At 73.4% G+C, this 56,330-nt stretch carries 50 protein-coding genes (2 of these 50 running past the window's edge); 24 read left to right on the forward strand and 26 right to left on the reverse strand.

Going from position 1 to position 56,330, the window contains the following annotated elements:
• Positions 1-430, forward strand: the 3' end of a protein-coding gene (locus tag CP968_RS06380) for an SLC13 family permease (RefSeq protein WP_167536917.1). Its footprint begins 833 nt before the window's first position; only the last 430 of its 1,263 coding nucleotides appear in the window; the start codon falls outside the window, past its left edge; it ends in the stop codon at positions 428-430.
• Positions 431-481: 51 nt separating this feature from the next.
• Positions 482-2,119 carry an ABC-F family ATP-binding cassette domain-containing protein gene (locus CP968_RS06385; RefSeq protein WP_150517063.1) on the forward strand — a complete coding sequence of 546 codons (1,638 nt, stop codon included), beginning with the start codon at positions 482-484 and terminating at the stop codon, positions 2,117-2,119.
• On the opposite strand, the gene CP968_RS06390 is transcribed toward CP968_RS06385, so the two are convergent.
• From CP968_RS06390 to CP968_RS06410, 5 genes are all read right to left on the reverse strand, one after another.
• The gene (locus tag CP968_RS06390) at positions 2,106-2,924 is read right to left on the reverse strand and encodes an SDR family NAD(P)-dependent oxidoreductase (RefSeq protein ID WP_150517064.1); all 819 of its coding nucleotides are present in this window, start codon (positions 2,922-2,924) and stop codon (positions 2,106-2,108) included. The two genes, CP968_RS06385 and CP968_RS06390, sit on opposite strands and share 14 nt — an antisense overlap.
• Before the next feature lie 78 nt (positions 2,925-3,002).
• A complete protein-coding gene (locus CP968_RS06395; RefSeq protein ID WP_150517065.1) occupies positions 3,003-4,184 on the reverse strand; it encodes an MAB_1171c family putative transporter in 1,182 nt (393 codons plus the stop codon).
• Complete coding sequence (locus tag CP968_RS06400; RefSeq protein WP_150517066.1) at positions 4,174-4,674, reverse strand: ImmA/IrrE family metallo-endopeptidase; 501 nt, start codon at positions 4,672-4,674, stop codon at positions 4,174-4,176. Before CP968_RS06400 ends, CP968_RS06395 begins: the two co-directional genes overlap by 11 nt.
• Before the next feature lie 280 nt (positions 4,675-4,954).
• Positions 4,955-7,399, reverse strand: coding sequence for a Tex family protein (locus CP968_RS06405; protein WP_150517067.1), 2,445 nt, complete (start codon positions 7,397-7,399; stop codon positions 4,955-4,957).
• A gap of 108 nt (positions 7,400-7,507) precedes the next feature.
• A complete protein-coding gene (locus tag CP968_RS06410) occupies positions 7,508-8,374 on the reverse strand; it encodes an SCO6745 family protein (protein WP_150517068.1) in 867 nt (288 codons plus the stop codon).
• 397 nt (positions 8,375-8,771) lie between these two features.
• Between CP968_RS06410 and CP968_RS06415 the strand changes: the two genes are divergently transcribed.
• The gene (locus CP968_RS06415; RefSeq protein ID WP_150521764.1) at positions 8,772-10,322 is read left to right on the forward strand and encodes a M1 family metallopeptidase; all 1,551 of its coding nucleotides are present in this window, start codon (positions 8,772-8,774) and stop codon (positions 10,320-10,322) included.
• 5 nt (positions 10,323-10,327) lie between these two features.
• On the opposite strand, the gene CP968_RS06420 is transcribed toward CP968_RS06415, so the two are convergent.
• On the reverse strand, positions 10,328-11,242 hold the full coding sequence (locus CP968_RS06420) for an oxygenase MpaB family protein (protein WP_150517069.1): 915 nt from the start codon (positions 11,240-11,242) through the stop codon (positions 10,328-10,330).
• 193 nt (positions 11,243-11,435) lie between these two features.
• Between CP968_RS06420 and sph the strand changes: the two genes are divergently transcribed.
• Positions 11,436-12,431: a sphingomyelin phosphodiesterase gene (gene sph / locus CP968_RS06425; RefSeq protein ID WP_150517070.1), complete on the forward strand. Its 996-nt coding sequence runs from the start codon at positions 11,436-11,438 to the stop codon at positions 12,429-12,431.
• A 15-nt stretch (positions 12,432-12,446) separates the two neighbouring features.
• On the opposite strand, the gene CP968_RS06430 is transcribed toward sph, so the two are convergent.
• The gene (locus tag CP968_RS06430; RefSeq protein WP_150517071.1) at positions 12,447-12,677 is read right to left on the reverse strand and encodes a hypothetical protein; all 231 of its coding nucleotides are present in this window, start codon (positions 12,675-12,677) and stop codon (positions 12,447-12,449) included.
• A 48-nt stretch (positions 12,678-12,725) separates the two neighbouring features.
• On the opposite strand from CP968_RS06430, the gene CP968_RS06435 reads away from it, so the two are divergent.
• From CP968_RS06435 to CP968_RS06470, 7 genes are all read left to right on the forward strand, one after another.
• A complete protein-coding gene (locus tag CP968_RS06435) occupies positions 12,726-13,058 on the forward strand; it encodes a hypothetical protein (RefSeq protein ID WP_150517072.1) in 333 nt (110 codons plus the stop codon).
• Positions 13,059-13,140: 82 nt separating this feature from the next.
• Positions 13,141-13,785: an HAD family hydrolase gene (locus tag CP968_RS06440; protein WP_150517073.1), complete on the forward strand. Its 645-nt coding sequence runs from the start codon at positions 13,141-13,143 to the stop codon at positions 13,783-13,785.
• A 38-nt stretch (positions 13,786-13,823) separates the two neighbouring features.
• On the forward strand, positions 13,824-14,993 hold the full coding sequence (locus tag CP968_RS06445; RefSeq protein ID WP_150517074.1) for a helix-turn-helix domain-containing protein: 1,170 nt from the start codon (positions 13,824-13,826) through the stop codon (positions 14,991-14,993).
• Between the two features lie 285 nt (positions 14,994-15,278).
• Positions 15,279-15,488 carry a hypothetical protein gene (locus CP968_RS06450; protein ID WP_150517075.1) on the forward strand — a complete coding sequence of 70 codons (210 nt, stop codon included), beginning with the start codon at positions 15,279-15,281 and terminating at the stop codon, positions 15,486-15,488.
• Positions 15,485-15,673: a hypothetical protein gene (locus CP968_RS06455; protein ID WP_150517076.1), complete on the forward strand. Its 189-nt coding sequence runs from the start codon at positions 15,485-15,487 to the stop codon at positions 15,671-15,673. The genes CP968_RS06450 and CP968_RS06455 overlap by 4 nt, the downstream gene beginning before the upstream one ends.
• Positions 15,674-15,824: 151 nt before the next feature.
• Positions 15,825-16,961, forward strand: a complete 1,137-nt coding sequence (locus CP968_RS06460) for a radical SAM/SPASM domain-containing protein (protein WP_229886089.1) — start codon at positions 15,825-15,827, stop codon at positions 16,959-16,961.
• 332 nt (positions 16,962-17,293) lie between these two features.
• Positions 17,294-17,536, forward strand: coding sequence for a hypothetical protein (locus tag CP968_RS06470; RefSeq protein ID WP_150517078.1), 243 nt, complete (start codon positions 17,294-17,296; stop codon positions 17,534-17,536).
• 49 nt (positions 17,537-17,585) lie between these two features.
• On the opposite strand, the gene CP968_RS06475 is transcribed toward CP968_RS06470, so the two are convergent.
• From CP968_RS06475 to CP968_RS06490, 4 genes are all read right to left on the reverse strand, one after another.
• Positions 17,586-19,241: a bifunctional aspartate transaminase/aspartate 4-decarboxylase gene (locus tag CP968_RS06475; protein WP_150517079.1), complete on the reverse strand. Its 1,656-nt coding sequence runs from the start codon at positions 19,239-19,241 to the stop codon at positions 17,586-17,588.
• 60 nt (positions 19,242-19,301) lie between these two features.
• A complete protein-coding gene (aspT, locus tag CP968_RS06480) occupies positions 19,302-21,005 on the reverse strand; it encodes an aspartate-alanine antiporter (RefSeq protein WP_150517080.1) in 1,704 nt (567 codons plus the stop codon).
• A gap of 30 nt (positions 21,006-21,035) precedes the next feature.
• Positions 21,036-22,715 carry an aspartate-alanine antiporter gene (gene aspT, locus CP968_RS06485; protein ID WP_150517081.1) on the reverse strand — a complete coding sequence of 560 codons (1,680 nt, stop codon included), beginning with the start codon at positions 22,713-22,715 and terminating at the stop codon, positions 21,036-21,038.
• A gap of 111 nt (positions 22,716-22,826) precedes the next feature.
• Positions 22,827-24,728, reverse strand: a complete 1,902-nt coding sequence (locus tag CP968_RS06490; RefSeq protein WP_150517082.1) for an AMP-dependent synthetase/ligase — start codon at positions 24,726-24,728, stop codon at positions 22,827-22,829.
• A gap of 85 nt (positions 24,729-24,813) precedes the next feature.
• On the opposite strand from CP968_RS06490, the gene CP968_RS06495 reads away from it, so the two are divergent.
• Complete coding sequence (locus CP968_RS06495) at positions 24,814-25,587, forward strand: MerR family transcriptional regulator (RefSeq protein ID WP_150517083.1); 774 nt, start codon at positions 24,814-24,816, stop codon at positions 25,585-25,587.
• An 85-nt stretch (positions 25,588-25,672) separates the two neighbouring features.
• Here CP968_RS06495 and CP968_RS06500 read toward each other — a convergent pair whose 3' ends face one another.
• From CP968_RS06500 to CP968_RS06515, 4 genes are all read right to left on the reverse strand, one after another.
• On the reverse strand, positions 25,673-27,844 hold the full coding sequence (locus CP968_RS06500) for a 3-hydroxyacyl-CoA dehydrogenase NAD-binding domain-containing protein (RefSeq protein ID WP_150517084.1): 2,172 nt from the start codon (positions 27,842-27,844) through the stop codon (positions 25,673-25,675).
• Positions 27,845-28,113: 269 nt separating this feature from the next.
• Entirely contained in the window at positions 28,114-29,328 is a 1,215-nt protein-coding gene (locus tag CP968_RS06505) for an acetyl-CoA C-acetyltransferase (protein WP_150517085.1), read from the reverse strand.
• A 117-nt stretch (positions 29,329-29,445) separates the two neighbouring features.
• Entirely contained in the window at positions 29,446-30,588 is a 1,143-nt protein-coding gene (locus CP968_RS06510) for an acyl-CoA dehydrogenase family protein (RefSeq protein ID WP_150517086.1), read from the reverse strand.
• A 102-nt stretch (positions 30,589-30,690) separates the two neighbouring features.
• Positions 30,691-31,818: a CaiB/BaiF CoA transferase family protein gene (locus CP968_RS06515; RefSeq protein ID WP_150517087.1), complete on the reverse strand. Its 1,128-nt coding sequence runs from the start codon at positions 31,816-31,818 to the stop codon at positions 30,691-30,693.
• Positions 31,819-32,100: 282 nt separating this feature from the next.
• Between CP968_RS06515 and CP968_RS06520 the strand changes: the two genes are divergently transcribed.
• Entirely contained in the window at positions 32,101-33,279 is a 1,179-nt protein-coding gene (locus CP968_RS06520; RefSeq protein WP_150517088.1) for a saccharopine dehydrogenase family protein, read from the forward strand.
• A gap of 91 nt (positions 33,280-33,370) precedes the next feature.
• On the opposite strand, the gene CP968_RS06525 is transcribed toward CP968_RS06520, so the two are convergent.
• Entirely contained in the window at positions 33,371-34,048 is a 678-nt protein-coding gene (locus CP968_RS06525) for an endonuclease V (protein WP_150517089.1), read from the reverse strand.
• Between the two features lie 26 nt (positions 34,049-34,074).
• On the opposite strand from CP968_RS06525, the gene CP968_RS06530 reads away from it, so the two are divergent.
• Entirely contained in the window at positions 34,075-34,374 is a 300-nt protein-coding gene (locus CP968_RS06530) for a YciI family protein (RefSeq protein ID WP_150517090.1), read from the forward strand.
• 123 nt (positions 34,375-34,497) lie between these two features.
• On the opposite strand, the gene CP968_RS06535 is transcribed toward CP968_RS06530, so the two are convergent.
• Positions 34,498-35,610: a WD40/YVTN/BNR-like repeat-containing protein gene (locus CP968_RS06535; RefSeq protein WP_229886087.1), complete on the reverse strand. Its 1,113-nt coding sequence runs from the start codon at positions 35,608-35,610 to the stop codon at positions 34,498-34,500.
• A gap of 334 nt (positions 35,611-35,944) precedes the next feature.
• On the opposite strand from CP968_RS06535, the gene ssgD reads away from it, so the two are divergent.
• From ssgD to CP968_RS06550, 3 genes are all read left to right on the forward strand, one after another.
• Complete coding sequence (ssgD, locus tag CP968_RS06540) at positions 35,945-36,361, forward strand: spore wall synthesis regulator SsgD (protein WP_150517091.1); 417 nt, start codon at positions 35,945-35,947, stop codon at positions 36,359-36,361.
• A gap of 197 nt (positions 36,362-36,558) precedes the next feature.
• On the forward strand, positions 36,559-38,199 hold the full coding sequence (locus tag CP968_RS06545; protein ID WP_150517092.1) for an ABC-F family ATP-binding cassette domain-containing protein: 1,641 nt from the start codon (positions 36,559-36,561) through the stop codon (positions 38,197-38,199).
• A gap of 276 nt (positions 38,200-38,475) precedes the next feature.
• A complete protein-coding gene (locus CP968_RS06550) occupies positions 38,476-39,447 on the forward strand; it encodes an acyl-ACP desaturase (RefSeq protein WP_150517093.1) in 972 nt (323 codons plus the stop codon).
• Positions 39,448-39,528: 81 nt separating this feature from the next.
• Here CP968_RS06550 and CP968_RS06555 read toward each other — a convergent pair whose 3' ends face one another.
• Both CP968_RS06555 and ligD read right to left on the reverse strand, forming a co-directional pair.
• Positions 39,529-39,777 (reverse strand): WhiB family transcriptional regulator, encoded by a 249-nt coding sequence (locus CP968_RS06555; protein ID WP_150517094.1) that lies wholly within the window; start codon positions 39,775-39,777, stop codon positions 39,529-39,531.
• A gap of 106 nt (positions 39,778-39,883) precedes the next feature.
• Positions 39,884-40,942: a non-homologous end-joining DNA ligase gene (gene ligD / locus CP968_RS06560; protein WP_150517095.1), complete on the reverse strand. Its 1,059-nt coding sequence runs from the start codon at positions 40,940-40,942 to the stop codon at positions 39,884-39,886.
• Between the two features lie 75 nt (positions 40,943-41,017).
• On the opposite strand from ligD, the gene CP968_RS06565 reads away from it, so the two are divergent.
• Complete coding sequence (locus tag CP968_RS06565; RefSeq protein ID WP_150517096.1) at positions 41,018-42,097, forward strand: ATP-dependent DNA ligase; 1,080 nt, start codon at positions 41,018-41,020, stop codon at positions 42,095-42,097.
• 62 nt (positions 42,098-42,159) lie between these two features.
• Here CP968_RS06565 and CP968_RS06570 read toward each other — a convergent pair whose 3' ends face one another.
• Positions 42,160-42,825: a hypothetical protein gene (locus tag CP968_RS06570; RefSeq protein WP_150517097.1), complete on the reverse strand. Its 666-nt coding sequence runs from the start codon at positions 42,823-42,825 to the stop codon at positions 42,160-42,162.
• 441 nt (positions 42,826-43,266) lie between these two features.
• On the opposite strand from CP968_RS06570, the gene CP968_RS06580 reads away from it, so the two are divergent.
• Positions 43,267-43,899, forward strand: a complete 633-nt coding sequence (locus CP968_RS06580) for a helix-turn-helix domain-containing protein (protein ID WP_150517098.1) — start codon at positions 43,267-43,269, stop codon at positions 43,897-43,899.
• Positions 43,896-44,417: a nucleotide triphosphate diphosphatase NUDT15 gene (locus tag CP968_RS06585; protein WP_150517099.1), complete on the forward strand. Its 522-nt coding sequence runs from the start codon at positions 43,896-43,898 to the stop codon at positions 44,415-44,417. The genes CP968_RS06580 and CP968_RS06585 overlap by 4 nt, the downstream gene beginning before the upstream one ends.
• A gap of 161 nt (positions 44,418-44,578) precedes the next feature.
• Here CP968_RS06585 and CP968_RS06590 read toward each other — a convergent pair whose 3' ends face one another.
• The 3 genes from CP968_RS06590 to CP968_RS06600 all read right to left on the reverse strand — a co-directional run bounded on the left by CP968_RS06590 (position 44,579) and on the right by CP968_RS06600 (position 49,331).
• The gene (locus CP968_RS06590; RefSeq protein ID WP_150517100.1) at positions 44,579-46,675 is read right to left on the reverse strand and encodes an MDR family MFS transporter; all 2,097 of its coding nucleotides are present in this window, start codon (positions 46,673-46,675) and stop codon (positions 44,579-44,581) included.
• A 201-nt stretch (positions 46,676-46,876) separates the two neighbouring features.
• Entirely contained in the window at positions 46,877-48,232 is a 1,356-nt protein-coding gene (locus CP968_RS06595) for a 6-phospho-beta-glucosidase (RefSeq protein WP_150517101.1), read from the reverse strand.
• 112 nt (positions 48,233-48,344) lie between these two features.
• A complete protein-coding gene (locus CP968_RS06600; RefSeq protein ID WP_229886085.1) occupies positions 48,345-49,331 on the reverse strand; it encodes a helix-turn-helix domain-containing protein in 987 nt (328 codons plus the stop codon).
• A gap of 216 nt (positions 49,332-49,547) precedes the next feature.
• Here CP968_RS06600 and CP968_RS06605 point away from each other — a divergent pair, with 216 nt between their 5' ends.
• The 3 genes from CP968_RS06605 (at position 49,548) to CP968_RS06615 (ending at position 52,022) form a co-directional block, all read left to right on the forward strand.
• Positions 49,548-50,216 (forward strand): helix-turn-helix domain-containing protein, encoded by a 669-nt coding sequence (locus CP968_RS06605; protein WP_150517102.1) that lies wholly within the window; start codon positions 49,548-49,550, stop codon positions 50,214-50,216.
• Positions 50,217-50,280: 64 nt separating this feature from the next.
• The gene (locus CP968_RS06610; RefSeq protein WP_150517103.1) at positions 50,281-50,838 is read left to right on the forward strand and encodes a toxin-antitoxin system, toxin component; all 558 of its coding nucleotides are present in this window, start codon (positions 50,281-50,283) and stop codon (positions 50,836-50,838) included.
• A complete protein-coding gene (locus CP968_RS06615; RefSeq protein WP_150517104.1) occupies positions 50,835-52,022 on the forward strand; it encodes an MAB_1171c family putative transporter in 1,188 nt (395 codons plus the stop codon). The genes CP968_RS06610 and CP968_RS06615 overlap by 4 nt, the downstream gene beginning before the upstream one ends.
• 51 nt (positions 52,023-52,073) lie before the next feature.
• Here the strand turns inward: CP968_RS06615 and CP968_RS06620 are convergent, their stop codons facing one another.
• The 3 genes from CP968_RS06620 to CP968_RS06630 all read right to left on the reverse strand — a co-directional run bounded on the left by CP968_RS06620 (position 52,074) and on the right by CP968_RS06630 (position 54,620).
• Positions 52,074-52,853 carry a bestrophin-like domain gene (locus CP968_RS06620; protein WP_150517105.1) on the reverse strand — a complete coding sequence of 260 codons (780 nt, stop codon included), beginning with the start codon at positions 52,851-52,853 and terminating at the stop codon, positions 52,074-52,076.
• An 84-nt stretch (positions 52,854-52,937) separates the two neighbouring features.
• Complete coding sequence (locus CP968_RS06625) at positions 52,938-53,510, reverse strand: hypothetical protein (RefSeq protein ID WP_150517106.1); 573 nt, start codon at positions 53,508-53,510, stop codon at positions 52,938-52,940.
• 156 nt (positions 53,511-53,666) lie between these two features.
• Positions 53,667-54,620 (reverse strand): helix-turn-helix transcriptional regulator, encoded by a 954-nt coding sequence (locus tag CP968_RS06630; protein ID WP_150517107.1) that lies wholly within the window; start codon positions 54,618-54,620, stop codon positions 53,667-53,669.
• Positions 54,621-54,977: 357 nt separating this feature from the next.
• On the opposite strand from CP968_RS06630, the gene CP968_RS06635 reads away from it, so the two are divergent.
• Positions 54,978-56,330, forward strand: partial view of a YfcC family protein gene (locus CP968_RS06635; RefSeq protein ID WP_373304020.1) — the 5' portion only. 213 nt of this gene lie beyond the right edge of the window; only the first 1,353 of its 1,566 coding nucleotides appear in the window; its start codon is at positions 54,978-54,980; its stop codon lies beyond the right edge, outside the window.

The raw sequence follows: 56,330 nt of genomic DNA on the forward strand, positions 1-56,330 counted from the left end.
GCCCGCGTTCTGCCTGTTCGTCCTCGCCCTGGGCGTGGTGGTGCGGGCGGTGGTGGACCACGGTCTGGGCGCCGGGCTGGCCCGGGTGCTGCCGGAGGGGGACGCGCTGCCCGCGCTGCTGGCCGTCGCCGCCGTGGCCGCCGTCCTCGCCAACCTGATCAACAACCTGCCCGCGGTGCTCGCCCTGCTCCCGCTGGCCGCCCCTGCCGGTGCGGGCCCGGTGCTGGCGGTGCTCATCGGCGTGAACATCGGCCCGAACCTGACCTACGCCGGCTCCTTGGCCACCCTGCTGTGGCGGCGCGTCCTGCAGGCCCACGGCCTGCGCCCGGGCCTGGGCGAGTTCACCCGCCTCGGCCTGGTGACCACGCCGGCGGCGCTGCTGGCGGCGGTGGTCGCGCTGTGGGCCGGACTGCGGGTGATCGGCACCTAGGCCGTCGGTGCCGTCCGGGCCGTCTCGGGGCACGGATAGGATCGGCAGATCATGACTGCAACCCTCGTCGCCAAGAAGCTCACCGCCGCGCACGGCGAGCGCACCCTCTTCGCCGATCTCGACCTCGTCGTCGCGCCCGGCGACGTCATCGGTCTCGTCGGCGTCAACGGCGCCGGGAAGTCCACCCTGCTGAGGCTGCTCGCCGGGCTGGACGCGCCCGAGACCGGTGAGCTGCGCCTCTCCCCGCCCACCGCCGCCGTCGGCCACCTCCCGCAGGAGCCGGAGCGCCGGCCCGGCGAGTCGGTACGGGAGTTCCTGGCGCGGCGCACCGGCGTGGCCGCCGCGCAGGCGGAGCTGGACGAGGCGACGCAGGGCCTGGTGGACGGGACCCCGGGCGCGGACGACGCGTACGCGACCGCGCTCGACCGGTGGCTCGACCTGGGCGGGGCCGACCTCGAAGAGCGCGCCCAGGAGGTGGCGGACGACCTGGGGCTGGCGGTCGGGCTGGACCTGCCGATGACGGCGCTCTCGGGCGGGCAGGCGGCCCGCGCGGGCCTCGCCTCGCTCCTGCTGTCGCGCTACGACGTGTTCCTGCTGGACGAGCCCACCAACGACCTCGACCTGGACGGTCTGGAGCGGCTGGAGCGGTTCGTCAAGGGGCTGCGCGCGGGCACGGTCGTCATCAGCCACGACCGCGAGTTCCTCACCCGCACCGTCACCAAGGTCCTCGAACTCGACCTGGCCCAGCAGCAGATCAACCTCTACGGCGGCGGCTACGACGCCTACCTGGAGGAGCGCGAGCGCGCCCGCGACCACGCCCGCGAGGAGTTCGACGAGTACGCGGGCAGGAAGTCGGCCCTGGAGGGCCGGGCCCAGATGCAGCGCAACTGGATGGACAAGGGCGTGCGCAACGCCCGCCGCAAGGCGAGCGACAACGACAAGATCGGCAAGAACCTGCGCGGCGAGTCCAGCGAGAAGCAGGCGGCCAAGGCCCGGCAGACGCAGCGCGCCATCGAGCGGCTGGAGGTCGTCGAGGAGCCGCGCAAGGAGTGGGAGCTGCGCATGGAGATCGCGGCGGCGCCGCGCTCCGGCTCGGTGGTGGCCACCCTGCGCGAGGCGGCCGTGCGGCGCGGGGACTTCGCCTTCGGCCCGGCCAGCCTGCAGATCGACTGGGCGGACCGGGTGGCGATCACCGGGGCCAACGGTGCGGGCAAGTCGACCCTGCTGGCCGTCCTGCTGGGCCGGCTGGCTCCGGACAGCGGCTCGGCCGTCCTCGGCTCCGGCGTGCTGGTCGGCGAGGTCGACCAGGCCCGCGGCCTGTTCCTCGGTGACGAACCGCTGCTGGAGGCCTTCTGCGCGGCCGTCCCGGACACCGAGCCGGCCGAGGTGCGCACGCTGCTGGCCAAGTTCGGCCTCAAGGCGGCCCACGTGCTGCGGCCGGCCGCGACCCTCTCGCCGGGCGAGCGCACCCGGGCGGCGCTGGCGCTGCTCCAGGGCCGCGGGGTGAACCTGCTGGTCCTGGACGAGCCCACCAACCACCTGGACCTTCCGGCGATCGAGCAGTTGGAGGCCGCGCTGGAGTCCTACGAGGGCACCCTGCTGCTGGTCACCCACGACCGCCGCATGCTGGACGCCGTCCAGGTCACCCGGCGCCTTCGGGTGGCGGACGGCACGGTCACCGAGCTGTAGCCGCGTCCCCGCCCGCCGGGTGCGGGCGGGCCGCCGGGTCCGCCGGGGGCCGCCGTGCGCGGGCCATCCTGCGGGCCACGAACCCGCGCGGGAGGTGGCGGACGGCGAGCGCGTACGCCTGGTAGCGGCGGCCGGTGACACTGACCGGGCGGCGCCGGGCCAGGTCCTTCAGGGCCTTGGCCACCACGGCCTCCGGCTCCAGCCAGACCGCGTCGCGCAGCCCGCTGACGTCCATCCCGGCCCGCTCCTGGAACTCGGTGCGGGTGAAGCCGGGCACGACCGCCAGGACCCGTACCCCGTACGGCTCCATGTCGACCCGCAGGGACTCGCTGAACGCGGTGATCCAGGCCTTGGCGGCCCCGTACGTCCCGGTCGGCAGCAGTCCGGCCACCGAGGAGACGTTGAGGACCGCGCCGCGGCGCCGCTCGCGCAGCCCGGGCAGGGCGGCGTGGGTGAGCCGGAGCGGGACCTTGACCAGCAGGTCGAGCATCCGCTCCTCGTCCTCGACCGGGTTGTACGGGAAGGGCGCGGGCAACCCGAAGCCGGCGTTGTTGACCAGGACGTCCACGGGCCGGGCGCGGTCGGCGAGCCGCCGGGCGACCGCGGCGAGTCCGGTCGCGTCGAGCAGGTCGGCGGGGAGCACCTCGGCGGCCGCGCCGAACTCCCGGCCCAGCCGCTCGGCCAGCCGCGTGAGGCGGTCCTCGTCGCGGGCCACGAGCACCAGGTCGCAGCCCTTGGCGGCGAAGGCCCGGGCGAAGGCGGCGCCCAGCCCGGCGCTGGCCCCGGTGATCAGTACGGTGGTCACGGTCGGTTCACTTCCTCGCGGTCGAGCAGGCGGCCGGGCGGGGGGCCGGAGGTGCGGCCGGTCGCCGGGCCGGGTGGTTCACGGGGTGGCGGGTGCGGGGGCGGGCGCGGCGTAGGCCTGGGCCACGTCCACCAGGAAGCGGGCCTCCTCCGCCAGGTCGCCGCCCTCCTGCGAGGTCTGGATGGCGGCGGGCAGTTCCAGCGCGGTGGCCTCGCCGGGCTGTCCGGGCAGCCCGGCGAGCTTCGCCTCCCGGGCCTCCCTGAGCACGAGGGCCAGCGCGGCCGCGGTGCTCCGCTGTTCGGGGACCCCGCTGCCGACGACGCGGTCGCGGGCGCTCTCCAGGGCGCCGGGTGCGGCGTACTCCCCCAGGATCAGGATCGCGTCGCGCGTCTCGATGACCTTGCGGTACACCAGCAGGTTGCGCGGGACCGGCGGCCACAGGAGCTCCAGGACCCGGCCGGCCCGCGGTTTGTTGAGCGCGACGTGCGGCACGGCTTGGACCAGGTCGCGCCACAGCGGCCACAGCCGCCAGGCGGTGGCGGTGTCGGCGGCCGTGCGGCGGAAGGTGAACAGGGTCGGCACCAGGATCGCGGCGGCGCGCAGCAGGCCGTGCAGGTTCATCAGGAGCGGCAGGGCGGGCATCGCCCAGACGCTGCCGAAGAGGGCCTTGAGCAGGTACGCCAGCCAGAACAGCCCGGCCAGCGCCGTCCCGAGGCCGAACAGCCGCAGCCCGGCGGCCAGTCCGCGGCTCTCGGTGCGGCGGCTGTAGCGCCAGCAGATCAGCACGCAGACGGTGTTGGCGATGACGTGGGCCGAGATCAGGACCAGCCAGTACGCGAGGGAGGGCACCGGGTCGCCGACGGGCGGCATGGTGTGCGTGCCGTGTCCGGGCGCGGCGGCGTCCAGCGCGACGAGCGTGCCGAGCCAGGCGACGGTGGCGACGGCGGAGGCGAGTTGGAGGCGGCGGCCGCGGGTGGCGGCGGCGACGAAGTAGAGGACGGCGCCGGCCGACAGCACCCCGATGAGGTTGCGGACGAGGCCGATGGTGTGCGCGTACCCGGGGTCGCGGCCCGTCGCGTAGGTGACGACCGCCGGGAGGTTGAGGGTCATGGCGGCGGCGGCGGTCGCGACCGCGAGCCACAGGCCGCGCTGGTGCGGGGAGCGCAGGGCGCCGGGGGCGCGCAGCAGGACGGCGATCCACAGGCACAGCACGCTCGGGACGGCGAGCGAGTCGCCGAAGGCGGTCAGGTCAGCTCCCATCGTTCCCCCGCTCGTAGCCCATGGCGGACTCCAACCGGGCCAGGGTGCCGCCGCGGCGGGCGGCCGACGGGGGGCCCGCGTTGGCCGTGCGGATGCGGATCATGCTGGCGAGCATCTCCGCCTCCTGTTCCTGACGGGTGGTGTAGTTGGTGCGTCCGAGCACGGTGGGGGCACCGCCGCCGGCCTCCTCGCCTTCCAGCGAGTGGTGGCCGAAGAGGATGTGGCCGAGCTCGTGGAGCACGATGTGCTCCCGGTGCAGCGGGGTGGTCTGGGCCTCGTAGAAGACGTAGTCGACGCTGGCCGTGCCCACCCAGAGCCCGCAGACGCCGGATTCGGCGGCCTCCTTCGGCAGGGGGTGGAGCCGGATGGGGCGGCCGCGCCGTTCGGCGATGCGGTGGCACAACGCGTCGAGGGAGAACGGATGGGTGAGATCCAGTTGGCCGAGAATGTTCTCGCAGCTCTTGCGCAGGCTGAGTTGCCGGTGGGGCATGTGATCCCTCTTCGGACCCTTTCTCGGGCAGCGTCGGTAGGCGTGCGTGGGCATGGGCATGGCGTCCTGTGCCTTCGTGGCGGCCTCGGGGAATACGGTCCTGAGGGAGAAACGCGGAAGCCCGCTCGCCGGGTGACGAACGGGCGTTCCACCATGCCTACAGATCGTGCGGGGGGCTTGGCAAGGAATGTTCCCAGGTGGGGTGGCTATTCGGCCAACCTTGCCGACCGTGGCAGAGGCCCGCGTGGCCGCATCGGGCCGGTGCCGGCCTCCGTCTCCTCTAGCGCCTGCCGCCCTTCTCGGGGGCGGTGAGGCCGGCGCGGCGCAGGGCGTCGGCCATCGCGCTGTTGGCCGGGGCGGGGGCGCCGCCGCCGGAGCGCTGTCCCTGGCCCTGGCCGCGCTGGCCGCCCTGCCCCGGCGCGCGCCGGCCCTGGCCGCCGTCCTGTCCTTGACCGCCGCCCTGGCCGCGCTGCTGCGGCGGCCGGCCGCCGCCGCGGCGCTCCTGGCGGTCCTCGCGCTGCCGGGGCGCGCCCGCGGAGCGGTCCGTGCCGGCCTCGTCGTCGATGCGCAGGGTGAGCGAGATCCGCTTGCGCGGGATGTCCACGTCCATGACCTTCACGCGGACGATGTCGCCGGGCTTGACCACGTCCCGGGGGTCCTTGACGAACGTCTTGGACAGGGCCGAGACGTGGGCCAGGCCGTCCTGGTGCACGCCGATGTCGATGAAGGCCCCGAAGGCCGCCACGTTGGTGACGACCCCTTCCAGGATCATCCCCGGCGCCAGGTCGCCGATCTTCTCCACGCCCTCCTTGAAGGTGGCCGTCTTGAAGGCGGGCCGCGGGTCGCGGCCGGGCTTCTCCAGCTCGCGCAGGATGTCGGTGACCGTGGGCAGCCCGAAGGCCTCGGTGACGAACTGCTCCGGCCGCAGCGAGCGCAGCACGGCGGTGTTGCCGACCAGGGAGGCCACCTCCCCGCCCGCGGTCCTGCCCATGGCGCGGACCACCGGGTAGGCCTCCGGGTGCACGGCCGAGGAGTCCAGCGGGTCGTCCCCGCCGCGGATGCGCAGGAAGCCGGCGCACTGCTCGTACGCCTTCGGGCCGAGCCGGGCCACGTCCTTGAGCCCCTTGCGGCTGCGGAAGGGGCCGTTCGCGTCGCGGTGCGCCACGATGTTCTCGGCGAGTCCGCCGCTGATGCCCGACACGCGCGCGAGCAGGGGCGCGGAGGCGGTGTTGACGTCCACGCCGACGCCGTTCACGCAGTCCTCGACGACCGCGTCGAGGGAGCGGGAGAGCTTCACCTCGGCCAGGTCGTGCTGGTACTGGCCGACGCCGATCGACTTGGGGTCGATCTTGACGAGTTCGGCGAGCGGGTCCTGGAGGCGGCGGGCGATGGAGACGGCGCCGCGCAACGACACGTCCATGTCGGGGAGTTCCTGCGAGGCGAAGGCCGAGGCCGAGTACACCGAGGCACCGGCCTCCGAGACCATCACCTTGGTGAGGCCGAGTTCGGGGTGGCGGCCGATGAGGTCCGCGGCCAGCTTGTCGGTCTCGCGCGAGGCCGTGCCGTTGCCGATGGCGACCAGCTCGACCGCGTGCTCCTTCGCGAGGCGGGCGAGCTTGGCGACGGACTCGTCCCAGCGGTTGGCCGGAACGTGCGGGTGGATCACCTCGGTGGCCACGACCTTGCCGGTGGCGTCCACCACGGCGACCTTGACGCCGGTACGGAAGCCCGGGTCGAGGCCGAGGGTGGCCCGGGTCCCGGCCGGGGCCGCCAGCAGCAGGTCGCGCAGGTTGGCGGCGAAGACCCGCACGGCCTCGTCCTCGGCGGCCTGGCGCAGGCGGGTGCGCAGGTCGATGCCGAGGTGCACCTGGATCTTGGTGCGCCAGGACCAGCGGACGGTGTCGGCCAGCCACTTGTCGCCCGGGCGGCCGCGGTCGGCGACCCCGAAGCGGCGGGCGATCATGCCCTCGTACGTGGAGGGTCCCGGCGTGTCGGAGGGCTCCTCCGGCTCCAGGTCGAGGGCGAGGACGTCCTCCTTCTCGCCGCGCAGCATGGCGAGCACCCGGTGCGAGGGCAGGGCGGTGAACGGCTCGGTGAAGTCGAAGTAGTCGGCGAACTTGGCGCCCGCCTCCTCCTTGCCCTCGCGGACCTTCGCGGCGAGCCGGCCGCGGCCCCACATGCGTTCGCGCAGTTCGCCGATCAGGTCGGCGTCCTCGGCGAACTTCTCGGTGAGGATGGCGCGGGCGCCCTCCAGGGCGGCGGCCGCGTCGGCGACGCCCCGGTCGGCGTCGACGAACGCGGCGGCCGCGGCTGCCGGTTCCGCCGACGGGTCGGCCAGCAGGCCGTCGGCGAGCGGCTCCAGGCCGGCCTCGCGGGCGATCTGCGCCTTGGTGCGCCGCTTGGGCTTGAACGGGAGGTAGATGTCCTCCAGCCGGGCCTTGGTGTCGGCCGCGTTGATGCGCGCCTCCAGATCGGCGTCGAGCCTGCCCTGCTCGCGCACCGAGTCCAGGATCGCGGAGCGCCGGTCCTCCAGCTCGCGGAGGTAGCGCAGCCGCTCCTCCAGGGTGCGCAGCTGGGCGTCGTCGAGCATCTCGGTCGCCTCCTTGCGGTAGCGAGCGATGAACGGCACGGTGGAGCCGCCGTCGAGCAGCTCGACGGCGGACTTGACCTGCCGTTCCCGTACGCCGAGCTCCTCGGCGATCCTGCCTTCGATGGACGTCGTCACGATCGGTCCCGCCTGCCTTCGATTGCACTGGAAGGCTGCCAATTGTGGCAGGTGGCCGCGGCGGGGCGCGGTAAGCCCGACCCGGGGACGGCGCCGGGACGGCCCGGGTCAGCCGCGCAGGTCCCCCGGGAAGGCGCCGGCGGTGACGGCCTGGACGACGAACCGGCCGCCGAGCTCGGCCAGGCGGGCCAGGCCGGTCGCGCCGAGGTGCTCGTACGGGGCCGCGTCCAGCCGGTCGGTCTCCGTCTCCAGCCGCTCCCGCAGTGCGGCGCCCTCGGCGGTCAGGGCGCCGTCGGCGTCGAGGGCGCCGCGCTCGCGGAGCCGGGCCGCGGCGGCGTCCAGGTCGGACTGCTCCCAGCCGCGGATGGCCTTGAGCCACTTCGGGGCCATGCCCTTGCCGGTGGCGGTGTGGCTGACCAGGGCCTCCAGCGGGTCCAGGCCCGCGATGAGGAGGGCGGCGAGGTGGCCGTCGCCCCGGTGCTCGCGCAGCAGGGTGGCGGCGTGCCAGAGGCGCAGGTGCGGCTCCTCGGGCACGGGGAGGTCGGCGTGGGCGGAGTAGAGGGTGCGGCCGTGCCGCGTACAGCCCTCGGTGGCGCGCATCGCGAGGTCGGCCGCCTCGGCGAGCTCGGGCGAGCCGACGGTGTCGTCGCCGAGGAGCCTGCGCAGGGTGGCGTCGGCGGCGCGCAGCCGGGCGGCGAGGGCCCGGGCGGGCGTGACCGTCTCCCAGAGGGCCGGCAGGTGCCGGGCGACGAGGTCGTGGCGGTAGTTGTAGAACGCGGCGGTGACCGCGCCCGCGCCGACGGCGCCCAGCGCGGCGGAGCGGTGGGCGAGGTTGACGGCGACCCGGTCGGTGACCCCGAGGGCGGCGAACTCCTTGGTGATGTCCGGGGAGAAGTACACGGTGGAGTGCAGCGGGTTGATCGCGCCGTGCCAGGCGTGCCGGGCGGCGAGCGGGGGGAGCGTCGAAAGGGTCATGGCCGCCAGATTACCGACCGCTCAGTATGCGCGGTAGCCCGAGGGGCGACGGGGCTGCGGGGCGGGACGGCCGGGGGTGCGGTGCGGGCGCCGACCGGGGGCGGTGCGGGGTCCGTACCCGCACCGGCAGCGGTTTCCGGACGTTCTCCCGGGCGGCCGGAGCCGCTCCCGCGGCGGCCGGGCGGGCGGCCCGGGCAGGCGCCCCGACCGCCCGGGGGCGCACGTCCGGGGCGCACCGGGCGGGCGGCGGGCGGTCGGCGGGAGCCGTCGGCGTGACGGCCGAATGGCGATCGTGTGACAGCAGGGGCCATGGACATGACGTGGGACGCCGGGCGTGAATACGGTCGAACGACGGGACCCCGAACACCACCTCCTCCCCTACCACTTGGAGCCCTACGTGCACCGCAAAGTCATCGCCCCGAGCGTGCTCGCCGCTTCCCTCCTGCTGGTGATCCCGGCGTCGGCGGCGAGTTCCGGTCCGGGCGCCCCGGGTATCGGCGACCCCTACTACCCGGCCAGCGGCAACGGCGGATACGACGTGTCGCACTACGACCTGCGCCTGCAGTACCAGCCGAAGACGGACCTCCTGGAGGGCACGGCCACCCTGCTCGCCACCACGAAGCAGGACCTCTCGCGCTTCAACCTGGACTTCGGCCTCAAGGTCAGCGAGATCCTGGTCAACGGCGCCAAGGCCAGGTTCGCCACCTCGGGCACCCAGGAGCTGGAGGTCACCCCGGCCAAGCCGCTCGCCCGCAACACTCCGGTCACCGTCGTCGTCAAGTACGCGGGCAAGCCCTCCGAGTTCAAGGTCGACGGCTGGTCCGCCTGGCAGCGCACCCCGGACGGCGGCGTGGCCGCGCAGGAGCCCGACTCGGCCGTCTGGTGGTTCCCCAGCAACGACCACCCCACCGACAAGGCCACCTTCGACGTCTCGGTCAACGTCCCGGACGGCACCCAGGCGATCAGCAACGGCGTGCTCCAGTCGCAGACCTCCCGGCTCGGCTGGACCCGCTACAACTGGCGCTCCAACAAGCCGCAGGCCACCTACCTCGCCACGCTCGCCGTCGGCAAGTTCGACATCACCACCGACAGGACCGCGAGCGGCCTGCCGATCGTCAACGCGTACAGCAAGGACCTCGGCGACAACGCGGGCGCGGCGCGCGCCAGCGTGGAGCGCACCGGCGAGGTGGCCGAGTGGCTGGAGGGGGTCTTCGGCCCGTACCCGTTCAACGCGCTGGGCGGCTACGTGCCCAACGTGACCGCGGGCTTCGCGCTGGAGACGCAGACGCGGCCGTTCTACGGGCCGCGCCAGTTCCAGAACGGTGCGAACGTCTCGGTCGTCGTGCACGAGCTGGCCCACCAGTGGTACGGCGACAGCGTGTCCGTCGAGGGCTGGAAGGACATCTGGATCAACGAGGGCTTCGCCCGCTACAGCCAGTGGCTGTGGTCGGAGAAGGAGGGCGAGGGCACCGCGCAGGAGCTCGCCGACTGGACCTACGCCACCCGCCCGGCCGAGGACCCGTTCTGGCAGGTCAAGCCGGGTGACCCGGGCCCGGAGAACCAGTTCCACGGGGCCGTCTACGACCGGGGCGCGCTCGCCGTGCAGGCGCTGCGCAACGAGGTCGGCGACGAGAGGTTCTTCCAGATCCTCAAGGGCTGGCCGACCGAGCGGGCGTACGGCAACGCGAAGGTCGGCGACTTCGTGCGCTACGCCGAGAAGGTCTCCAGGAAGCCCCTGGCGCAGCTCTTCGAGACCTGGCTCTACACCCCGGGCAAGCCGGACGCCTCGGCGCTGAACCCGGCGGCCGCGAAGGCGGCCGGGCAGGCGGGCCCGTCGGCTTCGGCGCAGTCCCCCTCGGCCCGCTCGGCCGCGCCGGCCAAGCCGGTGGAGCCGAAGTCCTGGAAGAAGATCGCGGAGACGAACACGGTCCACGACCACGGCCACTGACCGGCTCAGCGGGCGGCGGCGCGCCATCGGGCCCGCGCCGCCCGCGCGATCGGCAGGTAGCGCAGCCGCTCCGGCAGCAGCGGTACGAGCAGGCGCAGGGCCGTGCTCAGCAGCCGGAGCCCGCGCTCCTGCGCGGGGGTCCACTCCAGACCGACGGCGGCGCGCGCCTCGGGCGGCAGGTAGCCGGCCGAGACGAACGCCCGCAGGCGCAGGAAGGCCGTGCGCAGCAGCGGCCAGGTGAGCCGCAGCAGCAGCCGCGCGGCCCGGGAGCCCGCCTCGGGGCGGGGCAGCGCGACGTCGGTGGCGACGAGCTCGCGGGCGACGGCGGTCGGCTCGATCTCCTCGGCCAGCATCCTGCGGTAGTAGACCCAGTACTCCTCGACGGTCCGGGGCATGTCCCGGTCGTGGAGCCCGAGGACCCGGCCCACCTGGAGCCACTCCCGGTAGAGCTGCCGCTCCTGGGCCGGGGTGAAGCGGCGCAGCAGGTACCGCCCGGCGTACAGGTAGACCGGGAAGCCGGTGGCGTGCACCCAGGCGTAGCAGGCCGGGTCGAGCGCGTGGTAGCGCCGTCCCCGGGTGTCGGTGCCCCGGATCTCCCTGTGCAGGCGGCGCACCCGGCGGCCCTCCTCGGCGGCGCCCTCGCCCCCGTACACCCACAGCTGGACCGAGCGCAGCGAGCGCTCGCCGCGGCCCCAGGGGTCGGTGCGGAAGACGGAGTGCTCGTCGACGCCGGCCCCGACGGCGGGGTGGGCCACCTGGAGGGTGAAGGCGGCGGGCAGCATCAGCAGGGCCCGTACGTCGCCGGCGATGGTCCACAGCACCCCGCCGGGCGGTGGCGGCTGCGGGTCGCCGCGCCGGCCGGCCGCCCGCCGGCCCGCCGGGCCGTCCGCGGGATCCACCGGGTCCTGCGTCGTGCTCATGCGTGCGCCCCCAGGGGTGTGGACCTGCCCTTCCTCCCAGTATGCCGGGGGCGGCCGGGCCGGCCCGGCGCCGGCCGCGCCCCCGCGTTGTCGTGGCCCGGACAGAAAGTCTTGTCGCGGGTGTTACCCCGAAGTAACCGCGGCTGCTTGGATGACGGAGCCGATCTTCCCCCGCAGGAATGATGGAGACCCCATGCTGCTCACCTCCCACCGCCGCCGTGCCGCCGCCACGGCCGTCGCGGCGCTGGCCGCCGGCACGCTGGCCCTCACCTCGGCGCCCGCGGCCACGGCCGCGCAGAGCGCCGCCGCCCCGCGGCTCAGCGTCCTGTCGTACAACACGTTCCTGATGAGCAAGAACCTGTACCCGAACTGGGGCCAGGACCACCGCGCGGCCGAGATCCCCAAGGCATCCTTCTTCCAGGGCCACGACGTGGTCGTGCTCCAGGAGGCCTTCGACAACGGCGCCTCCGACGCGCTCAAGGCCAACGCGGCCGCGCGCTACCCGTACCAGACCCCGGTCGTCGGCCGCTCCAAGAGCGGCTGGGACGCCACCGGCGGCGCGTACGCGGCCACCACCCCCGAGGACGGCGGCGTCGCGGTCCTCAGCAAGTGGCCGATCGTCCGCAAGGAACAGGTCGTCTACAAGGACGCCTGCGGCGCCGACTGGTGGTCCAACAAGGGCTTCGCCTACGTCGTGCTGAACGTGAACGGCGCCCGGGTCCACGTCGTCGGCACCCACGCCCAGTCCACCGACCCCGGCTGCGGTGCGGGCGAGGCGGCCCAGATGCGGGCCCGCCAGTTCCGCTCCATCGACGCGTTCCTGGACGCGAAGGACATTCCGGCGAACGAACAGGTCCTGGTCGCGGGCGACATGAACGTCGACTCGCGCAGCCCGGAGTACGCCTCCATGCTCGCCGACGCCGACCTGGCCGGCGCCGACACCCGCACGGGCCACCCGTACTCCTTCGACACCGCGCAGAACTCGATCGCGCGCTACCGCTACCCGACCGACCCGCGCGAGGACCTCGACTACGTCCTCTACCGCAAGGGCAACGCCCGCCCGGCGGCCTGGGAGAACACCGTGGTCAAGCAGGAGTCCGCGCCCTGGACCGTCTCCAGCTGGGGCACCTCCTACACCTACACCGACCTGAGCGACCACTACGCTGTAAGGGGGTATGTGGCCCAGTAGTTCACGCAGGCCACGTCACCTGGCAGTGGGTTCCGCGCCGGGCACCTCGTCCGCCGGAGCCCACACCGGCACCACCCGCACGACCTTCTGCACGCAGATCTCCACCCGCCGGACCACCGAGGACAGGATCGTGCGCTTCGCCGCCACGCTGACCGCACACACCGGGGCCACCACGACCGTGCACGGCACCACGGACACGAGCGCGCTGGAGACGGCAGCCGGGGCGGCGGGAAGGTCACCACGCACGCCGGCGCCGCCGACCCCCACGGAGACCGGGCCTTCGCGACGACCGCGGTGGCGGCCCTGTCCGCGCTGACCCAGACGGTTCCGAAGCAGCTCCTCACCGGCGCCGTGGGGAAGTCGGTGGACCTGGTGACGCCGTTCACGGCCAGTCCAGGCGAGTACTTCATCGCCATGCTGCTCGGCAGGACCTGGACCACGAACCTGCTGACGTTCAAGGCGACAGGCGCCGGGATTACGGTCAACTGCGGCCTGTCGGCGCCGCGGCTGCGGTACTCGAACACGCTCACCGGCCAGACGTCGCTCCCGTCCATGCTCGACCTCACCCAGCAGACCACCAGCATCATCGACACCGGCTGGGCCTCGCAGTGGTACGGGGTCTCCTGAGCAGCACGACGCCCCCTTCCGGCCCTTCGGGGTCGGGAGGGGGCGCTTTCGTGCGTCCCGGCCCTGTGACTACCCTGCGGCCATGACCATTCGGACTGTCGTGCTGGACATCGGCGAGACCCTGACCCGTGACGATCGGTACTGGGCGGCCTGGGCGGACTGGCTGAACGTCCCCCGGCACACCCTGTCGGCGCTCGTCGGCGCGGTCGTCGTGGACGGTCGTGACAACGCCAACGCGCTCCGCCTGGTCCGACCGAGCATCGACGTCCCGGCCGAGTACGCCGCCCGCGAGGCTGCCGGCCGCGGCGAGCAGCTCGACGACAGCGACCTGTACGACGACGTTCGCCCGGCCCTCACCGCCGTGCGGGCAGCCGGGGCCCGCGTCATCATCGCGGGCAACCAGTCGCCGAAGGCAGGCGCGATGCTGCGCGCCCTGGCTCTGCCTGCCGATCTCGTTGCCGTGTCCGGCGAGTGGGGTGTCGCGAAGCCGTCGCCGGAGTTCTTCGCGCGCGTCCTGACCGAGGCCGGAACGATTCCCGACGAGACGCTGTACGTCGGCGACCACCCGGCGAACGACGTCTTCCCGGCACGTGCGGCAGGCCTTCGTACGGCGCATCTCCGCCGTGGTCCGTGGGGCCACTGGTGGGCGGACGACCCGGCTGTGCGTGCGGCGGCCGACTGGTCGATCGATTCGCTCCGCGACCTCGTGGACATCGTCAACACGTAGCGGCAGAAGACTCCTTGCCTGCACGGTACGGTGCGTGCATGGCCGACCACATCGGGCAGCGCGTTGCCGCGCGGCGCCAGTCCCGACGCATGACCCAGCTCGACCTCGCCCGCGCCGCCCACGTCTCCTTGGGCATGGTCCGCAGCATCGAGCAGGGCACCCGCCAGCCGAGCCCCTCCACTCTGGAGGCCCTCGCGGCCGCGCTCACCGTGGATGCGGCCCGCCTGGACCCGGCCTACGTGGGCACCTCGCACCGCGTGCACGCGGCCCTGCCCGGGGTGTCGGCGGCGATCGCCGGCTACGACGTTCCGCTAGATCCGCCCGCCCGCCCGCTGGCGCGACTGCGCCAAGAGGTCGATACGGCGGTGTCGTGGCGGCTGGCCGCGCAGTATGGGCTGATCGCGGCCTCTGCACCGCAGCTCTTGGGGGAGGCTCTGACGCACCTGCATCACGCGGCCGGAGCGGCACGGTCGGACGCGGCACGGCTCGTCGTCGCGGCAGCGCGCTGCGCTGACGCCGTGGCGTACAAGTACGGCGCCCACGACCTGTCCGCCCGCCTGATCGACGTGATGCGGTGGGCGGCCGGGCAGGCTGACGACCCCAACGTCGATGTGGTCGTCTCGTACGTTCGCGCGGAGACGTTCCTCGCCGCGCGCGCCTACCGGGCGGGGCAGGCCGCGCTGGAGACAGCGCTCGGCGCTGCCCCGGCGCCGGAAACCGACAGCGCAGCGGCAGCCCGGGGCGCCCTGCACATGCGGACCGCGGTGGTTGCCGCCCGCGCTGGCGCCGGGGCGGAAGCGCGGGAACACCTGCGGCACGCAGCGGGGTTCGCGGCCCAGCTGGAGGAGCGCGTCTACGCGGGGACGGCGTTCGGCCCGTCGAGCGTACGAATCCACGAGGTCGCCGTCGGCGTGTCGCTGGGAAAGGACCACATCGGTGCCGCCCTCGATGTAGCGCGCGACTGGAAGCCGGGCGCAGAGATCCCGGCCGAGCGGCGCAGCGGGTTCTACGTTGAGCTGGGGCGGGCCCAGTTGTGGTCAGGGCGCCCGGACGATGCATTCGAGTCGCTGAGGGTTGCCCGTCGGCTGGCGCCACAGCACGTTCGCGAGCATCCGTGGGCCCGGGAGGACATCGAGACGATCCGCCGCCTGAAGCGCGCGGATGCCGAGTCCCTCACCGCGTTCGCCGAGTGGATTGGCGCCGTGTAGTCAAGGACGTGGGGTACCACAAGGTGTAGTACTTGTGGCCCTTGCTCCGGCCCATCATGTGTCTGTCCGCACGAAACGGCAGATGGGATGGGCTGTGAGCACCCAAGAGGTATCCGCTGGCGACGTGATTATCGCCCGCCTGCACGGAGAGGCATGCTGGGACTGCGGGGCCGTCGGCAGTCCGCTCGTCCCGGCCGGGGACGTCACCGTCCGCGGCTCCGAGGCGACCTGGCCCATCAAACGGTGCGTCACCGGCCACTCAGATACGAGCGGCGCCCAGTTGTGATGGCCACCACGACCCACTGCCAGGACGTTCCGGTCCCGCCCACCGGCCGCCTGTCCACGGAACAGCTCCAGGGCCGGGCGTGCGTCGCGTGTGGGGAGTCGCTACCCGCGGCCCGCGTGCACCGCGGCGTCGCCCTGGTCCACGACGGCGGGTACCCCCTCGACTTCGACGTCTACTCCTGCCCGCCCACGACCGGGGATACGGCATGAGCGGGCCCTTCGACGACGAGGACGACGAGCCCGACCCGTCGCGGTGCCCCGTCTGCCGCGCCTCGCCGCTGCCGATCGGGGGCCCGGAGGGCGGAGCCGTGCTCCACGAGAGTGGCTGCCGGCGGCGTCGGCCCGGTGACCCCGCCAACGAGTCGGTGGCCGTCCGCTCGGGCCGTTGCTGGTGAGAGAGCTGACCAAGCACCTGCTGATCATCGTGGCCGTGCTGGCCGCGGTCGCCGCCGTCGTCATCGGCACCTGAACCCCCGCCCCGGCCGCGCATCTGCCAGGACCACGGCCGGAGCGGGTTCACCTCCCCAACCACCGAGGAGGCACCACATGAGTACCACCACCGAGAACACCGCCGCCACGCTGCGGTTCGCGTGGCTGGAGGTCACCGGCTTCTGCAACGAGCGCTGTGACCACTGCTACGCCGACTCCGGCCCCGACCAGGGCCACGGGACGATGACCGTGGCGGACTGGGTGTCCGTCATCGACCAGCTCGCCGAGATGGGCGGGGCCGACGTGCAGCTCATCGGCGGCGAACCCACCCTGTACCCGCACCTGCCCGAGCTGATCGGCCACGCCGCCGGCCGCGGGCTCGGCGTCGAGATCTTCTCGAACATGACGCACATCCGGCCCGAGGTCCGGGAAGCCATCACCGTGCACGGCGCGAAGCTGGCCACGAGCTACTACAGCGACGATGCCGCCGAGCACGACTCGATCACCCAGCTCCGGGGCGCCCACCGCAAGACCCGCGCGAACATCGAGCGCGCCGTCGACCTCGGGATCCCGATCCGCGGCGGCGTCGTCTCCCTCCGCGAGGGCCAACGCGCGCTGCAGGCGGTGACCGACCTCCAGGGGATCGGCGTCCGGCAGGTCGGCGGCGACCGCATCCGGGCATTCGGCCGGGCCAGCGCCGGAGCCCACCCGCAGATCAAGGACCTGTGCGGGCACTGCGCACACGAAAAGTGCGCGATCGGCCCGAACGGCGCGGTCTGGCCCTGCGTCCTCGGCCGGTTCATCGAGGTCGGCAACGTCAAGGCCGAGCCCCTCACGGACATCTGGACCGGCGAACGCCTGGCCCAGGCCCGCGCCGACATCGCCGCCGTCCACGGCCCCGGCGCCGCCGCCTGCACGCCGCCGCAGTTCCTCCCGATGTGCGGGCCCTGCGGCCCGTGCGTCCCCTCCGTGGGGCACTGCGACCCGCAGGAAGCCCCGCTCGCCACCGCTACGATCACCGCCAGCCAACCCCACCTGGAGGACACGACATGGACCCGCACGGCGAAGCCATCCTCAGCTGGCCGGCACCACCCGGCCTGGAACGCACCGAGGAGCAGTGGGCGGCCATCGCCGGGCAGGTCCGGCACGCCGTCAACAAGCTCGGTCGGCCGTTGCCGCTGTGTCTGCCGGGCGAGCCGCAGCAGTGCGGCCGGTCCGCGCAGCAGCACGCGCTGGCGTGGGCGGCCGAGCTGAAGGCGCGCTCGCACCACCTGATCGAGGTGTACGCGCCGTCTGAGGAGGCTGCGACGTACGCCGCTGGGGTCCTCTTCAAGGACCGGCTCGGAGCCCTGCGGGGATGAGACTGCCCCGGTCGGCAATCCCCCCGCCGGGGCGGGGCAAGGCGGTGTCACGACGCCGACGTGGGCAGCACGCGGGCAGACCGAGTGAGCCCGCGGGGACCCCCGGCCAGGCCGCCGTGCCGCCGTCGATCGGTGGTTCCGAGGGCTGACGGAGTGCACTCGTATGGGCCATCCAGGGCAACGCGCGCACCCGGCCGTGGGGGAACGGGCTACCCTGCGCCGGAGATGACCACCGAATTCGCCGACGAGGCCCGCTCCCGAGTAGCCCGTCTCCTCCGCATGGCGGCCACCCACGACGACCGGCTGCGCGCCCGGATCGTCGAGTACGCCGCCACCACGCCCGACCCGCCCCCGTACGGCCCGCACGGCATCCACACCAAGGGCTGCGGGCTCTGCCGGCAGACCATGTGGAGGCAGCGGGACCTGTGGATCTGCTCCCGCTGCGGGCACGTGGAGGAGGCCCGGTGACGGCCGCCGTCCGCCGGGCGCCGCTGGACGGGGGCACGGGCGGGGCCGTTCAGCCCGCGGACTTCGCGCGCTCCCATTCGGCCGCGTAGTCCTGGAAGATCGCCCGCAGGTGGTGTCCGATCTGCAGGTAGTCCAGGTCGTCGAGGTTGGCCAGGGAGACCCGCACCGACCACTCGGGGCCGTCGAACCCGCCGCCGTTGAGCAGCACCACCGAGGTCTGTTCGGCGAGCCGGAAGAGCGGGTCGACCGGCTCGTAGTTCTTCGCCAGGTACGTCGCGAACTCCTTGCCGTGCACCCGCTCGGCCTCGGCCAGCAGGTCGAGTTCGATGTAGTAGCCGGCCCGCTGGTCGTCATGCGAGATCTTCATCCGGGCGCCCTCCAGCAGGAGGTCGAGGCGCCGGTGGACGATCTGCCGGATGCGCTCCTTGTACGCCTGGCCCTCGTCGAGCAGGTCGAACAGCGAGAACAGGCTCATCATGACCTGCTGCGGCAGGGAGAGTCCGGCGGTGTGGTTGAGGGCCACCGAGCGGGAGTCGGCGACCATCCGGTCGATGAAGCGGATCTTCTCCGGCTCCAGGCTGAGCGTGCCGTACCGTTTGGCCAGCCGGTCCTTCTGCTCCTGCGGGAAGGCGGCGATCATCTCGTCGATGACGTTGTCCTCGTTCAGGCCGATGACGCCGAGGCGCCAGCCGGTGCACCCGTAGTGCTTGGAGTACGAGTACACGAGCAGGGTGTTGCGGGGCAGGTCGGCGGCGATCGAGCGGAAGCCGGGGACGAAGGTGCCGTACACGTCGTCCGTGACGATCAGCAGGTTGGGGTTGGCGGTGGCCACGATGTCCCTGATCTGGTCCGCGACCCGCCGGCTGAGCGCGAGCGACGGCGGGTTGCTGGGGTTGACCAGGCAGACCAGCTTCACGGAGGGGTCGGCGAGTTTGGCGACCTCCTCCTCCGGATAGCGCCACTGCCGTACGCCGGTCTCGGCGAAGAGGCTCGCCTGGACGTTGACCACCTCGAACTCGAAGGTGTCCAGCTCGGGGATCTCGATGTACGGGGTGAACACCGGCGTCATCAGGGCGATCTTGTCGCCCTTGTGCAGGAGGCCGTTCTTCATCAGGGAGTCGAAGATGTAGCACATGGCGGCGGTGCCGCCCTCGGTGGCGAACAGCGAGAGGGTGCCGGCCGGGGGCCGCTTGTCGAACATCTCGTCGGCGACGTAGCCGCGGACGACCTGTTCCGCGTGGACGAGCATCCGGTCGGGCACCGGGTAGTTGTCACCGGTGATCGCGTCGGTGAGCTCGTGGACGTAGGCGTCCTTGTCGAAGCCGAAGCGGTCGAGGGCGTGCGCCACGCAGCGTTCGAGCAGTTCGACGCCGGGCAGGTCGGGGTGGCGGCGGACCCACGAGTCGAACCGGCCCCCGATGCCCCGCTTCTCCGGCATCCCGCCGAGGTTGTCGGCGGTCCACACCCGGCGGGACTCGTCGAGCGCGAAGTAGCCGAGCGCGTAGAACGCCTCGCGCGGGCCGGTGGCGATCCAGTTGGGGTTGCCGCGGCCCGCGTTGAGCATGGCGCGGGCGGTGGTCTCCTTCTGTCCGGGCTTGTCGGCCTGGGCGGCGGTGGCCAGCTGGATGAACTTGTCCTTCAGCTCGAACGGGCTGAGCTGCGCGAAGGACTGGATCTCCTCGCGGCTGAAGCTGGTCTCGGGCACGGTGCTGGTCCTTTGTCGTCGCGGGGGCGGGAGCCGACCCCGGTGCGGTGGTGCGGCGGGTCAGTGGTTGAGGAGGACGATGACGGCGCCCCAGATCGTCAGCAGCACGTTGCTGATGGCGTACGGGATCGTGTAGCCGAGCACCGGGACCTGGGACTTGGACTGCTCGTTGACGGCGCCGATCGCGGCCGTGGTGGTCTGTCCGCCGGCCAGGACGCCCATCAGGATCGGGAAGCGGATCTTCTGCAGGTGGTGTCCGACGAGGAAGCCGACGATCAGCGGGATCAGGGTGGCGATCGCGCCGAAGAGCAGCAGCCCCCAGCCGGCCGAGGCGAGGCCGCTGGTGAAGCTGGGGCCGGCGTTGAGGCCGACGACCGCGACGAACAGGCAGAGCCCGAGGGTGTCCATGAACCACTGGGCGCCGGGCGGTACGTTGCCGTACGTCGGGTACCGGCCGCGGATCCAGCCGAAGACCAGGCCCATGATCAGCGCGCCGCCCGAGGTGGACAGCGAGATCGGGACCCCGCCGGCCGTGAGCGCGGGGATGCCGAGGCAGCCGCCGAGGAAGATGCCGAGGCCGACCCAGATCATGTCGGTGGCGAAGCTGGTGGGGACGGGCTTGCCGATGGCCGTCCCGGCGGGCCGCACCAGCCTGCGCGGCCCGGACAGCACCAGCGTGTCCCCGCGCTCGACCTGCGTGGACAGCCGGTAGGGGAACTCCGCGCCGGACCGGTACAGCTTGTCGACGTACACGCCGACCATGAACGGCTCCTGGCGGAGCTCGGCGACGGTCTTGCCGAGCTGGGCCTTCTCCGAGGCGACGACGTGCAGCGTCTCGGTCTGGTAGCCCAGCAGTTCGACGTCGTCGGTCTCCATGCCGATGTGGGTGCGGGCGTCGAACGCGACGAGCGAGCCGCGCAGGGCGCTGACGGCGACCACGTCGCCCTCGCGCAGCACGGTCTGCTGGGTGTGGTCGAGGATCGCGCCGTCGCGGCGGACCCGCGTGAGGTAGACGCGGCGGCCGAGCGACGTCTGCTGCTGCTCGAAGTCCTCGATGGTGCGGCCGACGAGGTCGGGGCGCTGGATGGTGTACGCGCGCAGCACCACCTCGTAGTAGCCCTCGTGGAGGTCGGGGTCGTCGCTGGGCGCGTCGAGCTCGCGGGCGAGCTGGGCGCTCTCGGCGGCGAGGTCGCGGCGGTAGAGCCGGGGCAGCACGTTGGCCAGGAGCATGGCGCACAGGATGGTGCCGAGGGGGTAGGTGACGGCGTACCCGACGGCGACGAGGTTCTCCTGCTCCTTGACCTGGTCGGCGGAGAGGCCCGGCAGGTTGCCGATGGCGTCCTGGGCGACGCCGATGACGGCGGACTGGGTGAGCGCGCCGCCGAGCAGTCCGGCGCCGAGGCCGGGGCCGTAGCCGAGGAAGACGGCGAAGCCCCAGCAGACCAGCAGGCCGGTGACGCAGACGATGACGGCGTTGAGGACCTGCGGCAGGCCGTCCTTCTTCAGGCCGCGGAAGAACTGCGGGCCGACCTTGTAGCCGAGCGCGAACAGGAACATCGTGAAGAAGAGGTTCTTCAGGGTGGCGTCGATGGTCACCTTGAACTGGGCGCCGAGCAGCAGCCCGGCCACCAGGCAGCCGGTGACGGCGCCCAGGGCGATCGCCTTCCAGCGGAGCTTCCCGAAGAGGAAGCCGATGGCGACGGTGATGAAGACGAGCAGTTCGGGGTGGGGTTGGAAGATGTTCCGGTTGAGGAAGTCGATCATGTGTGACCGTCCCTGGGTCCGGGGTCCGGGTCAGGCGCCGAGGATGCCGACGAGGATCGGACCGGTCAGCGGGAGCAGGAAGTTGGAGAGGGCGTACGTGATCGTGTAGCCGAGCATCGGTACGGAGCTCTGGGCGACCTGGGTGACGGAGGTGATGGCCGGGGTGGAGCACTGCTGGCCGGCGATGGCCCCGATGAGCAGGGGTTGTTCGATCTTCAGCAGTTTGCGGCCGACGAACAGCGAGAGCGTGGCCGGTACGAGGACCATGGCGATCCCCGCGAAGGGCAGCAGGGCCCCGTACTCCTTGAGCAGCGGCCACGCCTGCGGGCCCGAGGTCAGCCCGGTGCAGGCGATGAACACCGCGAGGCCCATGTCCTTGATGGTCGCGGCGGCCTGCGGGGGGAAGGCCCCGAAGGTCTGGCGGCGGGAGCGGAACCAGCCGAAGAGCAGTCCGGAGATCAGGCAGCCGCCGCCGGTGCCCAGGGAGAGCGGGACCCCGCCGAAGCGGACCACGATCTGGCCGAGGAGCGAGCCGAACGCGATGCCGAAGCCGAGGTAGATGAAGTCGGTGGCGTCGTTCTTGGCGACGGTGCCGATCTTCTCGACGATCCGGTTCAGGCCCGAGCGGGCGCCGACCAGGGTGAGGACGTCGCCGCGTTGGACCACGGTGTCGGGGGTGGCGGGAAGGTGCTGGTCGTTGCGCAGCACGTCGGTGACGTACACCCCGTCGCGGGCGAACTCGGGGTGCTCGCGCTGGATGCCGTCCAGGGACTTGCCGGACACGGAGCGGTCGGTGACGGCGATCTGGCTGGTGGCCAGGGCCGTGTCGAGGCCGGGAATGCCGGAGGTCTCGGGCCCGATCTGGCGGCCGGCCTCGATGGCGTTGGCCCGGCGGCCGACGATGAGCACCAGGTCGGAGAGGGTGAGCTCCAGCCGGGGCGCGGGGGTGAGGTTCTTCGATCCGCGCCGTACGGCCTCGACGGTGACCCGGCCGCCGAGGCTCGATTCCAGGTCGCCGACGGTGCGGCCGTCGGCGTGGGTGACCAGGTAGGTGCGCCCGACGAGCCCGGGCAGGGCCTCGCGCTCGTCGCTCTCCAGGCTGCCGCCGCCCCCGCGCATCTTCTCCCACAGCTCGCGGGAGGCGTCGCGCAGGTTGATGCGCATCAGCATCGGCATGATCTGGCTGGTGTAGATCACGATGGTGACGAGGCCGAAGAGGTAGCAGACCGTGTAGGCGGTGGCCACGTGGCCCTGGTAGGTGCTGATCTGCTCCGCGGTCAGGCCGGGCAGTTTGCCGATGGCCTCGGTGGCGGTGCCGACGACGGCGGATTCGGTGGCCGCGCCGGCGAGGATGCCCGAGGCGGTGCCCACGTCCAGGTCGAAGGCCTTGGCGAGCAGGTACGCGAGGGCCAGGACGGAGACCAGCTCGATGCCGCAGAGAGCGAAGAAGCGCAGGCTCTTGCGGTTGAGGTTGGCGAAGAACTGGGGTCCGGCCATGTAGCCGAGGGCGAAGATGAACAGCGCGAAGAAGATGGTCTTGACGTCCGCGTCGATCTGGATCGTCGCCCAGGCGCCGAGCAGCAGCGAGACGATCAGGGTGCCGCAGATGCCGCCGAGGGTGATCGGGCCCACGCGGATCTTGCCGACGAGGTAGCCGACGGCCAGACAGAGGAAGAGGGCGAACTCCGGATTGTCACGCAGCACGCCCATCGGCGATCACCTGGCCTCGCTCGGCCCGGCGGCAGGGATCGGTACGTGTCGACATCCCCCCACCCTGGTCCGGCGGGCGGCCCCCCGCCCACCGGACCGGGGCCGTACGGGTTACCCGCCCCGGTGCGGGTCCCCGTACGGCTCTGCGTGCGGCTGATCCACCCGCTCGTCGTACGGCTCCTCGTACGGCTCCTCGTACAGCCCCTCGATCAGCGCCCCGTACTTCGCGCGGACCACCCTGCGGCGCAGCTTGAGCGAGGGGGTCAGTTCGCCGCTCTCGGGGCCCCACTCCTCGGTCAGGACGCGGTACCGCTTGATCTGCTCGGTGCGGTTGAGCCGGGCGTTGGCCGACGCGACGGCGCGGGCTATCTCCTCCCGGACCGCGGGGTGTCCGGCCAGCTCGGCGGGGGCGGTGGTCCCGATGCCGCGGGCGGCGGCCCAGGCCGGGGCCAGTTCCGGGTCCAGGACGAGCAGGGCGACGAGGTAGGAGCGGCCGTCGCCGTGGACCAGGGCCTGTCCGATCAGCGGGTGTTCCTTGACCGTGTTCTCCACCAGCGCCGGCGAGACGTTCTTGCCGTTCGAGGTGATGATCAGCTCCTTCTTGCGGTCGGTCAGCCAGAGGAACCCGTCCTCGTCGATGCGGCCGACGTCCCCGGTCGGGAACCAGCCCTCCGCGTCGGAGGCGTCCTCCAGCGAGCCGTCGGGCCGCAGGTAGCCGCCGAAGACGGTCGCGCCCCGGGTGAGGACCTCGCCGTCCGGCGCGACCTTCAGCTCCAGCCCCTCGATCGGCCGGCCCACCGAGCCGAGCCGGAAGCCGTCCGGGCTGTTGACCGTGCACACGCCGGAGGTCTCGGTGAGTCCCCAGGCGTCCATGATGGTGATGCCCCAGCCGGCCCAGAAGCGCACCACGTCGATCGGCATCGGGGCCGTCGCGCTGGCCGTCCACACCAGCCGGTCCATGCCCGCCCGCGCGAGCAGCGGGTCCAGCACCCGTTCCTTCGCCGTCGCGTACGCGGCCGCGACCTCGGCCGGGACCTCCTCGCCGCGCTCCAGGTGGCCGGCGCGGGTGCGGGCCAGGTCGTTGGCGGCCTCGATGGCGGACCGCTGTTCCTCGGGCAGCAGGGCGAGGACGGCCCGGACGGAGGCGGCGAGCTTCTCCCAGACCCGCGGCACCCCGAAAAACTGCACCGGGCGCAGCTCGCGGACGACGCCGGCCACGGCGGTCGGGTCGGCGCACAGCCGTACGTGCGCGGCGCGCAGCAGGGGCAGGTAGATGCCCAGGACGCGTTCGGCGATGTGCGCGAACGGCAGGTAGCAGATGTGCTCGGCGTGTTCGGGCAGGTCCACCCGGCGGTCGGTCCGGACGGCCTGGAGCAGCAGGTTGCGGTGGGTGAGCGGGACGCCCTTGGGGTCGCCGGTGGTGCCGGAGGTGTACACGACGGTCAGCGGGTCCTCGGGGCGCACCTCCCGCCAGGCCTTCTCGAAGGCGTCGGCGGCGTGCACCCGGGCGCCGCCCGCGTAGAGGGAGGCGTAGCTGCCGTGCGGGCCGGCCTGGGCGGCGTCGGCCACGACCAGCCGCTCCAGCGGGACACCGGCGTCGGCGAGCAGCGGTTCCCAGCGGGCGACCTCGCGGGCACCCTCGACGACCGCGATCCGGGCCCCGCTGTGGCGGGCGATGTGGGCGATCTGCTCGGGCGCGGAGGTCCCGTACACGGTGACGGGCACGGCGCCGAGGTGGACGAGGGCCAGGTCGCTCAGCCAGTGCTCGGGGCGGTTGCCCATCATCAGCAGCACGCGCTCGCCCCGGCCGACGCCGAGGGCGGCGTACCCGGAGGCGAGGACGGCGACCTGGCGGCGGACCTCGGTCCAGCTCAGGGTGGTCCACTCGCCGGGGGCGCGGCCGGCGCGCCACGAGAGGGCCGGCAGTTCTCCGTGCTCGGCGGCGTTGCGGGCGAGCAGGGCGGGCAGGGTGGTCTCTTCGGGTCGTCCGGGCAGTCGCAGGTTCGTGGGCATGGGCAGCTCCTGGCCGTTTCACATCGTTGGTGCGACAGCAATACTGTTGAACCCAAGCTGTGGAGCAGAGAGCGAGGCGCAGACGATGGCCGACCAGGCACCCGAGCCGATGCTCACCGTGGACGAGCTGGCGGCCCGGGCGGGCGTCACCGTCCGCACCGTACGGTTCTACAGCACGCGCGGCCTTTTGCCCCCTCCCGTGATCGGCCCTCGTCGCGTGGGCCACTACGGGCCCGAGCACCTCTCCCGGCTGGCCCTGATCGAGGAGTTGCAGCACCAGGGCATGACGCTGTCCGCCATCGAGCGGTACCTGGACGCGCTGCCCGACGACCTGAGCGCACACGACCTGGCCATCCACCGTGCCATGGTGGCCAGTTGGGCACCGGACGCGGCGCGGGAGGCCTCGCGGGCGGAGCTGGAGAAGCGGGCCGGGCGGAGCCTGTCGGACACCGATCTGCGGCGGCTGACGGCGATGAACGTGCTCGCCGCCTCCGGGGACGGGTTCCGGGTGGACGTGGGGCTGCTGCGGCTGGGGGTGGCGCTGCTGGACGTGCCGATCGCGCACGAGACGATCCTGGCGGCGCGGCGGGTGCTGGTGGATCACACGCGGTCGGCGGCGCACGAGCTGACGGCGCTGTTCCGGGACGAGGTGTGGGGGCCGTTCACCCGGGACGAGAGCGACCCGGAGCGGGTGGAGTCGATGAAGGCGCTGTCGGCGCACATGCAGCCGATGGTGGTGCAGGCCCTGGTGACGGCCTTCCAGCGGTCGCTGCGCGAGGAGTTGCGGGCGGCCTTCGTCTCCGGCGACGAGGACGGGCGCGGAGACGGGGACGGGCGCGGGGACGGCGTTCACGGGTGAACCGGCCGGGCGGTGCGGCGGGGGCACCCGGCGGCGGCCGGGCCGGTGCGGGTGGCGCTCCCCGCACCGGGCCGGCCGATGCCCGTCAGTCCCGGTAGGTCTCGCCCCGTTCGGCCTTCTCCACGAGCGAGGCGGGCGGGGCGAAGCGCTCGCCGTACGTCTCGGCCAGCTCGCGCGCCCTGGCCACGAAGCCGGGCAGGCCGCCCGCGTAGCCGTTGACGTACTGGAGCACGCCGCCCGTCCAGGCCGGGAAGCCGATGCCCATGATGGAGCCGATGTTGGCGTCGGCCACCGAGGTGAGGACGCCCTCGTCGAGGCAGCGGATGCTGTCCAGCGCCTCGGAGAAGAGCATCCGCTCCTTCATGTCCTCGAAGGGGATCTCGTGGCCGGGCTTGGTGAAGTGCTCGCGCAGGCCGGGCCAGAGGCCGTCGCGCCGGCCGGCCTCGTCGTACGCGTAGAAGCCCGCTCCGCCGCTGCGACCGGGGCGGCCGAACTCGTCGACCATGCGGTCGATGACGGAGTCCGCGGGGTGTTCGGCCCAGCTGCGGCCCTCGGCCTCGAAGGCCTTGCGGGTCTCGACCCGGATCTTGCGCGGGAGGGTGAGGGTGAGCTCGTCCATCAGGGAGAGGACCTTGGCCGGGTAGCCGGCCTGGGCCGCGGCCTGTTCGACGGAGGCGGGCTCGATGCCCTCGCCGACCATCGCCACGCCCTCGTTGATGAACTGGCCGATGACGCGCGAGGTGAAGAAGCCGCGTGAGTCGTTGACCACGATCGGGGTCTTGTTGATCTGGCGCACCAGGTCGAAGGCGCGGGCGACGGCCTCGTCGCCGGTCCGCTCCCCCTTGATGATCTCGACCAGGGGCATCTTGTCCACGGGCGAGAAGAAGTGCAGGCCGATGAAGTCGGCGGGGCGCCCGACGCCGTCCGCGAGCCCGGAGATCGGCAGGGTGGAGGTGTTGGAGCAGAGCAGCGCGTCGGGGGCGACGACGTCCTGGATCTCCTGGAACACCGTGTGCTTGAGCGCGGTGTCCTCGAAGACCGCCTCGATGACCGCGTCGCAGCCCGCGAGGTCGGCGGGGTCGGCGGTCGGGGTGATGCGGCCCAGCAGCTCGGCGCGCCGGGCCTCGGTCGTACGGCCGCGGGCGACGGCCTTGTCGAGCAGCTTCTCGGAGTACGCCCGGCCCTTGGCGGCGGCCTCGGCGGTGACGTCCTTGAGGACGACCTCGATGCCCGCGCGGGCACAGGAGTAGGCGATGCCGGCGCCCATCATGCCGGCGCCGAGGACGGCCACCTTGCGGACGGTGCGCGGGGACGCGCCCCCGGGGCGGCTGCGGCCGGCGTTGACGGCCTGGAGGTCGAAGAAGAAGGCCTGGATCATGTTCTTCGCGGTCTGGCCGGTGACCAGCTCGGTGAAGTAGCGGGCCTCGATGGTCAGCGCGGTCTCGAAGTCCACCTGGGAGCCCTCGACGGCGCAGGCCAGGATGTTGCGCGGGGCCGGGTAGGGGGCTCCGTTCAGCTGCTTCTTCAGGTTGGCCGGGAAGGCCGGGAGGTTGGCGGCGAAGCGCGGGTTCGACGGGGTGCCGCCGGGAATCCGGTAACCGGGCACGTCCCAGGGCTGCCGCGACTCGGGGTTCGCGTCGATGAAGGCGCGGGCCTTGGCGAGCATCTCCTCGGGAGTGGAGGCCAGTTCGTGGACCAGGCCGTTCTCCAGGGCCCGCTTCGGGTTGTACTGGGTCCCCTGGAGCAGCACCTTGAGCAGCGCGTCGGCGATGCCCATGAGCCGTACGGTCCGGGTCACGCCGCCGCCGGCCGGCAGCAGACCGAGGGTGACCTCGGGCAGGCCGATCTTCGAGCCGGGCGCGTCGAGGGCGATCCGGTGGTGGGAGGCGAGGGCGATCTCGTAACCGCCTCCCAGGGCGGCCCCGTTGATGGCCGCGACGACGGGCTTGCCGAGGGTCTCGATGCGGCGCAGCGAGGCCTTGATCTCGGTACCGGTGTCGAAGGCGAGCCGAGCGTCCTCGGGGCGGAGCCGGATCATGTCCTTGAGGTCGCCGCCCGCGAAGAAGGTCTTCTTGGCGGAGGTGAAGACGATGCCGCGGATGGAGTCCTTCTCGGCCTCGGCGCGGTCGGCGATCGCGGCGATGGAGTCCTTGAAGGCCTGGTTCATCGTGTTGGCGGACTGGTCGGGGTCGTCGAGGACCAGGGTGACGACGCCGGTCTCGTCCTGTTCCCAGCGGATGGTGCGGGTCTCGGTCATGGGTGGGTCTCTCCGTGGAGGTCTCGTTCGGCGGGGCCGGGCGGAAGGGGCCGGGGGCCGGCCCGGGCGTTACGCGGGGGTCGGGCGGGCGCTGCGCCGCACGACTAGGTCGTCTCTTTCGGATCTTGTCGGCCGAGCCCGCGGCGTCTGGTGCCGTGCCTGGGCGTGCTGCCGGGGCGCTCGCGTACGGGACGTACGTGGTCGCCTCGGCAGTGCGGCCAGGCACGGTGCCAGGCGTCGCGGGCCCGGCACGATCCGAAAGAGACGGCCTAGCTCCGTTCGACGATGGTGGCGACGCCCATGCCGCCGCCGACGCACAGGGTGACGAGCCCGTAGCGCTTGTCCTGGCGCTCCAGTTCGTCGACGAGGGTGCCGAGGATCATCGCGCCGGTGGCGCCGAGCGGGTGGCCCAGTGCGATGGCGCCGCCGTTGACGTTGACCTTGTCGAGGGAGACGCCCATGTCCTTGACGAAGCGGAGCACGACGCCGGCGAAGGCCTCGTTGATCTCGATCAGGTCGATGTCGTCGATGGTCAGCCCGGCCTTGGCGAGGGCCTTGCGGGTGGCCGGTGCGGGGCCGGTGAGCATGATGGTGGGTTCGGAGCCGGACACGGCCGCCGAGACGATCCGGGCGCGGGGGGTGAGGCCGCCCCGCTCGCCCGCCTCGCGGGAGCCGATCGCGACGAGCGAGGCGCCGTCGACGATGCCGGAGGAGTTGCCGGCGTGGTGGACGTGGTCGATCTTCTCGACCCAGTGGTACTTCTGCAGGGCGACGGCGTCGAAGCCGCCGAGGTCGCCGATGTCCGCGAAGGACGGCTTCAGCCTGGCGAGGGTGTCCGCGGTGGTGCCGGGGCGGACGAACTCGTCGTGGTCCAGGACGACCAGGCCGTTGCGGTCGGTGACGGGGACGACGGAGCGGGTGAAGCGGCCGTCCTTGATGGCGGCGGCGGCCCGCTCCTGGGAGAGGGCCGCGTACTCGTCCACGTCGCGCCGGGAGAAGCCCTCGATGGTGGCGATCAGGTCGGCGCCGATGCCCTGCGGGACGAAGCCGGTGTCCCAGTTGGTCATCGGGTCGGCGAACCAGGCGCCGCCGTCGGAGGCCATCGGCACGCGGGACATGGACTCCACGCCGCCCGCGAGGACCAGGTCCTCCCAGCCGGACCGGACCTTGGCGGCGGCCAGGTTGACGGCTTCCAGGCCGGAGGCGCAGAAGCGGTTCTCCTGGACGCCCGCGACGGTGTCCGGGAGTCCGGCGGCGATGGCCGCGATGCGGGCGATGTCGGAGCCCTGGTCGCCGACCGGGCCGACGACGCCGAGCACGATGTCGTCGATGGCGGCCGGGTCCAGGCCGGGGTTGCGCTCGCGCAGGGCGTGGATGAGGCCGACGACCAGGTCGATCGGCTTGGTGCCGTGCAGGGCGCCGTTGGCCTTGCCGCGGCCGCGCGGGGTGCGGATCGCGTCGTATACGTAAGCTTCGGTGCTCACTGGTCAAGCCTTTCGAAGGGGTCCGGGGCGTGCGGGGAAGGGTGCGAGGGGCGTGCCGGCGGGGCCGGGAACCGGAGGCGTCGGGGCGACCGGGACGGCCGGGACGGCCGGGACGGCTCAGCCGAGGAGGGAGCGGCCGATGATCTCCTTCATGATCTCGGTCGTACCGCCGTAGATGGTCTGGATGCGGCCGTCGGTGAAGGCCCGGGCCACCCGGTATTCGGTCATGTATCCGTATCCGCCGTGGAGTTGCAGGCAGCGGTCGGCCACCCGCTTCTGGAGCTCGGTCGCCCACCACTTCGCCATCGAGGCGTGGACGTGGTCGAGCTCCCCGGCGGCGTGGTCGGCGATGCACCGGTCGAGGAAGGAACGGGTGACGGCGCACTCGGTGGCCATCTCGGCGATCTCGAAGCGGATGTGCTGGAGCCTGGCGAGCGGCCGGCCGAAGGCCTCGCGCTCCTTGACGTACGCCGTGGTGATCTCCAGCAGGTGCTCGGCCGCCGCGATGCCGGCCATGGCGATGCCCATCCGCTCCTGGGCGAGGTTGGTCATCAGGTGGACGAAGGCGCCGTCGCGCTCGCCCAGCAGGTTCTCCTTGGGCACGCGCACGTCGCGGAAGAACAACTCGGCCGTGTCCTGGGCCTTCTGGCCGATCTTGTCCAGGTTGCGGCCGCGCTCGAAGCCCTCCGCGCCGCGCTCGACGACCAGCAGCGACAGGCCGCGCGCCCCGCCCTCGGGGGTGGTCTTCGCGACCACGACGACCAGGTCGGCGAGGATGCCGTTGGAGATGAACGTCTTGGACCCGTTGAGCACCCAGTGGTCGCCGCGGTCCTCGGCCGTCGTCCGGATGCCCTGGAGGTCGGAGCCGGCGCCCGGCTCGGTCATGGCGATGGCCGTGATGGTCTCGCCCGAGCAGAAGCCCGGCAGCCAGCGCCGCTTCTGCTCCTCGGTGGCCAGCGAGGTCAGGTAGGGCCCGATGATGTCGTTGTGCAGGCCGATGGCGAGCCCGGGCGCGCCCGCCCGGGTGAACTCCTCGGCGATCACGGCCGCGTAGCGGAAGTCGGGGTTCCCGCCGCCGCCGTACTCCTCGGGGACGGCCAGGCCCAGCAGCCCCTGCCGGCCGGCGGCGAGCCAGGCCTCGCGACTGACGATGCCGTCCTTCTCCCACTGTTCGTAGTGGGGCAGCACCTCCTTGGCGAGGAAGGTGCGGACGGTCCCGCGGAACGCCTCGTGGTCGGCGTCGAAGATCTGGCGCTTCATGGACGGCTCCTCACAGCCAGTTCCTGACGGTTTCGGTCGTGCGGGCCGGCTCGGGGCCGACGGTGGTGACGGTGGTGACGGCGAGCATCGTGGACGGTTCCATCAGGACTCCTCCCCGAGCAGCGACGGGACGTCCCAGTCGGCGGCCACGGAGCGGGTGTGCGCGCCCGGCAGCGCGGGGCTTCCCGGCGCTGCGGCGGGGGTCGCCGAGAAGCGCGGCGCGGGGGCGGGCTGGACGAATCCGCCGGCGTCGGTGAAGGTGCCGCGGGCGGCGAGGTGCGGATGGTGCGGGGCCTCGCGCAGCGAGAGCACGGGCGCCACGCAGGCGTCGGTGCCCTCGAAGACCTCCGTCCACTGCGCGCGCGTACGGGACTTGAAGCGGGCGGCGACGACCTCGCGCAGCTCCCCCCAGCGCGCCGGGTCCTTGCGCGCGGGCGCCCGGTCCGCGATGCCGAGCAGGTCGGTGAAGGTGTCGTAGAACTGCTGCTCCAGGGCGCCGACCGCCATGTACTGCCCGTCGGAGGTCTCGTAGGTGCCGTAGAACGGGCAGCCGCCGTCGAGCAGGTTCGCCCCGCGCCGGTCCTGCCACCCGCCCGCGGCCATCATGCCGTGGATCATCGCGGTCAGATGGGCGGTGCCGTCCACGATGGCCGCGTCGACGACCTGGCCGGAGCCGCCGGTGCGGGCGTGCTGGAGGGCGGCGAGGACGCCGATCACCAGGTAGAGCGAACCGCCCGCGTAGTCGCCGACCAGGTTGGCGGGGACGGCCGGGGCCTGCCCCGCCGCGCCGATCATGCCGAGGGCGCCGGTGACGGCGATGTACGCGATGTCGTGCCCGGCGGTGTGGGCGAGCGGGCCGTCCTGGCCCCAGCCGGTCATCCGGCCGTAGACCAGGGCGGGGTTGCGGGCGTGGCACTCGGCGGGCCCGACGCCGAGCCGCTCGGCGACCCCGGGACGGAAGCCCTCCACGAGCACGTCGGCCCGGTCGGCCAGGTCCAGGACGCGGGCGGGGCCGTCGGCGGACTTGAGGTCGACGAGGACGGAACGCTTGGTGCGGTTGGTGAGGTCGTAGGCGGGGTCGACCGCGAGCCCTCCCCCGCCCGGGCGGTCCACCCGGACGACGTCGGCCCCCAGGTCGGCGAGGAGCATGGCGGCGAACGGCGCGGGCCCGATGCCCGCGAGTTCGACGACACGCACCCCGGCGAGCGGACCGTTCCCTGTCACTGCCATCGAGCCCCCAGCATCCGGTGTACGACTGCGTACGACTGTGTGACACAACTGATGTAACACCAGTGATGCTAGGAATCTGCCGCACTCCGCACAAGCCCTTGGGCCGGCTCCCGCTCGCCGGTCCGGCCCGAGCGGGGCGAGCGGACGCCCCGGCCCGGCCCTCGCGGCCGGCCCGGGGCGCCGGCGCGTGCGGGCCCGCCCGCGCGGACGGGCCGGGCGCGCGTTAGCCTCGGCCGACGGACGCGGCCGGGCCGCGCGGGGACGGACGAAGGGGTTCGCCGGATGGATCGGGAACGTGCTTACGACGTGGTGCTCTTCGGCGCCACCGGCTTCGTGGGAGCGCTGACGGCCGAGTACCTCGCCGCGCACGCCCCCGCGGGCTGCCGGTGGGCGCTGGCGGGCCGGGACCCGGCGAAGTTGGAGCGGCTGCGCGAACGGCTGGCCGCGATCGACCCGGCCCACGCCGATCTGCCGCTGCTGCGCGCGGACGCGGGCGACGCCGCCGCCCTGCGCGAACTGGCCTCCTCCACCCGGGTGCTGGCCACCACCGTGGGGCCGTACGTCTGGTACGGGGCCGAGCTCGTCGCGGCCTGCGCGGAAGCGGGCACCGACTACGTGGACCTCACCGGCGAGCCGGAATTCGTGGACCGGACGTACGTCGAACACGACGCGCGGGCCCGCGAGACCGGCGCCCGGATCGTGCACGCCTGCGGCTTCGACTCCGTCCCGGCCGACCTCGGCGCCTACTTCACGGTCCGTCAGCTCCCCGAGGGCGTACCGCTGGCGGTCGACGGCTTCATGCGCTCCAACGCCCTCCTCTCCGGCGGCACCCTGGCCTCCGCGCTCACCGCGCTGAGCCGCGGCCCGCAGAATCTCGCGGCCGCCCGCGCCCGCCGGCTGTACGAGCCCCGGCTGCCCGGGCGGCGGGTGCGCGGACCGGTGGGCGCTCCCCGGTTCAGCCGCGAGACCGGCACCTGGGCGCTGCCGCTGACCTCGCTGGACCCGCGGATCGTGACCCGCTCGGCGGCGGCCCTGGACCGGTACGGCCCGGACTTCCGCTACCGGCACTACGCCTCGGTCAAGCACCTGGCCGTCGCCGTGGGCGGGACGGCCGCGCTGGGGGCGACGGTGGCCCTGGCCCAGGTTCCGGCGGCCCGGCGGTGGCTGATGGGCCGCTGGGAGCCGGGCCGCGGGCCGGACGCGGAGCGGCGGGCGCGCAGCTGGTTCACCGTGCGGTTCGTCGGGGAGGGCGGCGGGCGGCGGGTGTTCACGGAGGTGTCCGGCGGCGATCCCGGCTACGGCGAGACGGCCAAGATGCTGGCCGAGTCGGCGCTCTGCCTGGCCTACGACACCCTGCCGGAGACGGCCGGCCAGGTGACGACGGCGGTGGCGATGGGCGACGCGCTCACCGGCCGCCTCCAGAAGGCCGGCATCACCTTCCGGGTGGCGCACGCCCGCTGACCGGCGGCCCCGCCCCGCACCCGCCGACGGACCTGCGGTTCGCCGGGACGGAGCCGGCGGACGCGGCGGCTCCGGCTCCCGCGCCGCCGGCTCAGGAGGCTTCCCCGAGGGCCCGGCGGCACAGGGAGTCGGCGTGCCGGGTGGTCTCGGGGATCCGGAAGCGGGGGCTCAGGGCGAGGGTGTGGGCGCAGGCGTTCTCCAGCGACACCCGGTGGCCCACGGAGACGTAGACGGGCTTGATCCCGTCCTGCGTGCGCAGCGCCCGGCCGACCTCCGTGCCGTCGGCCGACCGCAGCGCGGTCGCGTCGCCCCGGCGCGGGCCCGGCTCGTCGGCGGTGAAGGTGAAGGGGTTCTTCGCGACCCCGATGGCCGGCAGCCCGGTGACCACCCCGAGGTGGCAGGCGAGGCCGAAACCGCGCGGGTGGGCGAGGCCGTAGCCGTCGCAGACCACGAGGCCGGGCGCGGCCGTGAGGGCGCCGAGGGCCTCCAGTACGGTCGGCAGCTCGCGGAAGGCGAGCAGGCCGGGCACGTAGGGGAAGCTGACGCGCCCGACGGCGGTGGCCTCCTCGACCACCTCCAGGGTGGCGGCGTCGAGGACCACGGCCGCGGCGGCCACGAGGTCGCGGGCGTCGTCGTAGGCCACGTCCACCCCCGCGACGAGCCCCCTGCCGGGCGGCGGTCCGGGCTCGGCGAGCACGACCCGGTGGCGCAGTACGTCCTGTATCGCCCGGGCCTCGGCCTCGTCGGCGGGGGTCTTCGCTGTCGTCATGATGGTGCGAGAGTAGCCTGGCGATCATGTTCGTCATGGAGCTCACCTACACCGCGCCCGTCGAAGCCGTCGAGGACGAGATGGACGCCCACGTCGCCTGGCTGGACGGCTACTACGCCGCCGGCGTCTTCCTCGCCTCGGGCCGCAAGGTCCCGCGCGAGGGGGGCGTGATCCTGGCGGGCGGGGTGTCCCGCGCGGAGGTCGAGAGGATCGCGGCCGAGGACCCCTTCACGGTGGCGGGCGTGTGCGCCTACCGCATCACGGAGTTCATCGCCACGAAGACGTCGGCGGACCTGTCGACGGTGCGCGAGACACCGGCGCCGTGACGGGCCCCGCGGGCGCGTGACGGCCGCACGGCACCGGACGGCCGCTGCGGCCGGACCGCAGCGCACCCCGTCGGCCGCGGCGCTCGGCCCGTGGTCCCGGGTCGAGCGCCGCGGCCCGGCCGGTCAGCGGCGTTCCAGCCGGGCGACCCGGCCCTTCTCCCCCGCCGCCCAGCAGCCGCCGTCCGGCGCGCAGTCGACCGTGTCGTACGAGCCGGTGTCCAGCGCCCGCCAGCTGCGGCCCCCGTCCGTGGTCACGTCCGTACCGGTGGGCCCCACCGCGAACGCCGTGGCCGCGCCGTACGGGTACCAGGCCGCGCCCGACCGGTACGCCGGGGGCGTGGCCGCGGCCTGGCGCCAGGTGCGCCCGCCGTCCGAGGTGACCGCCGCGGCCTGCGGCGAGGGCTGCCCGGCGCGGTAGTCGCCGCCGACCGCGAGTCCCCTCGTGCGGTCCCGGAAGGCGAGGGCGAAGACTCCGCGGGCCGGGTCGCCGGCCGGGAGGGTGGACTGCGCGACCCGCCAGGTCCGGCCGCGGTCGGCGGAGTGCAGGACGCGGGCGCTCGCCCCGCCGCCGGTGGCCAGCCACACGTCCCGCGGGCCGGCGGCGGCCAGGCACTGGCCGCTCGCGGCGAAGCCGGCCTCGCCCGGCAGGGCGGCGGGCATGCCCGCGTCCGGCAGCACCTGCCAGCTGCGCCCGCCGTCGCCGGTGGACAGGATGCGGAACTTCCCGTCCACCGGGTCGCTCATCGCCAGCCCGTTGCGCGCGTCGAAGAAGGTCAGGCAGTCGTAGAAGGCGCGCGGGTCCGGGTTGCGGAAGGCCTCCGCCCAGGTGGCTCCGCCGTCTTCGGTCCGCAGCACCCGGGAGGCCTCGCCCTCCCCGATGGCCAGGGCCACCGCCCGCCGCGCGTCGAAGGCCTCGATGTCGCGCAGCTCCAGCCGCTCCGCGACCGCGCCGGGCGGCGAGACGTTCCGCCAGCTGCGGCCGCCGTCGACCGTGCGCAGCACGGTCCCCCCGGAACCCGCCACCCAGGCGGTGGTCCGGCTCACCGCCGCCAGCCCGCGGAACCGGGAGTCCGTCGCGGTGTCCTTCACCGCCCAGCCGGCACCGTGCGGACCGGACAGGGCGGGCGCGTCCCCGCCGGCGGGCGGCGCGCCCGCCTGGGCCGGGGCCGCGAGGACCCCGAGCACCAGAGCCGCCGTGCACACGCCCACGCCCACGCCCGTTCGCAGAAGTCTCATGGCGCCGGAAGCTAACGCACGCCGGTGGCACCGTCCAGGGCGCGTCCCCGGCTCCGCGGCGGCGGTGCGGGAGGGGCCCGGGTGGGCGTTGAGCCTGCGGGGTGAGCGCTTACCGGCCCTTCTGGCAGCGGCGCCGACTCCGCGGACCCGGGCCCCTCCCGTCGCTCATCTCCGAGCACGCGGTCACTCTGTGCGATCACACGGTGGGTTTCCGGCCAATCGGTGACGCAGGTCACGTCACCCCCCATGCACGGATCCGCCGATTCCCGCGTCTACCGGTTTGCCGGACCCCACCCCACGGCCCGGCAGCAGATCCGCCGCAAGGGAGTGAGCCGTGATCACTGTCATCGAGCAGGCCGTGCAGGCCCGTCTGGTCGCCACCGCGCCGAAGGTCGAGACCGTTCCCGTCACCCTCTGCTACGACCGGTCCGATCCGTTCGCCGTCCGGATGGCCTTCCCCGCGCCGGCCACGCTGGAGGGCGTCGAGGTGTCGTGGACCTTCGCGCGCGAACTGCTGGAGTCCGGGCTGGACCGCCCGTCGGGCCGCGGCGACGTGCGCGTGCGCCCGTACGACGCCGACCGGACGACCGTGGAGTTCCACGCGCCCGAGGGCGTGGCGATCGTCCTGATGGCCACCGCGGAACTGCACCGCTTCCTGGAGCGGGTCTCGGCCGTGGTGCCGCCCGGCCTGGAGCACCTCTACCTCGACATGGACCACAGCCTGGCCGAGCTGATGCGGGGCGGCCGCTGAGCGCCGCGCCGTTAAAGCGTTTGCGGGCGGCCGCGGCTGCCCGTAGTTTCGTGGCTGCCCCATTGCCGCCGAAACGGAGCAGGACATTGCTCGTCTGAGGTTCGAGACACCGACCCGCCGTGGCCCTCGCCGCCACCGTCCGTCCGTCGGCTGTCTCCCCGCGTTGCACGCACCACTCACGCAACCTGGAGGCCTCCATGAGCCATGCCCCTACCTTCGTCACCTGTTCCGCCCTGTCCTTCGACTGGCCCGACGGGACGCCCGTCTTCGACGGGTTCCAGCTCGCCGTCGGCCCCGGCCGGACCGGCCTGATCGGACTCAACGGCTGCGGGAAGTCCACCCTGCTGAAACTGATCGCCGGTGAACTGACGCCTTCCGAAGGCCAGTTGTCCGTGTCCGGCACCATCGGGTACCTGCCGCAGAACGTCACCCTCGACACCGCGCTGCGCGTGGACGAGGCGCTCGGCATCCACACCGCCCGCGCGGCCCTGCACGCCATCGAGGCGGGCGAGGCCACCGAGGCGAACTTCACCGCGGTCGGCGACGACTGGGACGTGGAGGAGCGGGCCGTGGCCGCGCTCGACCAGCTCGGACTGGGCCGGATCGGCCTGGACCGCACGGTGGGCGAGCTGTCGGGCGGGGAGGGCGTCCTGCTGCGGCTGGCCGCACTGCTGCTCGCCCGCCCCGACGTCCTGCTGCTGGACGAGCCGACCAACAACCTGGACCTGCGCGCCCGCGGCCGTCTCCACGCGGCGGTCGAGTCGTGGAACGGGGTGATGGTCCTGGTGAGCCACGACCGGGAGCTGCTGGAGCGGGTCGACCAGATCGCCGACCTGCGGGACGGCGAAGTCCGCTGGTACGGCGGCAACTTCTCGGACTACGAGGAGATGCTGGCCGCCGAGCAGGAGTCGGCCGAGCGGATGGTCCGGGTCGCCGAGGCGGACGTCCAGCGCCAGAAGCGGGACCTGGCCGACGCCCAGGCCAAACTGGCCCGCCGCAAGCGGTACGGGCAGAAGATGTCCGACAACAAGCGCGAGCCGAAGATCGTCATGGGTGCCCGCAAGCGGGCCGCACAGGAGTCGGCCGGCAAGCACCGCATCATGCACGCCGAGAAGCTGGCGGAGGCCAGGGAGCGGCTGGACCAGGCGGTCGAGGCGGTGCGCGACGATGCCGAGATCCGGATCGAGCTGCCCGCGACGCAGGTCCCGCCGGGCCGGCGGGTGCTGACCCTGAGCGACCTGCGGCCGGCCCACGGGGCCTGCGTGCCGGGCGAGTGGGAACTGCGCGGTCCGGAGCGGATCGCGCTCGTGGGCCGCAACGGCTCGGGCAAGACGACGCTGCTGCGCACGATCGCGGGGCTGCTGGAGCCCGGGTCCGGGGAGGCGGTGACCCACGTGCCGACCCGGTTCCTGCCGCAGCGCCTCGACGTGCTGGACGACGACCGCTCGGTGGTGGAGAACGTGGCCCGCTTCGCCCCGCAGGCCACGAACAACCTGATCCGGGCCCGGCTCGCGCACTTCCTCTTCCGCGGGGCCCGCGCGGACCGGCCGGCCGGCACCCTGTCGGGCGGCGAGCGGTTCCGCGCGGCGCTGGCCGCACTGCTGTTGGCCGAGCCGGCTCCCCAGCTGCTGATGCTGGACGAGCCGACGAACAACCTGGACCTGGCCAGTGTGGGCCAGCTGACCGACGCGCTGGAGTCGTACGAGGGCGCGCTCGTGGTGGCCAGCCACGACGTGCCGTTCCTGGAGTCGATCGGCGTCACGCGCTGGCTGCTGCTGGACGGCGAGCTGCGCGCGACGACGGCCGAGGAGGTCCGCGAGACGCTCTGGCTCGGCTAGACGGCCCGGCGGGACGGCCGGCGGCGGGTGCGGATCGGGGCGGCCGTCGACGCGATCGGGCGGCTTCCGACCGTTTCGGGCGGCTCTTGAGGGGATGACTTTGGGCCTCGGATTCCCCCTCCGGAGCCGTTCAAACTGCTCAGATAACGGGAGGTAGCCAGACATATCGATGAGTGGGACTTGGCTCGCCTTGATGCCGCGCTTAACCTACGACTCCGTAGGCTACGGAACCGTAGGTAATTCGCTTTGTCCCCAAGCTGTCCCCCAGGAGTACCCGTGACGATCGCCTCTCCCCACCTCGGCAGCTCGGAGTCGTGGACCGACGCCAAGCTGCTGTTCGCGCTGGAAGAGGTGGTGGAGAAGGAACTCAACCGCCATCTGAAGGTCACCAAGGACTGGATGCCCCACGAGTACGTCCCGTGGAGCGACGGCCGGAACTTCCCGGGCCTCTTCGAGGACGGGGAGGCCTGGGACCCGCAGCAGTCCAAGGTCACCGAGATCGGCAAGATCGCGCTCGTCGTGAACCTGCTGACCGAGGACAACCTGCCCAGCTACCACCACGAGATCGCCTCGCTCTTCGGGCGCGACGGCGCGTGGGGCACCTGGGTGCACCGCTGGACGGCCGAGGAGGGGCGCCACGGCATCGTGATGCGCGACTACCTGCTGGCCTCGCGCGCCGTGGACCCGGACAAGCTCGAAGCGTTCCGCATGCAGCACATGTCGGAGGGGTTCGAGTCCGACAACCGCCACTCGATGCTGCACTCGGTGGCGTACGTGGCCTTCCAGGAGCTCGCGACCCGCATCTCGCACCGCAACACCGGCCACCAGTCCGGTGACCCGGTCTGCGACCGGATGCTGTCCCGCATCGCGCAGGACGAGAACCTGCACATGGTCTTCTACCGCAACCTGCTGGGCGCGGCCTTCGAGATCGCCCCGGACCTCACCATGCAGGCCGTGCGCGACGTCGTCGTCGGCTTCCGGATGCCGGGGCACGGCATGCCCGGCTTCGAGCGGATGGCCGCGCAGATGGCGATCGGCGGGGTCTACAACCTGCGGATCCACCACGACGACGTGCTGAGCCCCGTGATCCGCTTCCTGAAGATCATGAGCATCGACGGCCTGGGCCCCGAGGGCCGGCAGGCGCAGGAGGAGCTCGGCCTGTTCATGGACGGGCTGGACTCCGAAGCCCGCAAGTTCGACGAGCGCCTGGCCGCCCGCGCGGCGCGCATCGCGGCCCGCAAGGCCTGACCCGAATCACCGGCGCCCGCCCTCGCGGGTGCCCCGGCAGCCCCCCGTGGAGCAGCACTCCCCCGGGGGCTGCCGCGCGTCTCAGCGGCGGCCGGCGCGCAGGGCGAGGCGTTCGGACTCGGAGAGACCGCCCCACACCCCGAAGCGTTCGTCGTTGGCCAGGGCGTACTCCAGGCACGCCGCACGCCCCTCGCACGCCCCGCACAGCCGCTTCGCGTCCCGCAGCGACGAACCGGGCTCGGGGAAGAAGAACCCCGGACCGGTCTGGGCGCACAGCGCGAGCTCGTACCAGGCGGTGGTGGTGGTTGCGGCAGTGGTGTTCATCGACATGCCGGACATCCTGACCCGCGCCGATGGACGTCCGATCAACGCCTGATCAACACCGCGTCGCACCCGCCGCCCGCGCCCCGTCCGGGCTCCCGGCCGACGGCGGCGTTCAGGAACCCTGCGGGGGGTCGGGCACGGAGTCGGGCACGGAGTCGTCGTGCCTGGCCCGGCTCGGCTGGACCCGCTTGGGCTCGCCCGGCATCTTCGGATAGTCCGGCGGGTAGGGCATGTCGCCCAGGCCGTGGTGCCGCTCGTGCCGCTCGGCCAGTTCCAGTACGGCGTCCAGGGTGAAGGCGTGGTCGTCCATGTCCGCGTGCACGTCGCCCAGTTCGGCGAAGCGGGCCGGCATCGTCAGGATGTCGAAGTCCCGGGGCTCCGCGTCGTCCACCTCGTCCCAGCGCAGCGGGGCGGAGACGGGGGCGTGCGGGCGGGGGCGGACGGAGTAGGCGGAGGCGATCGTGCGGTCGCGGGCGGTCTGGTTGTAGTCGACGAAGATCCGCTCGCCCCGCTCCTCCTTCCACCAGGCCGTCGTGACCCGGCCCGGCATCCGGTGCTCCAGCTCGCGGCCGAGCGCGATGGCGCACCGCCGGACTTCGGTGAAGGTCCAGCGCGGCGCGATCGGCACGAACACGTGCAGCCCCCGGCCGCCGGAGGTCTTGGGCCAGCCGCGCAGACCCAGTTCCTCCAGCAGGGCCCGCAGCTCGTGGGCCGCCGCCACCGCGTCGTGGTAGTCGGTGCCCGGCTGCGGGTCCAGGTCGATGCGCAGTTCGTCGGGCCGGTCGGTGTCCGCGCGCCGCACCGGCCACGGATGGAAGGTGAGGCATCCCAGGTTGGCGGCCCACAGCACGGCGGCCGGCTCGGTGGGGCAGATCTCGTCGGCCGTGCGGCCGCTGGGGAAGGCGATGTGTGCGGTCGGAATCCAGTCGGGGAGGTTCTTCGGCGCCCGCTTCTGGAAGAAGGACTCGCCCTCCACACCGTCCGGGTACCGCTCCAGCGTCGTCGGCCGGTCGCGCAGGGCGCGCGTGATGCCGTCCGCGACCGCGAGGTAGTACGCGGCCACGTCACGCTTGGTGAGGCCGCGCTCCGGAAAGTACACCTTGTCCGGGCTGGACAGCCGCACCGTGCGGCCGCCCGCCTCCAGCTCGATCGCGTTCCCGGCAGCACCCATGTGCGCCACGGTAGGCGCGCCCGGCCGGGTGCGCACACCGGGCGGCTCCCGGGGTGCCCCCGCACAATCGGAGACATGGATCTGCCGGTGATGCCGCCCGTGAAGCCGATGCTCGCCAAATCCGTGGCCTCGATCCCGCCCGGGATGCAGTACGAGGCCAAGTGGGACGGCTTCCGGGCCGTCGTCCACCGCGACGGTCCCGAGATCGAGCTCGGCAGCCGCACCGGCAAGAGCCTGACCAGGTACTTTCCCGAGCTGGTGGCGGCCCTGAAGCAGAACCTGCCGGACCGCTGCGTCGTGGACGGCGAGATCGTGATCGTCCACGACGGCCGTCTCGACTTCGACCGGCTGACCGAGCGCATCCACCCCGCCGCCTCACGCGTCACCATGCTGTCGGAGACGACACCGGCCAGCTTCGTCGCCTTCGACCTGCTCGCGCTGGGCGACGAGGCGCTCCTCGACACCCCGCTCGCCACGCGCCGCACCGCCCTGTCCCAGGCGCTGTCCACCTCTCGTCCCCCCGTTCACCTCGCGCCCGCGACCACCGACCCCGCGCTCGCACGGGAGTGGTTCGAGCGGTTCGAAGGCGCCGGACTCGACGGGGTCGTCGCGAAACCCCTCGATCTCCCCTACCGGCCCGACGCCCGGCTCATGTTCAAGATCAAGCACGAACGTACCGCCGACGCCGTCGTCGCGGGTTTCCGTTTCCACAAGAGCGGTCCGATTGTCGGATCGCTGCTCCTCGGCCTCTACGACGACGCCGGCGCCCTCCAGCACGTGGGGGTGTGCGCGGCCTTCCCGATGAAGCGGCGCGCCGAGCTGGTCGAGGAGCTCGAACCGCTGCGCATGCCCGACCCGGCCGCCCATCCGTGGGCCGCCTGGGCCGAGGAGTCGGCGCACGAGAGTGCCCGGCTGCCCGGCGCCACGAGCCGCTGGACCGGCAAGAAGGACCTGTCCTGGGTGCCGTTGCGGCCCGAGCGGGTGATCGAGGTGAAGTACGACCACATGGAGGGGGACCGCTTCCGGCACACCGCGCAGTTCCGGCGCTGGCGGCCCGACCGCACCCCGGAGAGCTGCACCTACGCCCAACTGGAGGAGGTCGTCCGCTACGACCTCGCCGAGGTCCTGGGCCCGCCCCCGCCGCCCCCCGAGTGACCCCCGCACCCGCGCCGCGCGCTCCCGCCCACCCCGGCCCGCCCCCACCGCCCCGCCCCGGATCAGCCGTCGGTGAGCTTCTCCCACTCCGCCCGGTCCGGTCCCACCGCGTTCGGCGCGTAGTCCGGCCGCTCCGCCAGCCGGCGCGCCACCCGCTCCCGGACCGCCGGGTCGGCGTGGGCCCGGTCCGGCGGATCGGCCAGGTGCCGCACCCTGGCCCGCGCCCGCATCACCTCGGGGTCCTCCAGGGCGCGGTCGAAGAGGGCGGCCACCTCCCGCGCCGTCCCCGTCCGCCCGGCCCGCGTCGCGAACCGCTCGCCGATGGCGGTGTCGGCGGTCACCTGGTAGGCGAACCCCGGCTTGAGGGTGCGCACCGCCCAGTCGTGGTGCGCGACGGCGAACCGCACCGATCCGGGGTCCCGGTGCGCCGTACGGGCCACCCTGCGCGCCGCCCACAGCACGAGGGAGCTGCCCTGCCCGAAGGTCGGGTTGGTGTGCGTGATCGCGTCCCCGACCGGCACCAGCCCGGTGACGACCGGGCCGCGCCCGTCGACGAGCGCGCTCCACCGGTTGTCCAGTCCGGCGACGGCCAGCACCTCCGACGACGGCTCCGCGCCCAGCTCCAGCCAGGCCGCACCCGGCGGGAAGGCGCGCGCGGCCGCCTCGAAGACGGCTGGGTCGCGCAGCGCCGCGCGCGAGGGGTCGCCGGTGTGCACGAACAGGGTCACGGCGAACACCCGGTTGTCCGCCGGGAAGAACCGCGCACCCGGCGAACGGCCCGCCGGTCACCGCCCAGGGCCGGCGCGGGCCCTCGTCCATGCCCTCCGGCAGCCGGTACCAGCGGCAGATGTACGCGAGCCCCGTGCGGTACCGCTCCACGACGGGCGGGCGGCAGCCGGCCGCCGTCAGCCAGCGCTCGGTGCCCGCGCCGGCCGGCCGCGTCCACCACCAGGTCACCCTCGTAGGCCCCTCCCTCGGTGGTCACACCCGTCACCCGAACCCCGGGATCCGCCCCCGCCCCCGCGGCAGCGTTCCCCACCCCCACCCCCGCCCCCGTGCCCGGCCCGGCCCGGCCCGGCCTGTGTGATCAGCCCCGTGACCGGCCCGCCGTACCCCTTGGCCACCCCGCCCGCTTGACACATCCTCTTGCCGAAGCGGCAAATGGACCCATGGCCACCGAAGAGCAGGACGAGGAACTCGCGGGCGTGCTGACCGGCGTCGGACCGCGGCTGCGGGCCCTGCGGCACCAGCGCGGCACCACCCTGGCGCAGCTCAGCGAGACCACCGGGATCTCCCTGTCCACCCTCTCCCGGCTGGAGTCCGGCCGGCGCCGGCCCACCCTGGAGCTGCTGCTCCCGCTGGCCCGCGCCCACCGCGTACCGCTCGACGAGCTGGTCGGCGCCCCGGAGACCGGCGATCCCCGGGTGCGGCCGCGTCCGTTCGTCCGGCACGGGACCACGTACGTACCGCTGACCCGCAACCTCGGCGGGCTCCACGCCTTCAAGCAGATCCTGCCGGCCGTCGACGGCCCGCCGCCCGTCCCCGAGATGGGCGTGCACGAGGGCTACGAGTGGCTGTACGTCCTCTCCGGCCGGCTCCGCCTGCTGCTCGGCGCACACGACCTGGTCCTCGGCCCGGGCGAGGCGGCCGAGTTCGACACGCGCACCCCGCACGCCTTCGTCAACGCCGGTCCGCAGCCGGCCGAGTTCCTGAGCCTCTTCGGCCCGCAGGGCGAGCGGATCCACGTCCGTGCCAGACCCACCGCCGCCACCCCCACCGCCTCCTCGGAAGGACGCCCATGAGCACCACCCCCGCCCCGGACCCCGACCGCTCCCCCGTGTCCCGTCCGCGCGCCGTCCCGCAGCCCAATGCCGTCGTCGGCGTGGGCCTGGTCGTGGTCGACGCGGAGGGCCTGGTGCTGCTGGGGCAGGCCCACGACGGACACTGGGAGCTGCCGGGCGGCAAGGTCGATCCCGGCGAGGGGTTCGAGCAGGCCGCGGCCCGCGAACTCGCCGAGGAGACCGACCTGCGCGCCGACCCCGCCGACGTCCGGGTCCTCGCCGTGCAGATCGGCACCGACCCGGGCCTGACCCGGCTGACGGCCGCCGCCGTGACCACGGCCGCGCGGGGCGTCCCGCTCGTCACCGAGCCCGACAAGATCACCCGCTGGCAGTGGTTCGCCCCGGACCTGATCCCGCGGGCCCTCTACGCTCCGTCGGCGGCCGTCCTGCGCGTCTGGCGCCCGGAGCTCACCGCCCTGCCGGACGTGCCCTCCCACGACTACGCCACGACCCGCCCGGCCGCGCCCCCGACCGGGTGACCCGAGAGGCCGGGCCCGGGGGCACGCCCCCGGCCCGCACCGGCCCGCACCGGCCCGCACGCCCCTCATGCCCCGTCCGATCCGGCGCGATCCGGCCCGCGCCGCCGACGCGCCCACCACGGCCGCGAAGACCGCCGCCCCCACCACGACCGCTACGACCGCTACGACCGCGCCGCCACCCGCGGGGCGAAGTTGCCCTCGCCCAGGTCCTCCGCGAGCAGCCGCTTGGCGATCGCGTCCGCCGCGGCCCGCAGCTCCGCGCTCCGCGGCCGGCCCCGGTCCTTCTCCAGCCGGTCACCCAGCCAGGCCGCCCAGGCCGCCGAGATCACGTCGGCCTCGCGCTGCCCGGCCGGGGTCAGCGTGAAGAAACTGCCCTGGCGGCTCAGGAAGCCCTCCTCCGTCATCCGGTCGAAGACCGGGAGCAGCACCTCCGGCGGCAGCGAGCGCCGTCCGGCGATCAGTCCGAGGCTGGCGTAGCCGACGGTCCGGGTCATGAGGTCGACCTGCATCACGGTCCACGCCCCGGCCATGTCCAGCCGGGTGTCGGAGTCCTCGACGATGCCGCGCGCCGTGTCCGGGCCCATGCCGCGTACGAGCTTGCCGACCGCCAGCTCCAGCAGCTTGGCCGAGTCGCCGGAGGCGGTGGCCGGGGAGCCGAAGCCGTCGCCCATGTCGGTGGACCCGGCGCGGGCGCTGTCGCGCAGGTGCACCTGCTTGAGGAAGAGCGCCACGACGAAGCCGAACCCCGCCACCGGCACGGTCCACAGGAACACCGTCTGCAAGGCGTGCGCGTAGGCGTCGATGATCGGGGCCGCGGCCGCCGGGTCCAGCCCGTGCACGCCCTTCGGGCTCTGCGCGGCGGCGGCCAGCGCCACCGGGTCCGCGCCGGTGGCCCGCGCCGCCCGCAGGACGCCCTTCTTCAGCTCGGGTTCCAGGCTGTTGGCGTAGATGGTGCCGAAGACCGCGGTGCCGAAGGAGCTGCCGAGCGTACGGAAGAAGGTGACGCCGGAGGTGGCGGTGCCGAGGTCGGCGTAGTCGACGGTGTTCTGCACGGCGATGGTGAGCACCTGCATGGACAGGCCGATGCCGACGCCGAGGACGAACATGTAGAGGGATTCCAGCCAGGCGCCGGTGTGCGGCCCCATCAGGGACAGCAGGTAGAGGCCGACGCCCATGACCAGGCTTCCTACGATGGGGAAGATCCGGTACTGCCCGGTCCTGCTCACCACGGTGCCGCTGAAGACCGAGGCGATCAGCAGGCCGATGACGAGCGGCAGCGTCCGCACGCCGGACACGGTGGCCGAGTCCCCGTCCACGTACTGGAGGTAGGTGGGCAGGAAGGTCATCGCGCCGAGCATGGCGAAGCCGACGACGAAGCTGAGCACCGAGCAGACCGTGAAGACGGGGTTGCGGAACAGCCGCATGGGCAGCATCGGTTCCTTGGCCCTGGTCTCCACGAGGCAGAAGAGGGCGAGGGCCACGAGGCCGCCGACGAACAGGCCGATGATCGTCGGGGAGCCCCAGGCGTACTCGTTGCCGCCCCAGCTGGTGGCCAGGATCAGGGCGCTGGCGCCGACGGCCACCAGCGCGATGCCCAGGTAGTCGATCACCGGGCGGCCGGCGACGCGGACGGAGGGGATCGTCCTGGCCGCGGCGATCACGACCAGGACCGCGATCGGGACGTTCACGTAGAAGGCCCAGCGCCAGCTGAGGTGGTCGGTGAACAGACCGCCCAGCAGTGGGCCGATCACCGTCGCGACGCCGAACACGGCGCCGATGGCGCCCTGGTACTTGCCGCGTTCGCGCAGCGGGACCACATCGGCGATCAGGGCCATGGAGGTGACCATCAGACCGCCCGCGCCGATGCCCTGCACGCCCCGCCAGAGGATGAGCAGGGTCATGTTCCCGGCGAGGCCGCACAGGAAGGAGCCGGTGATGAAGACGATCGCGGAGAGCTGGAAGATCACCTTCCGGCCGAAGAGGTCACCGAACTTGCCCACCAGCACCGTCGCGACGGTCTCCGCGAGCAGGTAGGACGTCACCACCCACGACATGTGGGCGGCGCCGCCCAGGTCCGCCACGATCGTGGGCAGCGCGGTGCCCACGATCGTCTGGTCGAGGGCGGCCAGCAGCACGCCGAGCATGATGGTGCCGAAGATGACGTTGCGCCGCCGCCGGTCGAGGAGGGGTGGCGCCGCGGCTACGACGGAGGCAGTGGTCACACCCCGCACTCTCACAGCACCGGCCCCGTGCCGCATGCGGCACGGGGCCGTACGGGGGACACGACCGCACGGGCGACACGGCCGTACGGGCGACACGGCCGTACGGGCGACACGGCCGTACGGGCGAAGCGGCGCGCGACCGCAGCGGGACCCGGACCACCCCCGGCCCACCCCCGGCCCCGGGCCGCCCGGCCAGAGGACGCCGACCCCCGGGCCCCGCCCCCGCGACCGCCGCCGTCAGCGCAGGTACGCCAGGCCCGGGTGGACAGCCGCGTACCCGTCCAGGAGGCGCCGGGCCACGCCGACCGAGTCCACCAGCGGATGCAGGGCGAAGGCCTTCACCGCGGTGGCCCGCGACCCGCTCGCCGCGGCCCCCAGCACCTCCCGCTCGACCGCCTTGACCGAGGTCACCAGGCCGACCGCGTGCAGGGGCAGCGGGGCGACGCCCACCGGGTGGGCTCCGTTCGCGTCGACCAGGCAGGGCACCTCGATGACGGCCTCGGCGTCCAGCACGGAGAGGGTGGAGCCGTTGCGGACGTTGAGGATCAGCGTGGCCCGTTCGTCGCGGGCGATGGCCCGCATGAGGGCGAGGGCGACCTTCTCGTAGCCGCCGGACTCCAGGTCGCTGTCGTCGCGCTCCCCGACCCCCGCCACCTCCCGGTTCTCGGCCATGTACGTGGCCTCCCGCTCGGCCCGGGTCCGGTCCCAGGCGGCGAGCGCCGCCCCGGCCGGCTGCCCGGGCCGGCCGGCCTGCGCGTAGAAGCCGCGCTGCTGGTCGCGCAGGAACGCCCCGCGGGTCCGCGCGGCCTCCCGGTACGCCCGGACGGTGTCCCGGTTGAAGTAGTAGTAGTGCAGGTACTCGTTGGGGACCGCACCGAGCGAGCGCAGCCACTGCGCGCCGAAGAGCCGGCCCTCCTCGAAGGACTCCAGCGCACCGTCGTCGGCCAGCAGCCGGGGCAGCTCGTCGCGGCCGCCGACGTGCAGCCCGCGCACCCAGCCGAGGTGGTTGAGGCCCACGTAGTCGATCCACGCGTCCTGGGGCCTGGCTCCCACCAGCCGGGCGATGCGCCGGCCGAGGCCCACGGGCGAGTCGCAGATGCCGATCACGCGCCCGCCGAGCTCCTCGGCCATGGCCTCGGTGACGATCCCGGCCGGGTTGGTGAAGTTGATGACCCACGCCTCGGGGGCCGTACGCGCGATGCGCCGGGCGATCTCCCGCGCCACCGGCACGGTGCGCAGGCCGTACGCGATCCCGCCCGCGCCCACCGTCTCCTGGCCCAGCACTCCCTCGGCCAGGGCGACGCGCTCGTCGGCGGCGCGGCCCTCCAGCCCGCCGACGCGGATGGCCGAGAAGACGAAGTCGGCGCCGCGCAGGGCCTCGTCGAGGTCGGTGGTGGCCGTGACGGCCGGGGCGTCCGGCACACCGGCCGCCGCGGCCTGGTCGGCGAGGACCCGGGCCATGGCGCCGAGCCGGGCGGCGTCCTCGTCGTAGAGCACCACCCGGGTGACCCGGCCTTCGGCGTGGTCGCCGAGCAGGGCGCCGTAGACGAGCGGTACCCGGAACCCGCCTCCTCCGAGGATCGTCAGCCGCACGTCCCAACCGCCCTTCGCCCGTGGTCCACCGCGTCGGTGCCACGATCCGTGACACTCCCGCGGCACGCGCCGCGGGGAGACCCAGTCTCCCCCGGCGGGCGCCGTGCGCGGGCTACTCCCCCAGCGACGGCACGGCGCGCAGCCGGCTGTTGCGCTGCTGGGGGAAGCCGCCGACCGGGGCCGGCCCGGTGGGCGCGCCCTGCGGGGCGGAGAGGATCAGGGTGATCCGGGTCAGACCCATCCCGTCCAGCATCCGGCTGGTTTCGGCCACCATCCGGCAGCGGACCAGACCCCACCGCGGGTCGGGGTGGCGCACGGTGCGCACCGCTCCGTCCTGCTCGGCGGCCTGCGCGCCGTGGGTGCTCAGCCAGTGCGGCACCCCGTACCGGTAGGCCGCCTCCATGAACGGGTCGCGGGCCACCTCCTGGCGGATGCTGCGCAGCCCCTCGTCCTCGGGGGCGGCGGCCAGCGCGGTCGCGAAGCGGGCCAGCAGCGGTACGCACCAGGCCGGTTCGTGGTCCTCCAGCACCGCGGCCGCGTCCGGATGGAACAGCACGAAGCGCAGGAAGTTGTCGTCCGGCAGGGCCGTCGGATGCGGCCGTACGGACTGGAACAGCCGGTCGAAGGCCGAGTTGGTGAGCGCGACGTCCCACCGGTGGTCCACGAGGAAGCTGGGGTAGGGCACGGCCTCCATGAGGGCCGCGTAGTCGCACAGGTAGTCGCGCTGCGCGGGGTCCTCCGGCAGCCGGTTCTCCTCTGCGGCCCGCCACGTGGGCGGCGGGTCGCGGTCGACCATGACGCGGAAGAGCCAGAAGCACTGGCGCTCGCTCATCTCCAACGCCTCTGCCAGGGCCAGCAGTTTGCGGTCCGTCCACTCCTTGACCAGTCCGCGCTCCCAATTCCCGTAGGCGCGGACACTGATGCGCAGACGCGCGGCGAGGTCCTCCTGGCTCAGGCCCAGTTCCTCGCGGCGCTGGCGCAATATCTCCTTGCGTCGCTCCGACCGCACGGCGCCGCGTGCGGACTCTTCGCCCGCCAGGCGCTCCTCACCGGCTCGGGCGAGGTCATCGGACGGGCCCACCGCTGCGAGATGTGGCACCGAGAGCTCCCCCTCCTCACGGTCTGGATCTTCATTTCCGTGTGGCGATCCTGCTACCGACTTCATTCGAGTGTCAACTATTGTGGCAATTCCAGCCTCTTGACAGCTCATTCCCGCCACAGCTGTGGCACGTTCTAGCCCTTCGCATCAGGACCGGATAGATTCCAGAAGCCGACCGTGCCCGAACCGACCTCGCGCGATCTAGGAGAACCACTGGTGACAGACGGCTTCCCGGCTCCCGTCGCGGTGGCCCACGCACCCCTGGCAGCCACCGTCACGCGCGTCGCCGAACTCGCGGGCAAGATGGGCCGCGACCTCAACCAGGTCTTCGACCTGCGGCGCCTCTCCGAGGCCTCCGGCGTGCCCACGGACGTGGTGAGAACCCTGCTCGACGGCAGACCCGCGGGCGAACCCGACCTGCAGACCCGCTTCCTCCAGCGGCTGGACCTGCTGCGGCGCACCCGGGTCAAGTCCAACGGCCGCCGCTACACGCAGCAGGAGATCGCCGACGGCGCCGGGATGTCCCGACAGCAGGCCGGCGCCCTGATCAACGGGGACCGCCGCCCCACCATGGAGCACTGCGACGCGATCCAGCGCTTCTTCGGGGTGCACGCCGGGTTCCTCACCGCACACGACGCCGACGCCCTCACGGACGCGCTCCAGCGGACCGAGCAGCAGCTGCTCCAGGACTTCGCGGGGCGCGCCCGGGAAACCGCACAGGCCGCGGCCGCTTCGGCGGGTGATCCGCTGGCAAGACTCCTGCAGAACCACGGCGTCCGGGGCATCGCCTGGCGCGCCGCCCAACTGCCCAGCGACAAGCACCGGGACAAGGTGACCGAATGGCTGGACATGCTTCTCGAAAGCGTCAAACCGAACGAATCCTGACCCAGTCGAAAGTCTGGGTCTGATCCTTGAGTCCTGATCCGGATCCGCGCCGACGGGGAGAACGGTGAGCATAGGCAGAGAGCAGCGGCGGCTGTGCGGGGAACTGGTGGCCGGCATCCGGCTCACCGCCCCCGTGGAACCCGTGGACCTCTACGCCGCCCTCTGCGAGGGCATGAGCAGACACCGTGGCCGCCGGGTGGACTTCCGGATGGCAGCCTTCCCGCCAGGGACGGCCAGCGGCCTGTGGCTCGACATGGCGGACCGCGATCTCGTGGTCATCGAGGAACGCACCGCACCCGACCACCAGCTGGTCATCCTGGGCCACGAGCTGTGGCACATGAAGGCCGGCCACTGCAGCCACCACGTCGACGGCGCCGCCGTCGCCGCCCGGCTGCTGTCCGACCAGGCCGACATCGGCGAGACCGTTCGCCGTGTCGCCGCGCGCACGCGCGCCGACGTCCGGGAGGAGACGGAGGCGGAAACGTTCGGCCTGCTGCTGGGCAGCAGGTGCCGGACCTGGCTGGCCGGCTCGTCGAGCCACCGGGCCCCGGCACAGCGTGACCAGTTGGCGGGCCGCATCGAGGCCTCGCTCGGATACCGGGGGCACAGGAACGACCGTTGAACGGCCAGGACTACTACATTCCCGCAGCCGCGATGGCGGTCGCCCTCGCCTTCAAGCTGCCCGCCCTGCGGCACAGCTGGCGCGACCCGCTGCTGCGGTCGGTCTGTGCGCTCGTCCTGCTGGCCGGAGCCGTCTTCACCTTCGCCGCCCCGCCCACCATCGGGGCGGTCAACCGCTGGTCCGGGATCGCCAACTTCTCGGCCCCGCTGGTGTACTGCCTGATCACCGCCTTCAGCGCCTCCTGCCTGGTCCTGGTCGTGAACTGGCGGGGCGGACCGCCCGAGAAGACCCGCCGGGTCTCGCGCATGTGGATCACGGTGTACGCCGTCGTGGTGGTCTGCCTGGTCGTGCTCTTCGCGCTGGGCGACGCCTCGGTCGAGCGGCTGCGCGACCTGGACACGTACTACGCCAACACCCCCTACATCCGGGAGATGATCGCCCTCTACCTGGCGGCCCACTGCGTGGCGGCGGTGGTGATGGTGTCGCTCTGCTGGCGCTGGTCGCTCCAGGTCCGCGGCTGGCTGCGGGTGGGGCTGATGATCATCGTCGCCGGCTACGTCTTCAACCTCGGCTACGACGCCACCAAGATCACGTCGGTGGTCGCCCGGTGGACCGGCCACGACCTCGACTTCCTGAGCACCTTCGTCGCCCCGCCGCTCGCCTCCCTGGGCGCCCTGGTCAGCGCGATCGGCTTCGTCGTGCCGCTGGTCTGCCAGCGCCTGTCGGACAACTGGCAGTCCTGGACCACCTACCGCAGGCTCGGCGCGCTCTGGCAGGAGGTGCAGATCTCCGCTCCCGAGGGCACCCCCTCCGTGCAGATGTCCTGGTGGTCCGCGGCCGAGCTGCGGGTGATCCAGCGCGAGTCGGACATCCACGACGGCTTCCTGCACCTCGGCCCGTACTTCGACCGGGCCCTGCGCGACGGCGTCCACGCACGCGCCACCGCGGACGGCGCCGACGAGGACACCGCACGCGCGGTCGCCGACGCCGCCATGGTGACGGCCGCCGTACGGGCCCGCTCCGAGGACCCGGAGGGCGCGGTCATCGGGTCCGGCGAGGAGACCGTGCTCGACACCGCCGACGGGCCGCGCGACCTGCTGCGGATCTCGCACGCGCTGCGGCACGCGCCCATGGTGCAGGCGGTGCGGCAGCAGACGGCCCTGCCGGCGGCCGGCCCGGCCTGACCCGCCCGGGCGGCCCGGTGACCGGCCGGGTCGGGCCGGGTGCCCGCCGGATCAGCGGGCGGCCGCCGCCACCGACAGCGTCGGGAAGAGGTCCTGGAAGGGCCCGGCGGAGTCGATCCCGTCCCGTCCGTACGGCGCGTCGAAGCTCCACACCATGAACAGCAGGAAGACGATCAGCGCGCTGAACAGCCCGGCCAGCAGCAGCTCCCGGCCCGAGCGGCGGATCTGCAGGGTGAAGATCAGCCCCACCGTGACCACCCCGCCGACCAGCAGCCCGAACCACACCACGCCCGGCAGCGTGGACTCGTCGCTCTGGGTCCGCGAGTGCCGGGCGTCGTCGGCGGCCGCGATGTGGTCCAGCAGCGGCTGGTAGGCCTGTGCCTGGAGTTCGTTGGAGGGGCTCTGGTGGGTGACGTCGCTGCGCAGCTTGCCGAGCAGTTGTGCGCCCTCGGGCGAGGCGCCCTCCCCCGAGACCAGCAGCGGCCAGTCCACCGCGACGGTGTGGGACACGTACGCGTCCACCTCGCCGCGGATGCGGTCGCGCACGGGCGCCGGGTAGACGTCGGCGCGCTGGGTCACCTCGTACAGCGACTGGGCCTCGCGGCGCACGCTGTCCTCGGCGGACCCGCGCGCCTCCCAGACGCCCGCGATGGCGAGGCCCAGCACGATCGCGTAGACCACCCCCACCATCATCACCATGTACTCGATGACGTCGGGGGTTTCGCTGGTGTCCTCGTCAGCGGCGACCCGGCGGTGCCGGATCGTGGTGATGGCGAGGACGAGGGCGCAGACGAGCGCCATGGCGATGGCCAGGACCAGCCATTCGGACACGTGGATTCTCCCGTGGTGGATCGGTGGGGTGGGTGGAGCGGTGGGGTCGGCGGTGCGCGGACCGGGTGCCCGGGGGCGGGACGGTCAGCCGCGCCGCCTGGAGCCCGGGCGCAGGGCGGCGGCCGCGAGCACGGCCGGGGTGGTGACGACGGTCATGAGCATCACGGTGGACAGGCCGCCCGGGGTGCGCCGCTGCAGGGCCACCGCGCGGTACGGACGCATGTGGAAGGCGCTCACCCGCGCCGCGACCGGCGCCGCCCGGGGCGGAGCCGGGGACGGCGCGGGCGTCGGTCCGACGGCGGCCGCGACGTCCGGCCCGGCCTCCGGCGGCTTCGCGTCCCCGGCGTCCGGCGCCGGCGCCGGCGCCGGCCGGGCGGCCGGTGCGGACGACGGGGGCGGGGCGGCGGGCAGCGGGGTCCGCCCCGGATGGTGCACGGTCGGCCGTCCCGGGCCGGGCGCGGTCGGCCGCACCGTGGGCCGGCCGGAGGGGTCGGCCGCGGGCGGCCGTACGACGAGGTGCCCGTGCGGGCCACCGGGCACGCAGAGGTCGACCCGGGCGCCGCGGCCGTGGCCGTCGCCCGCGACCGCCACGTGGCCGTACAGCGGGCACAGCGCCGCCACCAGACCCGCCCCGGCGAGGTACTGCCAAGCGGTCACCGCGCGTCCTCCCGTTCCGCAGCCGATGTAGGGGTACGGCTGAAGAAACGATCACGGGCGCGCTTCGACACGCCGCGCGCGGCACCGGATCCGGCACGGCCCTGCGCGGTTCGAGGCGATGGGCCGCGGCGCGGCCCGGCGCGCGCCGGGACCGGGCTACGCCGGAGGCGTCCGCACCGGTCCGGCGGCCGGACCGAGGCCCTCGCCCGGACGCGACGCCGACGACGCAGACGCGGCCGCCGACGCCGACGCCTCCGAGAGGATGCGCAGGGCGGCTTCCGAGGGCGAGCCGGCCTCCGCGGTGTAGGTGATCAGCGTCTGGTCCGGGTCGTCCGGCAGGTTGAGGCTCTCGTAGGCGAGGGTGAACTCGCCGACCAGCGGGTGGCGCAGGTGGTAGCCGCCGTGCGTCTTCCCCCGTACCTCCTGCTCCGCCCACAATCCGTTGAACTCGGGGCTCCGCTCGCCCAGTTCGGCGATCAGCGCCGCGAACCGCGGATCGTGCGGGTGGCGTCCGAGGTCGAAGCGGAGGAAGGCGACGAGATCGCGCGCCTTGCGCTCCCAGTTGACGAACCGGCCGCGCACCTCGGGGTCGAGGAAGACCAGCCAGGCCTTGTTGCGGTGCTCGGGCGGCAGGGCGCCGAAGTCCGTGACCAGGGTGGCGAAGAGCGGGTTCCAGGCGAGGATGTCGGTGCGCCGGCCCACCACGAAGGCAGGGGTCTCCGGCATCGACTCCAGCAGCCTGCGCAGCCCGGCCCGCACCTCCTGCGGCTCCCGCGCCCCGTCGAGGGCCGCCGCGGCCCGTACGGACCCGGCGCCGCGACCCGCCGTGCGGACCAGCCGGGTGAGGTGGGCGGTCTCGGCGTCGTCCAGGCGCAGCGCGACGGCGACGGCGCCGAGGACGGCGTCCGAGACGTTCCCGGCGCGGCCCTGCTCGAAGCGCGTGTAGTAGTCCACGCTGACGCCGGCCAGCCGGGCGAGCTCCTCGCGGCGCAGCCCCGGCACCCGGCGGCGGCCCCCGAGGGAGCGCAGCCCGGCGTCCTCGGGCCGGATGCGCCCGCGGCGGGAGCGAAGGAAGTCTCCGAGTTCTGCCTTGGGGCCGCTCTGGTTCATACCTGGATTCTAGGCGCGGATGCGGGTTCGGCCGCGCCCGAGCACCGTCCCCACCTCGCCTTATGTGCCGTTCACCCCCTTCACCCGCCCGGCCCACCCCTCACGGCGGGCGCCCCTGCCGCGGCCCATGATCGGAGGGAGCACTCTGCGCGCAGCGCGGGGCACCAGAGGGACGGTGGCGATGGAACGGGACGGTCTCGGCAGCCCGGCGGACCGGACGGTGCGCCGCACGGCCGGACGCGGACCCGCGCCGCGGGCCCCGTACCCGGACCGGACGGTGCGCCGCACGGCCGGACCGCGGTCCGCGCCGCGGGCCCCGTACGCCGTCGCGGGGTCCGGTCCGCGCGGGGGCCTGCGGTGACCACCGCCCCTCCGCTGCCGCCCACCCCTCCCGTACCGCCCGCCGAGCCCGGCGCGGACCCTGCCGGTGCGCCCGCACCCGGCGGCCGGTTCCGCCTCCCCTCCGCGCTGACCGTCCTGGCCCTCGTCACGGTGGCCGTCTGGCTGCTGGCCTTCCTCGTCCCGGCCGGGCAGTACGACCGCGATGCCGACGGCTCGCCCGTCTCCGGCACCTACCACCGGGTCCACGCCCCCCAGAGCCTCACCGAGCGCCTGCGGGACCTGTTCCTCTCGCCCGTCAACGGCCTCTACGGGCTTCGCGACCCGGTGACCGGCGAGGTCGGCCCCACCTTCGCCGGCGAGCTGTACGGGAGCGCGGGGGTCTTCCTGTTCGTCCTGGCCATCGGCGCGTTCATCACGGTCGTCTTCGCCACCGGCGCCCTCGACCGCGGCATCGCCCGGCTCGCCCACCGGCTGCGCGACCGCGGCGCGCTGCTGATCACCGCCGTCATGCTGGTGTTCTCCGTGCTCGGCACGGTGGAGGGGTTCGCGGAGGAGACGCTCGGGTTCTACGGGCTCCTGGTGCCGATGATGCTGGCCCTCGGCTACGACCGGCTCGTCGCCGTCGGCTCGGCGATCCTGGGCGCGGGCGTCGGCGTCCTGTGCTCGACGGTGAACCCGTTCGCCACCGGCGTGGCCTCCTCGGCCGCCGGCATCTCGCTGGGCGACGGCATCGTGCTGCGGTTCGCGATGTGGGTGGTGCTGACCGCCGTGACGATCCTCTACGTCGTCCGGTACGCGCGGCGCGTCCAGCGGGACCCGGCCGCCTCCCTGTGCGGATTCCTGCCCGGCGACCGCGCCCAGCGCGCCACCGGCGCCGAGGTGGCGGCACCGGAGCTGACCGGCCTGCACCGCACGGTGCTGGCGCTGCTCGCCCTGGTCTTCGGGTTCATGGTCTTCTCGGTGGTGCCCTGGCGCGGCGCGCTGACCGGCCGGGCGGACGCGGCCCCGTACGCCTGGGAGCTGGGCTGGTCCTTCGCCGAGCTCTCGGCGCTGTTCCTGTGCGCGGCGGTGCTGGTGGGACTGGTGGCGCGGCTGGGCGAGGCGAAGCTCAGCAGCACGATCGTCCGGGGCGCGGCGGACTTCACCTCCCCCGCGCTGGTCATCATGCTGGCCCGCGGGGTCACCGTCATCATGAACAATGCGAAGATCACCGACACGGTCCTGCACGCCGTCGAGGGCGTGGTCCGGGGCACCTCGTCCGGTGTCTTCGCCGTGATCGTCTTCGTGGTCAACCTGCCGCTGGCCTTCCTGATCCCCTCGACCTCCGGCCACGCCACCCTCGCCATGCCGATCCTGGCCCCGCTCGCC

This window comes from Streptomyces subrutilus (assembly GCF_008704535.1).
Taxonomy (GTDB): domain Bacteria; phylum Actinomycetota; class Actinomycetes; order Streptomycetales; family Streptomycetaceae; genus Streptomyces; species Streptomyces subrutilus.

Excerpts from the sequence above, each read along its gene's own strand:
- CP968_RS06385 (WP_150517063.1), top strand. The coding sequence starts at position 482 with ATGACTGCAACCCTCGTCGCCAAGAAGCTCACCGCCGCGCACGGCGAG.
- CP968_RS06395 (WP_150517065.1), bottom strand. The coding sequence starts at position 4,184 with ATGGGAGCTGACCTGACCGCCTTCGGCGACTCGCTCGCCGTCCCGAGC.
- CP968_RS06400 (WP_150517066.1), bottom strand. The coding sequence starts at position 4,674 with ATGCCCCACCGGCAACTCAGCCTGCGCAAGAGCTGCGAGAACATTCTC.
- CP968_RS06410 (WP_150517068.1), bottom strand. The coding sequence starts at position 8,374 with ATGACCCTTTCGACGCTCCCCCCGCTCGCCGCCCGGCACGCCTGGCAC.
- CP968_RS06420 (WP_150517069.1), bottom strand. The coding sequence starts at position 11,242 with ATGAGCACGACGCAGGACCCGGTGGATCCCGCGGACGGCCCGGCGGGC.
- sph (WP_150517070.1), top strand. The coding sequence starts at position 11,436 with ATGCTGCTCACCTCCCACCGCCGCCGTGCCGCCGCCACGGCCGTCGCG.
- CP968_RS06440 (WP_150517073.1), top strand. The coding sequence starts at position 13,141 with ATGACCATTCGGACTGTCGTGCTGGACATCGGCGAGACCCTGACCCGT.
- CP968_RS06445 (WP_150517074.1), top strand. The coding sequence starts at position 13,824 with ATGGCCGACCACATCGGGCAGCGCGTTGCCGCGCGGCGCCAGTCCCGA.
- CP968_RS06450 (WP_150517075.1), top strand. The coding sequence starts at position 15,279 with ATGGCCACCACGACCCACTGCCAGGACGTTCCGGTCCCGCCCACCGGC.
- CP968_RS06455 (WP_150517076.1), top strand. The coding sequence starts at position 15,485 with ATGAGCGGGCCCTTCGACGACGAGGACGACGAGCCCGACCCGTCGCGG.
- CP968_RS06460 (WP_229886089.1), top strand. The coding sequence starts at position 15,825 with ATGAGTACCACCACCGAGAACACCGCCGCCACGCTGCGGTTCGCGTGG.
- CP968_RS06470 (WP_150517078.1), top strand. The coding sequence starts at position 17,294 with ATGACCACCGAATTCGCCGACGAGGCCCGCTCCCGAGTAGCCCGTCTC.
- aspT (WP_150517080.1), bottom strand. The coding sequence starts at position 21,005 with ATGATCGACTTCCTCAACCGGAACATCTTCCAACCCCACCCCGAACTG.
- aspT (WP_150517081.1), bottom strand. The coding sequence starts at position 22,715 with ATGGGCGTGCTGCGTGACAATCCGGAGTTCGCCCTCTTCCTCTGTCTG.
- CP968_RS06490 (WP_150517082.1), bottom strand. The coding sequence starts at position 24,728 with ATGCCCACGAACCTGCGACTGCCCGGACGACCCGAAGAGACCACCCTG.
- CP968_RS06495 (WP_150517083.1), top strand. The coding sequence starts at position 24,814 with ATGGCCGACCAGGCACCCGAGCCGATGCTCACCGTGGACGAGCTGGCG.
- CP968_RS06500 (WP_150517084.1), bottom strand. The coding sequence starts at position 27,844 with ATGACCGAGACCCGCACCATCCGCTGGGAACAGGACGAGACCGGCGTC.
- CP968_RS06510 (WP_150517086.1), bottom strand. The coding sequence starts at position 30,588 with ATGAAGCGCCAGATCTTCGACGCCGACCACGAGGCGTTCCGCGGGACC.
- CP968_RS06515 (WP_150517087.1), bottom strand. The coding sequence starts at position 31,818 with ATGGCAGTGACAGGGAACGGTCCGCTCGCCGGGGTGCGTGTCGTCGAA.
- CP968_RS06520 (WP_150517088.1), top strand. The coding sequence starts at position 32,101 with ATGGATCGGGAACGTGCTTACGACGTGGTGCTCTTCGGCGCCACCGGC.
- CP968_RS06525 (WP_150517089.1), bottom strand. The coding sequence starts at position 34,048 with ATGACGACAGCGAAGACCCCCGCCGACGAGGCCGAGGCCCGGGCGATA.
- CP968_RS06530 (WP_150517090.1), top strand. The coding sequence starts at position 34,075 with ATGTTCGTCATGGAGCTCACCTACACCGCGCCCGTCGAAGCCGTCGAG.
- CP968_RS06535 (WP_229886087.1), bottom strand. The coding sequence starts at position 35,610 with ATGAGACTTCTGCGAACGGGCGTGGGCGTGGGCGTGTGCACGGCGGCT.
- CP968_RS06545 (WP_150517092.1), top strand. The coding sequence starts at position 36,559 with ATGAGCCATGCCCCTACCTTCGTCACCTGTTCCGCCCTGTCCTTCGAC.
- CP968_RS06555 (WP_150517094.1), bottom strand. The coding sequence starts at position 39,777 with ATGTCGATGAACACCACTGCCGCAACCACCACCACCGCCTGGTACGAG.
- ligD (WP_150517095.1), bottom strand. The coding sequence starts at position 40,942 with ATGGGTGCTGCCGGGAACGCGATCGAGCTGGAGGCGGGCGGCCGCACG.
- CP968_RS06565 (WP_150517096.1), top strand. The coding sequence starts at position 41,018 with ATGGATCTGCCGGTGATGCCGCCCGTGAAGCCGATGCTCGCCAAATCC.
- CP968_RS06580 (WP_150517098.1), top strand. The coding sequence starts at position 43,267 with ATGGCCACCGAAGAGCAGGACGAGGAACTCGCGGGCGTGCTGACCGGC.
- CP968_RS06585 (WP_150517099.1), top strand. The coding sequence starts at position 43,896 with ATGAGCACCACCCCCGCCCCGGACCCCGACCGCTCCCCCGTGTCCCGT.
- CP968_RS06590 (WP_150517100.1), bottom strand. The coding sequence starts at position 46,675 with ATGCGGCACGGGGCCGGTGCTGTGAGAGTGCGGGGTGTGACCACTGCC.
- CP968_RS06630 (WP_150517107.1), bottom strand. The coding sequence starts at position 54,620 with ATGAACCAGAGCGGCCCCAAGGCAGAACTCGGAGACTTCCTTCGCTCC.